Genomic DNA, 54,834 nt, shown 5'->3' on the forward strand with positions numbered 1-54,834 from the left:
CACGGTGACGTCGATGTTCAGCGCGTCGCCGTTCTTGATCACCTTCTCGCCGGGAATGCCGTGGCAGATCACGTCGTTGACCGAAATGCAGGTGGCCTTCGGGTACGGCGGATAGCCGGGCGGCTGGTAGTTCAGCGGCGCGGGAATCGTGCCCTGCTCGTTGAGCATGAACTCGTGGCAGAGGCGATCGAGTTCGGCGGTCGTGACGCCCGCGACGACGTGCGGCGTGATGAAGTCGAGCACTTCGCTCGCGAGACGGCAGGCGACGCGCATCTCGGCGATATCGTGTTCGTTTTTGAGCGTAATAGCCATCGAGGTATGCCTGGAATGCGGTGAATTGAAGGATTATCGCACCTTATGGCGGGCCTCGCAGCCCCTGCCGGCCGCGCGGATGCGGGTTTTCGCGGATTGTCCGGCCGGCTGCCGCACGGCAAGCGAAAGTAGCGGGCGACTTGAGAGCCGACAAATCGGCGTGCTATACTCTTTGGCTAAGTCGACATCCAAATGCCGAGTTTGCCCCGTCTTGGGGCGGCATCGCGGTGAAAGGCTTACGGCACGGGCGTTTTGCACGTGCCGAATCGCAAGCCGGCGCAACCAGGGTGCCGGCCGCGTGGAATCCGGTGCCTTCCGGAGTAATTCGGGGCAGGTTCGCGCGGCGGTACGGCAGCCGGCTTAAGACCCAACCCTCGTGGAGAATTCACATGGCAGTTACGATGCGCCAAATGCTGGAAGCGGGTGTCCACTTCGGTCACCAGACGCGCTTCTGGAACCCGAAGATGGCACCGTTCATTTTCGGTCACCGCAACAAGATTCACATCATCAACCTCGAAAAGACGCTGCCGATGTTCACGGACGCACAGAAGTACGTGCGTCAGCTGGCAGCGAACCGCGGCACGATCCTGTTCGTCGGCACGAAGCGCCAGTCGCGCGACACGATCGCCCAGGAAGCGCAGCGCGCAGGCATGCCGTACGTCAATGCACGCTGGCTCGGCGGCATGATGACCAACTTCAAGACGCTGAAGGTGTCGATCAAGCGCCTGAAGGACATGGAAGCGGCTGTCGAATCGGGCGAAACCGAGAAGATGAGCAAGAAGGAAGCGCTGCTGTTCGAGCGTGAAATCGCCAAGCTGCAGAAGTCGATCGGCGGCGTGAAGGACATGGGCGGCATTCCGGACGCGATCTTCGTCGTTGACGTCGGCTACCACAAGATCGCCGTCACGGAAGCGAACAAGCTGGGCGTGCCGGTCATCGCCGTGGTCGATACGAACCACTCGCCGGAAGGTGTGGACTACGTGATCCCGGGCAACGACGACTCGAGCAAGGCAGTCGCGCTGTACGCGGAAGGCGTGGCCGACGCGATCCTGGAAGGCCGTGCGAACGCGGTCAACGAAGTGGTCCAGGCAGCGCGTGGCGACGACGAGTACGTCGAGGAAAACGCGTAACTGGCCCCGAGCCGGCGCAAAAAGGGGGCTCTCAACAGGCCCCCTTTTTTTAAGCTTGTGCGCCGGACCTGATCGCGCCGAATCGGCGCGGGTCCGGAAACGAATCTCGGCCGTTCGCGTCCAAGCGGGCGGCGTTGTGAATACAGACTCAAGGAGCGAATGATGGCGGCAATTACCGCAAGCATGGTGGCAGAACTGCGCGCAAAGACCGACGCACCGATGATGGAGTGCAAGAAGGCGCTGACGGAAGCCGACGGCGATCTGGCCAAGGCTGAAGAGCTGCTGCGCGTCAAGCTCGGCAACAAGGCGAGCAAGGCGGCATCGCGCGTGACGGCCGAAGGCGTCGTCGCATCGTTCGTCGGCGGCAACGCAGGCGCGCTGGTCGAACTGAACTGCGAAACCGACTTCGTCGCGAAGAACGACGACTTCCTCGCATTCTCGAAGACGGTCGCCGAACTCGTCGCGACGCAGAACCCGGCCGACGTGGCTGCGCTGTCGGCGCTGCCGCTCGACGGCAAGACGGTCGACGCGGTGCGTCTGGAACTGATCGGCAAGATCGGCGAGAACGTGTCGATCCGTCGTTTCGTCCGCTTCGAAACCGCGAACAAGATCGCAACGTACCTGCACGGCGCGCGCATCGGCGTGATCGTCGAGTACACGGGTGCGCAAGAGCAGGTCGGCAAGGACGTCGCGATGCACATCGCGGCAATGAAGCCGGTCGCGCTGTCGTCGGCCGACGTGCCGGCAGAGCTGATCGACACGGAGCGCCGCGTGGCCGAGCAGAAGGCTGCGGAATCGGGCAAGCCGGCCGAGATCGTCGCGAAGATGGTCGACGGTAGCGTCCAGAAGTACCTGAAGGAAGTGTCGCTGCTGAACCAGACGTTCGTGAAGAACGACAAGCAGACGATCGAGCAGATGCTGAAGGCAGCGGATGCCGCAGTGCAGAAGTTCGCGCTGTTCGTCGTCGGCGAAGGCATCGAAAAGCGCCAGGACGATTTCGCCGCCGAAGTGGCCGCGCAAGTCGCAGCAGCAAAGCAGCAGTAAGCAGTCAGGCAGTATCCGCGGCGGGCGTCCGCTCCGCCGCGGCCGGCGGTGCCGCCGGCCGGCCGGGAACCCCGGTCCGGCCGTCGGCGCTTGCCCGAATCAGTATTTCGCCCCTACAGTTCGTGGTTGTCATCCTCTCGTCGCTCGGAAGCCCCTATGTCCAATGCCTATAAACGCGTCCTCCTCAAACTCTCCGGCGAAGCGCTGATGGGCGACGATGCCTTCGGCATCAATCGCGCGACGATCGAACGGATGGTGGCCGATATCGCGGAAGTCGTGCGTCTCGGTACGCAGCTTGCGGTCGTGATCGGTGGCGGTAATATTTTCCGCGGTGTCGCGGGCGGCGCGGCCGGCATGGACCGCGCGACGGCCGACTACATGGGGATGCTCGCGACGATGATGAACGCGCTGGCGCTGCAGGACGCGATGCGCCACGCCGGTATCGAGGCGCGCGTACAGTCCGCGCTGCGGATGGACCAGGTCGTCGAGCCGTACATCCGGCCGCGCGCGATCCGCCAGCTCGAGGAAGGCCGCGTCGTGATCTTCGCGGCCGGCACCGGCAACCCGTTCTTCACGACGGACACCGCCGCCGCGCTGCGCGGTTCGGAAGTGGGCGCCGAGGTCGTACTGAAGGCGACCAAGGTCGATGGCGTATATTCTGCCGATCCGAAGAAGGATCCGTCGGCCACGCGCTACACGACGATCAGCTTCGACGAGGCGATCAGCCGCAACCTGCAGGTGATGGACGCGACGGCCTTCGCGCTGTGCCGCGACCAGAAGCTGCCGATTCGCGTGTTTTCGATCAACAAGCCGGGCGCGCTCAAGCGCATCGTGCTGGGCGAGGACGAAGGTACGCTCGTCCACGTGTAAACTCCCGCGGATGCGGGTCGTTGGCCGCGGTGCGCAAGATGCGCCGGGCAAGGGCCCGCGTTCTTTGAAGGTTTGAAGGTTCGGAGGTTGAAATGAGTGTCGCTGATACCAAGAAGGGCGTCGAGCAAAAGATGCAGCGCTCGATCGAAGCGTTCAAGAACGATCTGGCAAAGATCCGTACGGGCCGTGCACATACCGGTCTGCTCGATCACGTGCAGGTCGACTACTACGGGTCGATGGTGCCGATCTCGCAGGTCGCGAACCTGACGCTCGTCGACGCACGCACGATCGGCGTGCAGCCGTGGGAAAAGAACATGGTGGCGAAGGTCGAGAAGGCCATTCGCGAAGCCGATCTCGGCCTGAACCCGGCAACGTCCGGCGACCAGATCCGCGTGCCGATGCCCGCGCTGACCGAAGAGCGCCGCCGCGAGCTGACCAAGGTCGTCAAGAGCGAAGGCGAAACGGCCAAGGTCGCGATCCGCAACCTGCGCCGCGACGCGAACGAAGCGCTCAAGAAGCTCGTGAAGGACAAGGAAATCTCGGAAGACGACGAGCGCCGTGCGAGCGACGACGTGCAGAAGCTGACCGACAAGCACGTCGCCGAAATCGACAAGCTCGTGCAGAGCAAGGAAGCCGAGATCATGACGGTCTGACGACCGTCCTCGCGCGCCGCCTTCTTCCCGCAACTGTCTCAACGGCCATGACCTATACCAGCTCTACCGTTCGCGTGCCTGACGTCGGCGTCGTGCCGCGTCACATCGCGATCATCATGGACGGCAACGGCCGTTGGGCAACCGAACGCCGCTTGCCGCGCGTCGCGGGGCATACCCGCGGCGTCGATGCCGTGCGGGCGGTGGTCGAAGGCTGCGCGCGCGCCGGCGTCGAATACCTGACGCTGTTCGCGTTCAGTTCGGAAAACTGGCGCCGGCCGAACGACGAAGTGTCGTTCCTGATGCGGCTCTTCATCACCGCGCTCGAGCGCGAGGTGGGCAAGCTGCATGCAAACGGGATCCGCCTGCGTGTCGTCGGCGATCTCGAGCGCTTCGAGCCGCGTATCCGCGAACTGATTCGCCGCGCCGAAACCAAGACGGCGCGCAACACCCGTCTTACGCTCACCATCGCTGCCAACTACGGCGGCCGGTGGGACATCCTGCAGGCGACGAAGAAACTCGTCGAGCAGGCCGTGCGCGAGGGTCGCGAGGTCGAAGTGACCGAGGACGCATTCGCGCCGCACCTGGCGATGGCCTATGCGCCGGAGCCCGATCTCTTCATCCGTACAGGCGGCGAGCAGCGCGTCAGCAACTTCCTGCTGTGGCAGCTCGCGTACGCCGAATTCTATTTCACCGACAAATACTGGCCGGATTTCGACGGCGCGGCGCTGGCCGACGCGATGGCGTCGTATACCGAGCGCGAGCGCCGTTTCGGGCGCACGAGCGCGCAGCTCGAACCGCAATCGCAGGACGCCGATTCCCTTTCATGCTGAAAACCCGTGTGATCACGGCGCTCGTGATGCTGGCAGTGCTGCTGCCGGTGACGCTGTTCGCGCCGCTCGCCGCGTTCGGCGCGCTGATCGGCGTCGTGCTCGTGTTCGCTGCGTGGGAATGGGCGCGCCTGCTGAAGCTCGGCGGCGCCGGCCCGGTCGTCTATGCGATCGTCGCGGCGCTCGCGCTGGCGGCCACCACGCCGCTCGGCATCGATGCCGCCGCATCCCGTCCCCTTTTCATGGCGGCCGGCATGTTCTGGCTGCTGGTCGGCCCGTTCGCGCTGCGGCGCAAGCCCGATCTCGCCGGCGGCGTCTGGCGGCCATTCCTGCTGGCGGCCGGGCTGATCGTGTTCGCGGCCTGCTGGCATGCGCTCGTCGCGGCGCGCGCGCAGGGCGTGCCGTTCGTGCTGTCGCTGCTGCTGGTCGTCTGGCTGGCCGATATCGGCGCATACTTCGCGGGCAAGGCGTTCGGAAAGCGTAAACTGGCCATTACGATCAGCCCCGGCAAGAGCTGGGAAGGCGCGATCGGCGGCTGGCTGGCGGTGATGGTCGTCGCCGGTGTCGCGATCGCCGCGCACGTGTTCGAGCCGACCCTGTTTTCCGCATTCGCCGTGCGCTACGGAATGCCCGGTGCGTGGGCCGCGCTGACGCTGCTGGTCGCGTACAGCGTGATCGGCGACCTGTTCGAGTCGCTGCTGAAGCGGCAGGCCGGTGTGAAGGATTCGAGCGGACTGCTGCCCGGCCATGGCGGCGTGCTCGACCGTGTCGACGCGCTGCTGCCGGTGCTGCCGCTTGCGATGCTGCTGCTTGGTTAAACCATTAATTCTGTTATGCAAAAACGTCTGACATTGCTCGGTTCCACGGGCTCGATCGGAGACAGCACGCTCGACGTGGTCGCGCGCCATCCCGAACGATTCTCGGTCTACGCGCTGACCGCGCACCGCAACGGCGACAAGCTCGTCGAGCAGTGTCTGCGCTTCGCGCCTGAAGTGGCGGTGGTCGGCGATGCCGCGACGGCCGCGCACGTCGACGCGAAACTGCGCGCGGCGGGCAGCAGGACGACCGTGCTGCACGGGCCGCAGGCACTTGTCGACGTGTCGAAGAGCGACGGCTGCGACACGGTGGTCGCCGCGATCGTCGGCGCGGCCGGCCTGGCGCCGAGCCTCGCGGCCGCGCGTGCCGGCAAGCGGATCCTGCTCGCGAACAAGGAAGCGCTCGTGATGTCGGGCGCGATCTTCATGGACGCCGTGCGCGACCATGGCGCGATCCTGCTGCCGGTCGACAGCGAACACAACGCGATCTTCCAGTGCATGCCGCGCGACGCGGCCGAGCACGGCGGGATCTCGAAGATCATCCTGACCGCATCGGGCGGCCCGTTCCGTACGCGCGAGCCGGCCACGCTCGTCGACGTGACGCCGGACGAGGCGTGCAAGCACCCGAACTGGGTGATGGGCCGCAAGATCTCGGTCGATTCCGCGACGATGATGAACAAGGGTCTTGAGGTGATCGAGGCGCACTGGATCTTCGGGCTGCCGGGCGACCGGATCGACGTGCTGATCCATCCGCAGAGCGTGATCCACTCGCTCGTGTCGTACCGCGACGGCTCGGTGCTCGCGCAGCTCGGCAACCCCGACATGCGCACGCCGATCGCGCACGCGCTCGCGTTTCCCGATCGCGTCGATGCGGGCGTCGACCAGCTCGACCTTGCGCAGATCGCGCAGTTGTCGTTCGAGAAGCCCGATTACGCGCGCTTCCCGTGCCTCGCGCTCGCGCTGAAGGCGCTTGAGGAAGGCGGCATCGCGAGCGCCGCATTGAACGCGGCGAACGAGGTTGCGGTCGAAGCGTTTCTCGAGCGCCGGATCGGCTTCATGGCGATCGCGTCGACGGTCGACGCAGTACTCAACGCGCTGCCGAACCGTGCGCCCGACGGGCTCGAAGACGTCCTGGCGGCGGATGCCGAGGCACGTCGCCTCGCCGCCGCGATTATTGCGAAAGCGCCTGCGCCACGCGTGGAGCGCACTGTTTGAATGGAGTGCTCATGAACGTGCTGGTCGAACTGATCGCGTTTGCGGTGGCGATCGGGGTGCTGGTCGTCGTGCATGAGTACGGACATTATCGTGTCGCGCGCTGGTGCGGCGTGAAGGTGTTGCGTTTCTCGATCGGCTTCGGCCAGCCCGTTGCGCGCTGGGTCAGCCGCAGGACGGGCACCGAGTGGACGCTGTCCGCGCTGCCGCTCGGCGGCTACGTGAAGATGCTCGACGAGCGCGATCCGGGCCCCGGCGTCAAGCCGGAGGAGCTCGGCCAGGCGTTCAACCGGCAGTCGGTCTACAAGCGCATCGCGATCGTCGCGGCCGGGCCGATCGCGAACTTCCTGTTGGCAATCGTGCTGTTTGCCGTCGTATTTGCCACTGGCGTGACCGAGCCGGTCGCGATCGTCGCGCCGCCGGCCGCCGGCACCGTGGCGGCCCGTGCTGGCTTCGACGGCAGCGAGACGATCGTGTCGATCCGCAACGCGCCGGCCGGCGAGTCGGAGCCGGTGCGGTCATGGTCGGACCTGCGCTGGAAGTTGCTGTCGGCCGCGTTCGATCATCGCGAGATCGTGCTCGGCGCGCGCGACGGCGGCGCGACGTTCGATTTCCGCGTCGACCTCCGCAATGTTCCCGAAAGTCAGCTCGACGACGATTTCATGGCGCACCTGGGCTTCGAGACCGGCGGCGGCCCGCTGTCGGTCGCGTCGGTGCAGCCCGGCAGCGCGGCGGAGCAGGCGGGCCTGAAGGCCGGCGACAAGCTGGTCGCGCTCGACGGCAAGCCGATCGGCGGTGCGACGCGCTTCATCGATTTCATCAAGCACCATGCGGGCAAGGCGCTCGACCTGCGGATCGAGCGCAACGGCGCCGCGCAGACGGTATCGATCGTGCCGCAGGTGCAGCGCGACGACGAATCGGGGCAGCAGGTCGGCCGCATCGGCGCGGCGCTGGCGATGCAGACGCCGTCCGTCGACGTGCGCTACGGGCCGATCGAGAGCCTGCGGCTCGGCGTGCGCCGCACGTGGGACATCTCCGTGTATTCGCTGCGGATGTTCGGGCGGATGATCACGGGCAATGCGTCGCTGAAGAATCTATCCGGCCCCGTGACGATCGCCGACTACGCGGGCAAGAGCGCGCGGCTCGGTCCGTCGGCGTTCCTGTCGTTCCTCGCCCTTGTCAGCATTAGCCTTGGCGTCCTGAACTTGTTGCCGATTCCCGTTTTGGACGGGGGGCATCTGTTATATTATGCGGTTGAAGCCGCGACCGGGAAAGCCGTCTCGGAGCGCTGGCAACTGATTCTGCAAAGAGCCGGGTTGATCTGCATCGTTGCGTTGTCGGCGATCGCGCTGTTCAACGACCTGGCTCGGTTAATCCATTTCTGAAGCGTCAGGCGGCCGCCGCTGGGCAGCCGCCCGATTTGATGCAGCTAAATATTGGGGATGCATGTTGTTCAAACCTCATCGCTTTGTACCTAAGACAGTTGCAGCGGCCGCGCTCGCCGCTCACGGCCTCGCGGCGCATGCAGCGGCACCGTTCGTGGTGCAAGACATCAAGATCGAGGGGCTGCAGCGCGTCGAAGCGGGTTCGGTGTTCGCCTATCTGCCGATCAAGCAGGGCGACACCTTCACGGACGACAAGGCATCCGAAGCAATCCGCGCGTTGTACGCGACGGGCTTTTTCAACGACGTGCGCATCGCCACGCAGGGCAACGTCGTGGTCGTGCAGGTGCAGGAGCGTCCGGCCATCGCGTCGATCGACTTCACCGGCACGAAGGAATTCGACAAGGACAACCTGACGAAGGCGCTGCGCGCAGTCGGTCTCGCCGATGGCCGCTACTACGACAAGGCGCTCGTCGACAAGGCGGAGCAGGAGCTCAAGCGCCAGTACCTGACGCGCGGCTTCTATGCGGCCGAGGTCAAGACGACGGTCACGCCGGTCGACGCGAACCGCGTGTCGATCCTGTTCGCGGTGGCCGAAGGCCCGAGCGCGAAGATCCGCCAGATCAACTTCATCGGCAACAAGGCGTTCAGCACCAGCACGCTGCGCGACGAGATGCAGCTGTCGACGCCGAACTGGTTCTCGTGGTACACGAAGAACGATCTGTACTCGAAGGAAAAGCTGACGGGCGACCTCGAGGCCGTGCGCTCGTACTACCTGAACCGCGGTTACCTCGAGTTCAACATCGAGTCGACCCAGGTGTCGATCTCGCCCGACAAGAAGGACATGTACCTGACGGTCACGCTGCACGAAGGCGAGCCGTACACGGTGTCGGGCATCAAGCTGTCGGGCAACCTGCTCGACCGCGAGGCCGAACTCAACAAGCTGATCAAGATCAAGCCGGGCGACCGCTTCTCGGCCGAAAAGCTGCAGCAAACCACCAAGTCGATCGTCGACAAGCTCGGTGAATACGGCTACGCATTCGCGGCCGTCAACGCGCAGCCGGACATCGACCAGGCGAACCACAAGGTGAACCTGAACCTCGTCGTCGATCCGAGCCGCCGCGTGTACGTGCGCCGCATCAACGTCGTCGGCAACACGCGTACGCGCGACGAAGTGGTGCGTCGCGAAATGCGCCAGCTCGAAAGCTCGTGGTTCGATTCGAACCGTCTCGCGCTGTCGAAGGACCGCGTGAACCGTCTCGGCTACTTCACCAACGTCGATGTGACGACGGTGCCGGTCGAAGGCACGAACGACCAGGTCGACGTGAACGTGAAGGTCGACGAAAAGCCGACCGGTGCGATCACGCTGGGCGCCGGCTTTTCGTCGACGGACAAGGTCGTGCTGTCGGCCGGCGTGTCGCAGGACAACGTGTTCGGTTCGGGCACGAGCCTGTCGGTGAACGTCAACACCGCGAAGAGCTACCGCACGCTGACCGTCACGCAGGTCGACCCGTACTTCACGGTCGACGGCATCAAGCGGATCACGGACGTCTACTACCGCACGTACCAGCCGCTTTACTATTCGACGAGTTCGAGCTTCCGGATCATCAGCGCCGGCGGCAACCTGAAGTTCGGCATTCCGTTCTCGGAAGTCGACACCGTCTACTTCGGCGCGGGCTTCGAGCAGAACCGCCTCGACGTCGATTCGAACACGCCGCAGAGCTACCAGGATTACGTGAACCAGTTCGGCCGTGTGTCGAACACGGTGCCGCTGACCGTCGCATGGTCGCGCGACGCGCGTGACAGCGCGCTGATCCCGAGCCGCGGCTACTTCACGCAGGCGAACATGGAGTACGGCGTGCCGGTCGGCAAGATCCAGTACTACAAGGCCGACCTGCAGGCGCAATACTACTATTCGTTCTCGCGCGGCTTCATCCTGGGCCTGAACCTGCAGGGCGGCTACGGTAACGGTATCGGCAACCCGTACCCGATCTTCAAGAACTACTACGCGGGCGGTATCGGCTCCGTGCGTGGCTACGAGCCGAGCTCGCTGGGCCCGCGCGACACGAAGACGAACGACCCGATCGGCGGGTCGAAGATGCTGGTCGGCAACATCGAGCTGACGTTCCCGCTGCCGGGCACCGGCTACGACCGCACGCTGCGCGTGTTCACGTTCCTCGACGGCGGTAACGTGTGGGGCAATGCGCCGGGCGGCACGAGTACGGGCGCCAACGGCCTGCGTTACGGCTACGGTGTGGGTCTCGCGTGGATCTCGCCGATCGGCCCGCTGAAGCTGAGCCTCGGCTTCCCGCTGCAGAAGCACGAAGGCGACCAGTACCAGAAATTCCAGTTCCAGATCGGGACGGCGTTCTGACCGAACGCATGACAACAGCAACGAGAGGGTAATTTTGCTAACCGGTAAGTTTTCGAAACGAGTGATGTGCGCGCTGACCGTTGCGCTGGCCTTGGGCGCGGCGACGGTGCACGCACAGGACGTCGCCCGCATCGCGGCGGTCAATTCGGATCGGATCCTGCGCGAGTCCGCGCCCGCGAAAGCGGCGCAGACGAAGCTCGAAGCCGAGTTCGCGAAGCGCGACAAGGATCTGCAGGATCTGGCGGCGCGTCTGAAGTCGATGTCCGATTCGCTCGACAAGAACGGCACGTCGCTGTCGGCGGCCGATCGCGCGCAGAAGCAGCGCGATCTCGCCCAGCTCGACACCGATTTCCAGCGCAAGCAGCGCGAGTTCCGCGAAGACCTGAACCAGCGTCGCAATGAGGAGCTGGCGGCCGTGCTGGAGCGGGCGAACAAGGTCATCAAGCAGATCGCCGAGCAGCAGAACTACGACCTGATCGTGCAGGAAGCCGTGTACGTCAGCCCGCGCATCGACATCACCGACAAGGTGCTCAAGGCGCTCGCGTCCGGCTCGACGAACTGAACGGAGCAGACGACGAATGGCATTGACGCTTGAGGAACTCGTAAAGCGGTTCGGCGGCGAGATCGCCGGCGACGCACAGTGCAAGGTGAGCGGGCTCGCACCGCTCGACCAGGCCGGCCCTCAGCAACTCGCGTTCCTCGCGAATCCGAAGTACCTGTCGCAGGTCGAGTCGACCCGCGCGGGCGCGGTGCTGATCGCACCGAAGGATCTCGAAAAGCTGGGCGCGGCCGCAACTGGCCGGACGGCCGGCCCCCGGATGGCCGGCCCCCGCAATTTCATCGTGACGCCGAATCCGTACGCGTACTTTGCGCGCGTCGCGCAGTTGTTCATCGACCTGGCCGCGCCGCCGCGCGCCGTCGGCGTACATCCGAGCGCGACGATCGATCCGGCCGCGACAGTCGCCGCGAGCGCGGTGATCGGCCCGCACGTGACGGTCGAGGCCGGCGCGGTGATCGAGGACGGCGTGCAGCTCGACGCGAACGTCTTCGTCGGCCGCGGCACGAAGATCGGCGCGGGCTCGCATCTTTATCCGAACGCATCGGTGTACCACGGCTGCAAGGTCGGCCCGCGCGCGATCATCCACTCGGGCGCGGTGATCGGCTCCGACGGCTTCGGCTTTGCGCCGGATTTCGTCGGCGACGGCGACGCGCGCACCGGCAGCTGGGTCAAGATCCCGCAGGTCGGCGGCGTATCGATCGGCCCGGACGTCGAGATCGGCGCAAACACGACGATCGATCGCGGCGCGATGGCGGATACCGTCATCGAGGAAGGCGTGAAGATCGACAACCAGGTGCAGATCGGCCACAACTGCCGGATCGGCGCCTATACGGTGATCGCCGGCAGCGCGGGCATCGCGGGCAGCACGACGATCGGCCGCCACTGCATGATCGGCGGGGCGGCCGGGATCGCCGGCCACGTGACGCTCGGCGACTATGTCATCATCACCGCGAAGTCGGGCGTATCGAAGTCGCTGCCGAAAGCCGGCATCTATACCAGCGCGTTTCCGGCCGTCGACCACGGCGAATGGAACAAGAGCGCCGCGCTCGTGCGCAACCTCGACAAGCTGCGCGACCGTATCAAGGCGCTCGAAGCCACGCTCGCCGCCCAGGGCGGCACGGACGCCTGAGCGCACCATGCGAGACCACCAACCGGGCACGGCCAGCGCAACCGGCCCGGTTTGCCAGACTGGGCCGCGCGGCGGCCCGCTTCAGCCTTTGCATCACCACCGCGCAGCCTCTGCGTGAGACGAACCATCATGAGCACTGAAAAAATCAATCTCGACATCCACAAGATCCTCACGCTGCTGCCGCATCGCTACCCGATTCTGCTCGTCGATCGCGTGCTCGAACTCGAACCGCACAAAGGGATCAAAGCGCTGAAGAACGTGTCGATCAACGAGCCGTTTTTTCAGGGGCACTTCCCGAAGCGGCCGGTGATGCCGGGCGTGCTGATCCTCGAGGCGCTCGCGCAGGCCGCGGCGCTGCTGACCTTCGCGGAAGAGCAGCCGAAGGATCCGGAAAACACGCTGTACTACTTCGTCGGGATCGACGGCGCGCGCTTCAAGCGCGTGGTCGAACCGGGCGACCAACTGATTCTGAACGTGACGTTCGAACGCTACATCCGCGGCATCTGGAAATTCAAGGCGGTGGCTGAAGTGGACGGCAAGGTGGCGGCGGAAGCCGAGCTGATGTGCACGGTCAAGACGACCGACGCGGCGCCCTGAGCGACGCGGCACGCATGGGCAACGCAACGCGACACATCACATCGAGAGGCAACGGCGCATGACCAGGATTCATCCCACCGCGATTGTCGAACCGGGCGCGCAGATCGACGAATCGGTCGAGATCGGCCCGTACGCGATCGTCGGCCCGCATGTCACGATCGGCGCGCGCACGACGATCGGCTCGCACAGCGTGATCGAAGGCCATACGACGCTCGGCGAGGACAACCGCATCGGCCATTACGCATCGGTCGGCGGCCGCCCTCAGGACATGAAGTACAAGGACGAGCCGACGAAGCTCGTGATCGGCAGCCGCAACACGATCCGCGAATTCACGACGATCCACACGGGCACCGTGCAGGACGTCGGCGTAACGACGCTCGGCGACGACAACTGGATCATGGCCTACGTGCACATCGGCCATGACTGCAGCGTCGGCAACCACGTGATCCTGTCGAGCAACGCGCAGATGGCCGGTCACGTCGAGATCGGCGACTGGGCGATCGTCGGCGGGATGTCTGGGGTTCACCAGTTCGTGCGCATCGGCGCGCACGCGATGCTGGGCGGCGCGTCGGCGCTCGTGCAGGACATTCCGCCGTTCGTGATCGCGGCAGGCAACAAGGCCGAGCCGCACGGGATCAACGTCGAAGGGCTGCGCCGGCGCGGCTTCTCGGCCGACGCGATCTCGGCGTTGCGCAGCGCGTACCGGCTGCTGTACAAGAACGGTCTGTCGTTCGAGGAAGCGAAGGTGCAGTTGCGCGAACTGGCGGAGGCGGGCGGCGACGGCGATGCGCCGGTGAAGGCGCTCGTCGAGTTCATCGACGCGTCGCAACGCGGCATCATCCGCTAAGCGATGCCGCTTCCGACCAATCAGCTCCGGCTCGCGATGGTGGCCGGCGAGCCGTCGGGCGACCTGCTCGCGGCGTCGCTGCTCGGCGGGCTGCGCGAGCGGCTGCCCGAATCGGCCCAGTACTACGGGATCGGCGGGCCGCGGATGATCGCGCAGGGGTTCGACTCGCACTGGCAGATGGACAAGCTGACCGTGCGCGGCTATGTCGAGGCGCTGGGCCAGATTCCCGAGATCCTGCGGATTCGCGGCGAGTTGAAGCGCCAGTTGCTCGCGGAGCGACCGGACGCGTTCATCGGCATCGATGCGCCCGACTTCAACTTCAACGTCGAACAGGCCGCGCGCGACGCGGGCATCCCGTCGATCCACTTCGTGTGCCCGTCGATCTGGGCATGGCGCGGCGGCCGGATCAAGAAGATCGCCAAGTCCGTCGACCACATGCTGTGCCTGTTCCCGTTCGAGCCCGCGATTCTCGACAAGGCAGGCGTCGCATCGACCTACGTCGGCCATCCGCTGGCCGACGAGATCCCGCTCGAGCCCGACACGCACGGCGCGCGCATCGCGCTGGGCCTGCCCGCAGACGGCCCCGTGATTGCGGTGCTGCCGGGCAGCCGGCGCTCGGAGATCGCGCTGATCGGCCCGACGTTCTTCGCGGCGATGGCGCTGATGCAGCAACGCGAGCCCGGTGTGCGGTTCGTGATGCCGGCGGCGACACCCGCGCTGCGCGAACTGCTGCAGCCGCTCGTCGACGCGCATCCGCAGCTCGCGCTGACGATCACCGACGGCCGCTCGCAGGTCGCGATGACGGCCGCCGACGCGATCCTCGTGAAGAGCGGCACCGTCACGCTGGAAGCCGCGCTGCTGAAGAAGCCGATGGTGATCTCGTACAAGGTGCCCTGGCTGACCGGGCAGATCATGCGCCGGCAGGGTTACCTGCCGTATGTCGGCTTGCCGAACATCCTGGCGGGGCGCTTCGTCGTGCCCGAGCTGCTGCAGCATTTCGCGACGCCCGAGGCGCTCGCCGATGCGACGCTCACGCAGTTGCGCGACGACGCGAATCGCCGCACGCTCACCGAAGTATTTACCGAAATGCATCTTTCGCTGCGGCAGAACACGGCCGCGAAGGCGGCCGAAGCGGTCGTGCGCGTGCTCGAACAACGCAAGGGGCGCGCATGACGGCAGTACGCGCATCGCGCCGCCGCGCGTCGAGCGACGTGCAGGGCGGCTTCGACTTCAGCCGGCCCGACGAGATCGTCTGCGGCGTCGACGAAGCCGGCCGCGGCCCGCTCGCGGGGCCGGTGGTGGCCGCCGCGGTGATCCTCGATCCGGCGCAGCCGATCGACGGGCTCGACGATTCGAAGGCGCTGTCCGCGAAGAAGCGCGACGCGCTGTACGACCTGATCGTCGCGCGTTCGCGCGCGTATTGCGTTGCGTCGGCAAGCGTCGACGAAATCGATACGCTGAACATCCTGCACGCGACGATGCTTGCGATGAAGCGGGCCGTCGAGGGCCTGTCGGTGCTGCCGACGCTCGCGCAGATCGACGGCAACCGCTGCCCGACGCTGACGGTGCGTGCCGAGGCGATCGTCAGCGGCGATGCGCTCGTGCCGAGCATCTCGGCCGCGTCGATCCTCGCGAAGGTTACGCGCGACCGCATGCTCGTCGACCTGCACGAACGCTTCCCGGTGTACGGATTCAACGTGCATGCGGGCTACGGCACCGCGAAACACCTTGCCGCGCTGCGCGAGCACGGCCCGTGCGAAGCGCACCGGCGCACGTTCGCACCGGTTCGCGCCGCACTTGACCTGATTCGATGAAAAGCATTACTTCCCGCGACAACCCGCTGTACAAGCGCCTGAAAGCGCTCGCGGGGTCGACGTCCCATCAGCGCCGCGGCGGCCAGGCGCTGCTCGAAGGATTCCATCTCGCGAGCGCGTACCTCGATACGGGCGCGACGCCCGAACTGTGCGTGGCGACCGAAGGCGCGCTCGGCCACGCAGAGGCGCAGGCGATCGTCGCGCGCGTCGATGCGCAGCGCGTCGTCACGCTGCCGGACGCACTGTTCGGCCAGTTGTCGAACGTCGTCAACGGCGTCGGTTTCCTGTTGCTCGTCGACCGGCCGGCGCAACCGCTGCCTGAGCGCGTGACGCACACGTCGGTCGTGCTCGACGGCGTGCAGGACGCCGGCAACGTCGGCTCGATCCTGCGCAGCGCCGCGGCCGCCGGCGTGCACCACGTGTTCTGTGCGCCGGGTACGGCCTACGCGTGGTCGTCGAAGGTGCTGCGTTCGGGCATGGGCGCGCATTTCCTGCTGTCGATCCACGAGGACGTCGACGCCGCGACGCTCGCCGAACGCCTCGACGTGCCAGTCGCGCTGACCGATTCGCACGGTGCGCAGGCGCTCTACGACTGCGACCTGTCGGGGCCCGTCGCATGGGTGTTCGGCAACGAGGGCGCCGGCGTATCGGCGTTCTGGCGCGACGCCGCCACGCATCGCGTGACGATTCCACAGCCGGGCGGGATGGAGTCGCTGAACGTCGCGGCCGCCGCCGCGGTATGCCTGTTCGAACAGGTGCGACAGCAGCGGCCCGCATGACGCCGCACGCGGGCATTCCCCGCACTACGAAAAAAGGCCGCGTTCGACGCGGCCTTTTTGTTTCCGGCGGCGGCCAGGTGGCCGCAAGCGCGCAGGCGCTCAGTACGACTGCCGGTCGAGACGGATTTCCTGCAGGATCGTCGTCGCGATTTCCTCGATCGACTTGTGCGTCGACGACAGCCACTTGATCCCTTCGCGGCGCATCATCGCTTCGGCCTCGTTGATCTCGTAGCGGCAGTTCTCGGGCGCCGCGTACTTGCTGCCCGGCCGCCGCTCGTTGCGGATCTCGGACAGGCGCTGCGGGTCGATCGACAGCCCGAACAGCTTTTCACGGTGCGCGGAGAGCGCCGACGGCAGCTTGCCGCGTTCGAAGTCTTCCGGAATCAGCGGATAGTTCGCGGCCTTCACGCCGTACTGCATCGCGAGATACAGGCTCGTCGGCGTCTTGCCGCTGCGCGACACGCCGACGAGGATCACGTCGGCTTCCGACAGGTTGCGGTTCGACTGGCCGTCGTCGTGCGCGAGCGAGAAGTTGATCGCCTCGATCCGCGTCTTGTATTCCTCGGTGTCCGCGTTCTGGTGGCCGCGGCCCATTGCGTGGCTCGACTTGAGCTCCAGCTCCTGCTCGAGCGGCTCGACGAAGCGCTGGAACATGTCGAGCACGAGCGCGTTCGAGCGCTTGACGATGTCGTTCGATTCGCTGTCGACGAGCGTCGTGAACACGATCGCGCGGCGGCCGTCGTGCACGGCGGCCTCGTTGATCTTCTCGACGGTCGCATAGGCCTTGTCGAGCGAGTCGACGAACGGCAAGCGCACGAGACGGAATTTCTGGTCGAACTGGGAGAGGATCGAATGCGCGAAGGTTTCGGCAGTGATCCCGGTGCCGTCGGAGACGATGAATACGGTAGGCAGCATGAATCTGGGTGTCGAACGTGAAGGGCAGTTGCGCGGGGCGGCTGGAGGTTCGCCTCCAGACGCAGTGACAAGGTCGCGCCACATCCGGCAGCCGGCACGGTAGAATAGCGGCAACCTGTTGGATAAGCAATTGTGGGGGCAGGGTGCGAACGGCGCCCGTGGCTTGGCCGCTCGATTCAAAAATTCCCGGCAAGTTTGGCGATTTGTCTGCAAATATCGCCCTTCTGCCGGGATTTTTGCAAATCGGGTCGGAAGATTTGCCGCCGCTGCGATTGTTTATCTAACAGGTTGCGCAAGACGCGCCGCGCCTTTTTGCAAGCGCCCGCGTCCGAGCCCACTTGCGCAATCGAGCATTTTTTTCACACTTAGGGGCTTGTATGACTAACGCAGCAAACGTCGCAAAGGACCAGGCGTATGTAATTCCGTTCGAGCAGTTGAGGATGACCGATGTGGAGATCGTCGGCGGCAAGAATGCGTCGCTCGGCGAAATGATCAGCCAGCTTTCCGAAGCAGGCGTTCGCGTACCCACCGGTTTCGCCACGACCGCGCTTGCGTTCCGCGATTTCCTCACGCACAACGACCTTACCGATCGCATCGCCAAGCGTCTCGAGTCGCTCGACATCGACGACGTGAAGGCGCTCGCCGAAGCCGGTGCCGAAATCCGCAAGTGGATCGTCGACGCGCCGATGCAGGCGCGCCTCGAGCAGGAAATCCGCGCGCAGTTCGAAGTCCTGAAGAACGGCTCGCCGGGCGAGCTGTCGTTCGCCGTGCGTTCGTCCGCGACCGCGGAAGACCTGCCCGACGCATCGTTCGCCGGCCAGCAGGAGTCGTACCTGAACGTCGTCGGCATCGAGGACGTGCTCGACCGCATGAAGCACGTGTTCGCGTCGTTGTATAACGACCGCGCGATCTCGTACCGCGTGCACAAGGGCTTCACGCACGCCGAGGTCGCCCTGTCGGCCGGCGTGCAGCGCATGGTTCGCTCGGACGTCGGCGCCGCCGGCGTGATGTTCACGATCGACACCGAATCGGGCTTCAAGGACGCCGTGTTCATCACGTCGAGCTATGGCCTGGGCGAAACCGTCGTGCAGGGCGCGGTGAACCCGGACGAGTTCTATGTGTTCAAGACGACGCTCGCGCAGGACAAGTACCCGATCATCCGCCGCTCGATCGGCTCGAAGCTGATCAAGATGGAATTCACGCAGCCGGGCGAGCCGGGCCGCGTGAAGACGGTCGACGTGTCGCACGAGCAGCGCAACCGCTACTCGATCACCGACGAGGACGTGATCGAGCTGGCGAAGTACGCGGTCATCATCGAGAAGCACTACCAGCGTCCGATGGACATCGAGTGGGGCAAGGACGGCCGCGACGGCAAGATCTTCATCCTGCAGGCTCGCCCGGAAACGGTGAAGAGCCAGGCGACCGGCAAGGCCGAGCAGCGCTTCAAGCTGAAGGGCCAGTCGCAGGTTCTCGCGACGGGCCGCGCGATCGGCCAGAAGATCGGCGCGGGCCCCGTGCGCGTGATCCAGGATCCGTCGGAAATGGAACGCGTGCAGCCGGGCGACGTGCTGGTTGCCGACATGACCGACCCGAACTGGGAGCCGGTGATGAAGCGTGCAGCCGCGATCGTCACGAACCGTGGCGGCCGGACCTGCCACGCGGCGATCATCGCGCGTGAGCTCGGCGTGCCGGCGGTCGTCGGCTGCGGCGACGCAACCGACGTGCTGAAGGACGGCGCGCTCGTCACCGTGTCGTGCGCGGAAGGCGACGAAGGCAAGATCTACGACGGCCTGCTCGAGACGGAAGTCACGGAAGTGCAGCGCGGCGAACTGCCGGAAATCCCGGTCAAGATCATGATGAACGTCGGCAACCCGCAACTCGCGTTCGACTTCTCGCAACTGCCGAACGCCGGTGTGGGGCTCGCGCGTCTCGAGTTCATCATCAACAACAACATCGGCGTACATCCGAAGGCGATTCTCGAGTACCCGAACATCGACCAGGACCTGAAGAAGGCCGTCGAGAGCGTCGCGCGCGGTCACGCGTCGCCGCGTCAGTTCTACGTCGACAAGCTGACGGAAGGTGTCGCGACGATCGCCGCTGCGTTCTATCCGAAGCCCGTGATCGTGCGTCTGTCCGACTTCAAGTCGAACGAGTACAAGAAGCTGATCGGCGGTTCGCGCTACGAGCCGGACGAGGAAAACCCGATGCTGGGCTTCCGCGGCGCGTCGCGCTACATCGCCGAAGACTTCGCGCCGGCGTTCGAGATGGAGTGCCGAGCACTGAAGCGCGTGCGCGACGAGATGGGCCTGACCAACGTCGAGATCATGGTGCCGTTCGTGCGTACCGTGAAGCAGGCGGAGCGTGTTGTCGGCCTGCTCGAGAAGTTCGGCCTGAAGCGCGGCGAAAACGGCCTGCGCCTCGTGATGATGTGCGAAGTCCCGACCAATGCGATCCTCGCCGAAGAGTTCCTGGAGCACTTCGACGGTTTCTCGATCGGCTCGAACGACCTCACGCAGCTCACGCTCGGCCTCGACCGCGACTCGGGCATGGAACTGCTGGCAGTCGACTTCGACGAACGCGACCCGGCCGTCAAGTTCCTGCTGAAGCGCGCGATCGATACCTGCCTCAGGATGGGCAAGTACGTCGGCATCTGCGGCCAGGGCCCGTCCGATCATCCGGACTTCGCGCAATGGCTGACCGACGAAGGCATCGTGTCGATCTCGCTGAACCCGGACACGATCATCGAAACGTGGCAGGCGCTGGCCAACCGGAAGTAACGGCCGGTAACGTCCCTTCGGCGAAAGGGCGGCACCGCCGTGCTTTCGTTGAAGGCAAAATGCAAGGTTCATGCTATAAACACCCCGGTAGGCGCCGGGGTGTTTTTGTTTGTCGGGACGCGCCGGGCCGCCCCAAGCGTGCCGACCGCCCCCTCGGGGGGCAGTGAACGAAGTGAGCGTGGGGGCGTTTTCTGGAGACCACAATGATGTCGGGGCATCTGTTCTGGTGGGGCGCAGTGGGCGTGCTGGTCGTGGCCGAGTTGCTGACGGGCACGTTCTATCTGCTGATGATCGCGCTCGGCTTTATCGCGGGCGGGTTGCTGCAGCTGGCCGGGTTCGCGCCGCACGTGCAGTTCGGCGCGGCGGCCGTGGTCGCGATCGTCGCGATGATCGCGCTGCGCCGTTCGGGGCTCGGCCGCAAGCAGAAGCGCGACACGTCGACGAATCCCGACGTCAATCTCGATATCGGCGCGACCGTCACGGTCGATGCGTGGCGTGACGGCCGCGCGCGCGTGCAGTATCGCGGCGCCGACTGGGACGTCGAACTCGCGAACGGCGAACGCGACGATGCGCACGTGTATCAGGTGAGCGCCGTGCGCGGCAACTGTCTCGTGGTCGTCGCGAAACCCGCGGGCTGATCGTCCACTGATATAACAAGGAGGGAACGCTTCATGGATTCGCTGATCATCTGGGTTGTCCTGCTCGTCATCGCGATCGTGATCGTGTCGAAGACGGTGAAGATCGTGCCGCAGCAGCATGCGTGGGTGCTCGAGCGCTTCGGTCGCTATCACGCGACGCTGTCGCCCGGTCTCAATATCGTGCTGCCGTTCGTCGATCGCATTGCGTATCGCCACGTGCTGAAGGAAATTCCGCTCGACGTGCCGAGCCAGATCTGCATCACGCGCGACAACACGCAGCTTCAGGTCGACGGCGTGCTGTATTTCCAGGTGATGGACCCGATGAAGGCGTCGTACGGGTCGAGCAACTTCGTGCTCGCGATCACGCAGCTGTCGCAGACGATGCTGCGCTCGGTGATCGGCAAGCTGGAGCTCGACAAGACTTTCGAGGAGCGCGACTTCATCAACCACAGCATCGTGTCGGCGCTTGACGAGGCCGCTGCGAACTGGGGCGTGAAGGTGCTGCGCTACGAGATCAAGGACCTGACGCCGCCGAAGGAAATCCTGCACGCGATGCAGGCGCAGATCACCGCGGAGCGCGAAAAGCGCGCGCTGATCGCCGCATCCGAGGGCCGCAAGCAGGAACAGATCAACCTCGCGTCGGGTGCGCGCGAAGCGGCGATCCAGAAGTCCGAAGGCGAGCGGCAGGCCGCGATCAACCAGGCGCAGGGCGAGGCCGCCGCGATCCTTGCCGTGGCCGAGGCGAACGCGCAGGCGATCCAGAAGATCGCGAACGCGATGCAGTCGCAGGGCGGGATGGACGCGGTGAACCTGAAGGTCGCCGAGCAGTATGTCGGCGCGTTCGCGAATCTCGCGAAGCAGGGCAACACGCTGATCGTGCCGTCGAACCTGTCGGATCTCGGCTCCGCGATCGCGTCGGCGCTGACGATCGTCAAAAGCGCGTCGCCGGCCGCGGGCGGGAAGGGCTGAGCCGGAATTGCCCGATGCGCAGGCGGTTGCCGCGCGGTCGGCATGCGGCGAATCGTCGCGCAGCCGGGCCGGTTCGGGTGAAGCTTGAGGGGTACCGCCGGCGCGTATCTTCAGCCGAAACAAGCAGCGTTGTGTGTGGAATCCTGCCGGCAGGCTCCGCCCGTCGATTGGTATCGACGATTCATGCAGTTCAAAACGACACGGCCCGCTTCGAGCGGGCCGTGTCGTTTGCGATGCGCGTCGCGCGCGTCAGGTGCCGGCGCGCATGATGCGTGCCTTCTCGCGTTCCCAGTCGCGCTTCTTCTCGGTTTCGCGCTTGTCGTGCAGCTTCTTCCCCTTTGCAAGCGCAATGTCGCACTTCACGCGGCCGCCCTTGTAGTGGAAGTTCAGCGGCACGAGCGTGTAGCCGCGCTGCTCGACCTTGCCGATCAGTTTCTTGATTTCCTCACGGTGTAGCAGCAGCTTGCGCGTGCGAACCGGGTCGGGGTTGATGTGCGTCGAGGCTTCGGGCAGCGGGCTGATATGGGTACCGATCAGGAAGATCTCGGCGTTCTTCACCACGACGTAGCCTTCCTTGATCTGGCCGCGCCCGGCGCGCAGCGCCTTGACTTCCCAGCCCTCCAGCACGAGCCCCGCCTCGTAGCGCTCCTCGATGTGATAATCGAAGTGCGCTTTCCTGTTGTCGATGATGCTCATGAAAGGATCGGGCCAACTCGTTTAAAATCACGATTTTAGCAAAGCGGGGCGAGAATCGCCCGGCTTGCGTTCCTACCTTCAGCGATGCCGCGCGATTTATGGCAGATGTCCAGAAAACCGTATTGATCCGTCATTCGGCGGAACAGATGTTCGACCTCGTCACCGACGTGGCCGACTACCCCAATTTCCTGCCCTGGTGCGGCGGCGTCGAGATTCGCCGTCAGGACGACAGCGGGATGGAAGCGCGCATCGATATCAACTTCAAGGGCATCAAGCAGCATTTCGCGACGCGCAACACGCAGCAGCGCCCGACGCGGATCGACATGGAGTTCACGGACGGCCCGTTCAAGAAGTTCACTGGCTCGTGGCGCTTCACCGCGCTGCGCGCCGATGCGTGCAAGATCGAATTCGCGCTGCACTACGAGTTCTCGAGCATCCTGCTCGAGAAGATCATCGGGCCGGTGTTCAGCCACATTGCGAACACGTTTGTCGATTCGTTCGTGAAGCGCGCGGACCAGCGCTACGGGAAGGGGTGACGCGATGCTGTCGATCGAAGTCTGCTATGCGCTGCCGGACCGCCAGACGCTGATTCCGGTGTCGCTGCCCGAAGGGGCGACCGTTCGCTCGGCGATCGACGCGAGCGGCGTGCTCGCGCTGCACCCGGAGATCGACCTCGCGCAAGCGAAGACGGGCGTGCACGGCAAGCTCGCACCGCTCAATGCGCCGCTCGTCGACCACGACCGCGTCGAGATCTACCGCCCGCTGATCGTCGATCCGAAGCTGGCGCGCCAGCGGCGCGTCGACAAGTCCCGCCGCGCCGGCTCCATCGAGGGCCGCAAGTGGATGCACAAGGACGCGCGCTGACGCGCGCGGTTCCGCTCCTTCCATCCCCATTCGTCTGATCAAACGCCGCGGCGCTCAGTGGGCCGCGACGTTCGCGTTGGCCGACGCGCTGCCCGGCGTATTGCCGCCGGCGGGCGTGTCGCCGTGCTGTCGCACGGAGCCGTACACGCCTGCGAGCAGCAACACCAGCGCGGCGATCTCGAGCGCGTGCGGCATGCGCTGATCGTAGACGAACGCATAAAGCATCGCGAACACGGTTTCGAACACGATCAACTGGCCCGACAGCGTGAGCGGCAACCGCTTCGACGCGGCATTCCACAGTCCGTTGCCGAGCCACGACGCGCCGATTGCGAGCACGAGATTCAGCAGCCAGAACAACTCCCAGCGCGACGCGGGGACGGCCGCCTGCACCGTGCCGGCCGGCACCGCGAGGATTGCGATCCAGCAGAGTCCGCCGATCAGGCCGGTCACGACGCCCCACAGCACCGACCATTCGTTGCCGCCGAAATGATGATGGCGCTGCAGATAGCGTGCGTTCGCGACTGCGTACCAGGTCCAGCTCGCGAGCGCACCGGCCGCGCAAGCAATGCCCGCGAGCTTCTGGCCGAGCGTCGTCGCGTGCGCGGCCTCGGACGTGAACAGGTCGACGTTGATGCAGACGATACCCGCGATCACCAGCGCGAGCGGGACGGCAAGCCGCCGCAGCGGCACGGCGCCGTGGTCGCCGAGGCCCGCGAGCGTGACGGTGACGGGCAATACGCCGACGATCAGCGAACTGGGCGCGATGCCGATCAGGTGCACGGCGCCGGACAGCAGCATGTAGTACGCGACGTTGCCGACGACGGCGAGCTTCACGAGCGCGACGAGATCTTCGCGGGTCAGCCGCGCGAGCAGCGAGCGGGCGGCCGGCAGTGCGGCCGCGAGCGACACGAGGCCGTACATCGCGTAGCGGCCGGCGCTCAGCAGCAGCGGCGAGAAGTCGGTCAGCAGCCGCGGAACGAGAAACACCATGCCCCACAGGGCACCTGCCAGGACACCATAGACCACACCGCGCTGCATCGACCGCTCCGAACACATGACTGACGAGCGCGCATCTTAGCGACGCCGGCTCGGCGGCGTCTTGTTTATTCCTGCACTCGGGGCATGGCGGGGCGCCGACGTGCCGCGCGACGAAGCGGCCGCGATCCGTTCCTGATTATCGAGGGTTCGCGGCCGCGGCATGGTGCGGATCGGCCGCCGGTCGAATCAGCCGTCGGCAGGATCGGGCGTCGCACCGGCGCCGTCGCCCGACGCCCGCGTTCGCGCCGGGCGCCGCACGGCGCGCAGCTTGCCGCTGTTGCCGCCGCCGCAGTAGAAGCGGTCGTGGCCGTCGGATTCGAGCCCCGACACGCCGACGCCGGTCGGCATGTCGACCTGCTCGAGCACTTGTCCCGTAAGCGGATCGATGTGCCGCAACTCGCTCTGGTCGGCTTCCCAGGTGCCGTGCCACAGCTCGCCGTCGACCCACGTCACGCCGGTGACGAAGCGGTTCGATTCGATCGTGCGCAGCACGGCGCCCGATTCCGGGTCGATCTGATGAATCTTGCGTTCGCGGTACTGGCCGACCCACAGCGTGCCTTCGGCCCACGCGAGCCCCGAGTCGGCGCCGCCGCCGGGTGCGGGGATCGTCGCGAGCACGCGGCCCGATTCCGGATCGATCTTCTCGATGCGGTCCTCGACGATCTGGAACAGGTGGCGGCCGTCGAACGCCGTGCCCGCATGCGCGGCGATGTCGAGCGAGCGGACGGTCGTGCCGCGTTCCGGATCGAGCGCATTCAGCTTGTCGCCGGACGCGTACCACACGTGCTGCCCGTCGAACGTGACGCCGTGCACGCCGTCGACGCCCGGAAACGGGCCGTACTCGCGAATGATCTCTGCATTTGAGCGTTTCATGTTCGTCACCTCGTCGTTCGGTGAGGCCATCCTAATCTCCCGGCAGCGCGGCAGGGAGTAACAAGGTCGTCGCGAATCCGGGCAGCGGCGGCGTCGTCCAGCGCCGCGCGCGGCCGCGGCCGAACGCCTGCACCTTGTCCGCTTCGGCGAGCGCGTCGAGCGCGCGCTGCACGGTGCGCTGGCTTGCACCGAGTGCGAGCGCCAGTGCGGAGCTCGACCACGCTTCGCCGTCGGCGAGGAGCGCGAGCACGGCCGCGTGGCGATCGTCGACCGGGCGCGCGAGTACGACGGTCTCGCGCACGCCGAGCGGTTCGAGCGCGAAGCCGCGCTGTGTCGCGGTGACGTTCGCGAGCGGCCGCAACACCGCACGCAGCCGGCCGATCTCGACGCGCAGGCGTGCGCGATGCGATTCGTCCGCATGTTTCGCGCGGAACGCGGCAGCCACGAGCGCGTTTCTCGACACGTCGGCCGGCCATGCCTCGCCAAGCGCACGGGCGAGCACGAACAACACTGGGCGGCGCGCGAGCGACACGGACGTGCGCGCATCGCGCACCGTGTGGCGGCACGCATCGACGACGAGCGCATTCGACGCGAACAGCGTCTCGACTTCGTCGAGCTGCACGAGCCGTGACGTGCCGCGCGCGATGAGTCGCGCGGCCGGCGCATCGAGCACGCGCGCTGCGGTGTCGACCTCGGCCGTCAGCGCGGCGATGCCGGCGTCGCGGGCGGCCGCCCGCGCACGGGCGAGCGCCGCACGGGCCGCGTGCGTGCGGATGCGGCGCATCGCGATGCCGGCCGCGATCAGCTCATGGGCGGCGCGTGACGCGGCCGGCAGCGGCGCGGGATCGAGATGCGCGAGCAGCCGTTCGGCGTCGTCGATGCGACCGATCAGCAGCAGCCGGCGCACGCCGAGATAGCGCGCATGCGCGGCGTTCGTGCGGTCGCCGTGTGCGTCGAGCGTCGCGCACGCGGCATCGAGCGCGCGCGTCGGCCAGCGGAGGTCGCGCGACGCGAGCGCGATCTCGGCTTCCGCGACGACGCAGCGTGCCCGCGCCACGGCCTCCTTCGCGCCGAAAGCGCGTGCGGCACCGCGCACGAGTGCCCGTGCGCGTTCGAAATCGCCGAGCTGTGCCATCGCGATGCCGCGCAGCGCGAGCGCTGGGGCGTCGTCGCGCAGTGCGACGCGGTTCAGCGCGCCGAGCGCGTCACCGGCCGCGAGCGCACGCGCGGCCGCGGTAATCAGCGAATCCATCCGAATCCCGACACACTTGTCACTCCCTCCGGCCCGATGCCGAGCACTAATCTAGCACCACGCACACGGCACCGTACGCCGTGCCCGGATACCCATCGGAAGGAGGAGCCCGCAATGACGACCCATCTCACCGGAACGCGCGACGAATGGCTGGCCGAGCGCAGGGCGCTGCTCGAGGCGGAAAAGGCGCTGACGCGGCAAAGCGACGAACTCGCGCGGCGGCGCCAGGCACTGCCGTGGGTGCGCGTCGACAAGACCTACCGGTTCGACACGGAAGACGGGCAGGCGACGCTCGACGACCTGTTTCGCGGCCGTTCGCAACTGCTCGTCTATCACTTCATGTTCGGTCCCGACTACAAGGCCGGCTGCCCGTCGTGCTCGGCGCTCGCGGACGGCTTCGACGGTTTTGCCGTGCACCTGGCGAACCACGACGTGACGCTCGCGGCCGTGTCGCGCGCGCCGCTTGCAAAGCTGCTCGCGTACCGGCAGCGGATGGGGTGGACCTTCCCGTGGGCGTCGTCGGTCGGCAGCGATTTCAACTTCGACTTCAACGTGTCGTTCACCGAAACGCAGCAGCGCGCGGGCGACGTCGAATACAACTACGCGCGGGCGGGACACGCGATGGACATGGATCCGCCGCCGGCGCCCGTCGTGCAGTTCGCGGCGACGTGCGGCACCGACGCGGTCACGTATTCGCTCGACCGGCCGGGGATGAGCGCGTTCGTGCGCGAGGACGGCGCCGTCTATCACACGTACTCGACCTATGCGCGCGGGCTCGACGGGTTGTGGGGGATGTACCAGTGGCTCGATCGTGCGCCGCGCGGGCGCAACGAGGCGGGCCCGTGGTGGCGCCGCCACGACGAGTACGCGCGCGGTTGAGCGCGGGCCGGCGACGGGCGGGAGCGTGCGATGACACGGCCGGCAACCGGCGATACGGGCCGCGATCGGCGGGCATTCGGCGCGGCGCTCGTTGCCGTGTTCGCCGCCGCCGCGATGGCGACACTGGCGCAGCACGCGTCGATGGACGCGATGGGCGGCGAACCGATGCCCGGCGGCTGGACGCTCTCGTCGGCGTGGCTGCGGCCATGCGGATGGGGCGCCGGTCGCGCGTTCGCGGCGTTCGCCGGCATGTGGGGCGCGATGACGGTGACGATGATGCTGCCCGTACTGGCACCGCCCCTCTGGCGATACCGGCAGCGCGTCGGCCCGCTGACCGCGGCGCGCTCGACCTGGCTGCTCGTCGTCGCGGGCGCCGGGTACTTCGCGGTATGGATGGCATTTGGCGCGATGGCGTTTCCGCTCGGCGGCGCGCTGACGGCCGCCGCGGCACGGCTGCCGGCGCTCGCCCGCGCGATGCCGTTCGCGGCCGGCGCGGTCGTGTCGGCCGCGGGCGTGCTGCAGTTCTCGGCGTGGAAGCTGCGCCGGCTGGCGTGCTGCAGGCACGCGGCGGCGGACGCGCACCGGTCGCGTGCGGATGCCGGCGCGGCATGGCGCCACGGCGTGCAAGCCGCGATGCGCTGCGGCGCCTGTTGCGGGAACCTGATGGCGGTCGCGCTGGCGGCCGGCATGATGGATCTGCGCGTGATGGCTGCCGTCACGGTCGCGATCGCCGCCGAGCGCCTCGCGCCGGCCGGCGAGCGTGTTGTGCGGATCGTCGGCGGCGTCGCGATCGGGGGCGGCATCGCGATGATCGCGCGCACGGCCGGGCTGGTGTAAGACCGGGGAGGCGAGCCGATTCGGCATGTTGCCGGGCCGCGGGCGACCGCGGCCGCCGCTGTCGTGCAGCCCGGCCGCGGCCGGCGCAGTTGCCGCAGCGCAGCCCGTTGCGCGAATGGCCCGATGCAGCGGTGAAACGAAAGGCGATCGAAAACGAACCGAACGGCGATCCGAACGATTCGGCCCCCGAACGCATGAAAACGGCTAAGCCGTTGTTCGTGTTGTGAAAATTCGCAGCGCTTCGCGTATAATTCGCTTTTGCGCCCATAGGATTTGCCATGCGTCTGATCCAAAAAGCACTCACTTTCGATGACGTGCTCCTCGTTCCCGCCTTCTCTGACGTTCTCCCGCGCGACACCAGCCTCAAGACCAAGCTGACCCGCAACATCTCCCTGAACATGCCGCTCGTGTCCGCCGCCATGGACACGGTCACCGAAGGCCGTCTCGCGATCGCGATGGCGCAGCAGGGTGGCGTCGGTATCGTCCACAAGAACCTCACGCCGGCCGAACAGGCCCGCGAGGTCGCGAAGGTCAAGCGTTTCGAGTCGGGCGTCGTCCGCGATCCGATCACGGTGCCGCCGCAAATGAAGGTGCGCGACGTGATCGCGCTGTCGCGCCAGCATGGCATCTCGGGTTTCCCGGTCGTCGAAGGCCCGCAGCTCGTCGGCATCGTCACGAACCGCGACCTGCGTTTCGAAACGCGCCTCGACGAGCCGGTCAAGTCGATCATGACGCCGCGCGAGCGCCTCGTCACGGTCAAGGAAGGCACGCCGCTCGCCGAAGCGAAGGCGCTGATGCACAGCCACCGCCTCGAGCGCGTGCTGGTCGTCAACGATGCATTCGAACTGCGCGGCCTGATGACCGTCAAGGACATCACGAAGCAGACCGAGCACCCGGACGCGTGCAAGGACGAACACGGCAAGCTGCGCGCAGGCGCGGCGGTCGGCGTCGGTCCCGACAACGAAGAGCGCGTCGAGCTGCTGGTGCAGGCCGGCGTCGACGTGATCGTCGTCGATACCGCGCACGGCCACAGCAAGGGCGTGCTCGAGCGCGTCCGCTGGGTCAAGCAGAACTTCCCGCACGTCGAAGTGATCGGCGGCAACATCGCGACGGCCGCCGCCGCGAAGGCGCTCGTCGAATACGGCGCGGACGCGGTCAAGGTCGGTATCGGCCCCGGCTCGATCTGCACGACGCGGATCGTCGCGGGTGTCGGCGTGCCGCAGATCAGCGCGATCGCGAACGTCTCGGAAGCGCTGAAGGGCACCGGCGTGCCGTGCATCGCCGACGGCGGCGTGCGCTTCTCGGGCGACGTGTCGAAGGCCCTCGCAGCCGGCGCGAATGCGGTGATGATGGGCAGCATGTTCGCGGGCACCGAAGAATCGCCGGGCGACGTGTTCCTGTACCAGGGCCGCCAGTACAAGTCGTACCGCGGCATGGGTTCGGTCGGCGCGATGAAGGACGGCGCGGCAGACCGCTACTTCCAGGACAACTCGGCGAACATCGACAAGCTCGTGCCGGAAGGCATCGAAGGCCGTGTCGCGTACAAGGGCTCGGTCAACGCGATCCTGTTCCAGCTGGTCGGCGGCGTGCGCGCCAGCATGGGCTATTGCGGCTGCCGGACGATCGACGAGCTGCACGACAAGGCCGAATTCGTCCAGATCACCGCAGCGGGCATGCGCGAGTCGCACGTGCACGACGTGCAGATCACGAAGGAAGCGCCGAACTACCACGTGGACTGAGCGCCGATGAAACCGCTGCTGCGAGCCGTGCTGATCATCGATGCCGTGCTGCTGCTGGCGTTCGGCGTGCTGTTCGTGCTGACGCCCTGGCAGTCGCTCTTCAATGCGCTGCAGCTTGCGAACGTCCAGCCGGCGATGCTCGGCCAGGCGTTCGGCATCGCGTTGCTCGGGCTCGCGTGGCTCGCGTTTCATGCGGCGTTCAACGGCGATCTCACCGCGCCCGTCGCGCGGTCGGTCGGCCACGTGTACTGGCTGACCGGCGTACTGACGATCGTCTGGTCGATCGGCACCGGCAGCGGTCCCGCGCTCGCGGCCGCCGGCAGGGTGCTGTCGGCCGTGGCCGGGGTCGCGCTGATCGTGCTCGGCCTCGGCGGCGTGCGGCTCGCATCGGCCGTGCGCCGGCGCGAGAAAGCGCAGGCGCTCGACGCGCGCGCACCGGCACAGCCGGCGATGGCGCCGGCGTCTTCGCCCGCACCGCAGCGTGTCGAACCCGTCGTCAGCCGCCCCGCGGCGCCCACGGCGCCGTCGTCGGCCGCATCCAGCCAATCGTCAGGCGGCGTCGCACTCGACGAGCGCCCGCCGATGCAGGATTGACCGGCCATGCGTCGCGCGTGCCGCCTGCCGCCCGACGCCGCTGTCCATGCTATTGACGCAGCGCATGACGCGCTGCTTTTCTTATTCTCTTCATCCCGTCCGCAGCCATGCACGACAAAATCCTGATTCTCGACTTCGGTTCGCAAGTCACCCAACTGATCGCACGGCGTGTGCGTGAAGCGCACGTCTACTGCGAAATCCATCCGAACGATGTGTCCGACGAGTTCGTCCGCGAGTTCGCACCGAAGGCGGTGATCCTGTCGGGCAGCCATGCGAGCACGTACGAAGACCATCAACTGCGCGCGCCGCAGGCCGTATGGGATCTCGGCGTGCCGGTGCTCGGCATCTGCTACGGCATGCAGACGATGGCCGTGCAGCTCGGCGGCAAGGTCGAGTGGAGCGACCATCGCGAATTCGGCTATGCGGAAATGCGCGCGCACGGCCATACGCGCCTGCTCGACGGCATCGAGGATTTCACGACGGCCGAAGGCCACGGGATGCTGAAGGTCTGGATGAGCCACGGCGACAAGGTTGCCGAGCTGCCGCCGGGCTTCGCGCTGATGGCGTCGACGCCGAGCTGCCCGATCGCCGGCATGGCCGACGAGGCGCGCGGCTACTACGCGGTGCAGTTCCACCCGGAAGTCACGCACACGGTGAAGGGCCGCCAGATCATCGAGCGTTTCGTGCTGCAGATCGCCGGCGCGAAGCCCGACTGGATCATGCGTAACCACATCGAGGAAGCCGTCGCGAAGATTCGCGAGCAGGTGGGCGACGAGGAAGTGATTCTTGGCCTGTCGGGCGGCGTCGATTCGAGCGTCGCGGCCGCGCTGATCCATCGCGCAATCGGCGATCAGCTCACCTGCGTGTTCGTCGACCACGGCCTGCTGCGCCTGAACGAAGGCAAGATGGTGCTCGACATGTTCGAGGGCCGTCTGCACGCGAAGGTCGTGCACGTCGACGCAGCCGACCAGTTCCTCGGCCACCTGACCGGCGTGACCGATCCGGAAGCGAAGCGCAAGATCATCGGTCGCGAATTCGTCGAGGTGTTCCAGGCCGAGGCGAAGAAGCTGTCGAAGGCGAAGTGGCTCGCGCAGGGCACGATCTATCCGGATGTGGTCGAATCGGGCGGCACGAAGACGAAGAAGGCGACGACGATCAAGAGCCATCACAACGTCGGCGGCCTGCCGGAAACGCTCGGCCTGAAGCTGCTCGAGCCGCTGCGCGACCTGTTCAAGGACGAAGTGCGCGAGCTGGGCGTCGCGCTCGGCCTGCCGGCGGAGATGGTGTACCGTCATCCGTTCCCGGGCCCGGGCCTCGGCGTGCGGATTCTCGGCGAAGTGAAGCGCGAATACGCGGACCTGCTGCGCCGCGCGGACGCGATCTTCATCGAGGAGCTGCGCAACACGACCGCGACCGCGCAGGATGCGGCGGCCGGCCTGTGCGGCGAAGCCGATGTCGGCAAGAGCTGGTACGACCTGACGAGCCAGGCGTTCGCGGTGTTCCTGCCGGTGAAGTCGGTCGGCGTGATGGGCGATGGCCGTACGTACGACTACGTGACGTCGCTGCGCGCGGTGCAGACCACCGACTTCATGACCGCACACTGGGCGCACCTGCCGTACGCGCTGCTCGGCCGCGCGTCGAACCGGATCATCAACGAGGTGCGCGGGATCAACCGTGTGGTGTACGACATCTCGGGGAAGCCGCCGGCGACGATCGAGTGGGAGTAATTGGACGTCCGGCACGGACCGGTACGACCTGGCAGCAGAAGACATCCAAGCCCGCGTCACAGCGGGCTTTTTTCGTTTTTGGCCTGGCTGGCGCCATCGCCCGGTTGGAGCATCGAGCGGATTTCGTGTTTCATCGACAAGAACACACCGAGAACATTCGTGCGCCATGAGGCGTCGCGGGTGCCTTTATTTCTGCTCTCGTTCAACCAGCGGCTCCGCTCATCGACTGCACCATGCCGTACCCAATCGTTACCTGCAACCAGTTGAAGCGCAAAAGGCGCGGGTTGAAACAGCGTCCGCGTGTTGCGTAGCGAGGCCGCTTGACGGAGAAGTCGTTAAACGACGTGCTGCTACCCCCAATTTCGCCGCGATTGTAATCGAGCGTAATTGATTGCTCTGCGCGCTCAGCCTAATTTCTTCCCGGCAGGGGCTCTTCGCGGATGGCTGGCCCAAGCCGCCACGGAGATTGTGATGAACGTTATCGATGCGTGACTCGCGCAAGCCAGATTCGGGCTATACAACCCCGGCTTTCGGTTTTTCAACTCACAGCAGGAGAAATTGTCATGTCGAACGAAAAATTCAGCGAAATTCAAAGGTTCGCGGAGAAGGCGGACGATTTGAAACGCGTAGAGGTTGAGTCAATCCAGCTGGGCTATTGGGACAAGCAGGATACTCTTCCTTTCATGCTCAATAACGAGGGGGGGAATTCGTTTGAAGTGAATGCCTCGAACACGGCGTTGCTGATCCAGATTGGAAACGCGCTCACGGCGCTTGGGCAGAAGCGGAAGGTCGTGGCCTATCTGGGAGACCTCAGCCACGGAGGTACCCTCAAAGTGCTCCTTATCGGCCTTGCATAGTACGAAAAATAAGTCGCGACTCAGTGAGTCAGCGTCGTGGGCGGCCACAAAATGGCCGTCCTGCCGTTTCCTTGTATTAGTTGACTGCCCCCGGTTTTAAAACCGGGGGCAGGTCAGACAAGAAAACGGCTTGGCAGGTTGCCAAGCCGGTTTTCGTTAATGGATTGCGCAAGTCAGAGCCATCGCGCCTCGGTTTCTCATGCGGGCGAGCCCACGAGCGAACGCAGGTATGTTGGCACGTTCGCCTTCGCCGTTGCCTGGACACGTGTCATGAGCGCGTGATCGATACGATCCAGTCCATAAGTCCGCGCAATGTCCTGCTGCAGCCGGCACCACAGATGGCTGGCCATCTCGGCATCGACCATCGCCCGGTGCGCACGTCCCGATTTCGGCAACCGCAGCATGTCTGCCAGGCTCGACAGGCGATGACTCAGCGCGTCCGGGTAAATGCGTCGCGCGACGAGCATCGTGCAGGCAAAGGCATGCTCGGCCGACATGCCGAGAAGCCCGAGTTCTGCCTGCCAGAACCGCTTGTCGAAACCGGCGTTGTGGGCGACGACCGCATGCTTGCCGACGAACGCCGCCGCTTCCTTCATGACTTTCGCCGCCGGGGGAGCCGATGCAATCATTTCGTTCGTGATGCCGGTCAGCGCGACGACGTCCGACGGTATGCGTCTGCCTGCATTCATCAGGCTCTGGAAACGGTCGACGACTTGTCCGTCCCGGAGCAGGATGACGGCGATTTCGGTCGCACGGTCGCCCAGATTCGGCGAAAGTCCGGTTGTTTCGAAGTCCAGTACCGCAACGGTTTGCATGGTCGAATCCTGTTGCTTCACGCGGTGTCGTTCAGAGTGGCCGAGAGGTTAGCATCTTCAGGCCTGCGACAGGCTCGTTCAGCCCGAGAAACGACCGTCCATGCGGCGCACGCCGACCCGATCGACGATCCGGACAGCCCGCTAGTTCGACCCGATCCGCCGTTGGCTCGGCAGGACGCACGACGATGCAACAGGGTGCAGGCCTCCGACTAACGGCAGCCCATTGATCCGTGCGTCATGCCGCAAGCCCGCTGCCACTTTCAACCATCCGGATCGGGCCCGTGGCTTGTCCTGCACCCTGCCTGATGCTGAACTCGATCAGATCTTCGTAAATCTCTTGCTGCCCGGCAGGCAGCAAGGGCAGCAGCGTCTCGCGCCGCTTGTCCGCGTCGAACATCGATTCCACCAGCCATCCCGTCAGATAGAGCGATGCAAGGCATCCGCCCGCGCTCGCGACGTTGCCGTGGCACACCAGCGGCTGGTCCATCACTTGCAGCTCGAGTGCCTGCAAACCCTTCCGCGCTTCGGGATGCGTCGTGGCGCGGCGCTGGGGCAGCAGCCCGAGCCGTTCAAGAATGAAGGCGCCGGCGCAGATCGACCCGACAAGCTGCCGTTCGGGATCGAGATCGAACGACGGCAGGAAATCCGGATGGGCGAGCGCGGCCGGTACGCCTTCCTTGCCGCTCGAAAAGAGGACCGCGTCGGCGCGATGGGTGTCGGCGAGCGGGCCGTGTGTCGGGATGGCCAGGCCATGTGCGGAATGCAGCACCGGCTGTGCGCCCAGAATCCGGACGCGCCAGTCCCTGTTGTTGCGGCCAAGAATGTCCCACATCAGGAACAGGTCGATGTCGGTGAACCGGTCGAATGCGACGAGCGCGATGTATTTCAAGGCGGACTCCATGCGTAGTGGCGCGATGCCGGAAGCGGCGGCGGCCGTGATAGAGTTCGCAGCCTATCTGTCCATGCGGCACCATACACAGCCTGTATGGCGATGACGATGAGCACACTGACGCGAAACGACTGGATTGCAGCGGGCTTCGACGCCCTCGACGGGGAAGGGTATGCGGGCATTTCAGCCGAGAGCCTCGCACGACGGCTGAACGTGACCCGCGGATCGTTCTATCACCACTTCCGCAATCGCGAGGACTTCGTCAGGACGCTGCTGACTGCGTGGGAGGACGACTACACCGCGCGTATGCTTGCGTATGCGGCGGGTGGCCGCGGTGCCGGCGACACGCTGGCGCGCTATCTGCGCATTGCGGCCGAGAAGCGGCCCGGGCGTGAAATCGCGATCCGCGCGTGGGCGCTGCACGATCCGCTGGTCGCGGAATTCCAGCAGCGCGTCGATGCGGCGCGGCTCGCGTTTGCGATCGACACGTCGCGCCGGCTGGTGCGCACGTCGGGCGAGGCCGAGATCGTCGGGCAGGCCGTGCATTTGTGCCTGATCGGTGGGCAACAGGCCGGGCTGCGGCGCGATGCCGACCGGTTCAACGGTTTCATGCAGCGCGCCTTCGCGATCGCCGAACGTGTGCTGCCGATGCGTCGCGCATGACGCGTCACGCGCGACGCGGGTGCTCTTCGGTGCGCGTGACGCGTGCGTAGAGCGGATTCGGTATCAACCGGCCGCGTTCGCGTGTCGATATGCGTACGGCGTGAGCTGCAGCCCGATATCGCGCGCCTCGAGGTTACGCGGGTTCCTGTGAGGACGGCTGGACAGCACGATAGCGCAGATGAATCAGCGGATAAGCCCGCCCCTGTCCATCGAGCGCCGATCGCCCGCAGCGCTCGAATCCGAGCCGTTCATAGAATCCCGCCGCCGCTTCGTTTTGCTCGTTGACGTCGGTCGACAGGTCGGGATGACGCCTGAGCGCTGCTTCGACAAGCAGCCGCCCGACACCCGCGCCATGGTGAGCGGGATCGACGAACAGCGCTTCCATGTGACTGCCGTCGAGCAGCATGAAGCCGATCGCGCGATCGTCATCATCGACAGCGAGATCGAGCGGCGCGCCGGGCAGAAATGTCACGACTTCGGATTCGATTTCACGACGGTCGTCGTCGCTCAGGAAGTGGTGCGTTGCATCGACTGCGCCGCGCCAGATGTCGAGTACGCGTGTGCCGTCGGCCTCGGTAGACTTGCGAATTCTGATCATGGTTTGACGTGTTGTGGTTCGGAGATCGGCGGGTAGCCGACACCGTCATGGCCCTGATCGGGCTGCCCGCACCGGACGCGGGAAAGACGGCGGAAATTCAAGTAGCGATTGGACGCTGCGCGTCGCCAAGGGCTGCGGCCCGTTCGATCGCCCGTCGCGCGACGTCGCGCACACCCGCACTCATCGGCAAGTCGTTGCGATCAAGTTCGTCGACGCCGAACCAGCGCGCATCGAGCGCGTCATCGCCGGCGGCAGGCGTACCGTGCAACCATCGGCACAGCACCGCGACCATGATGAAATGCTGACGTACGTCGCCGTCAGCATCGTAATCGAACGCATCGAGCGCCGTAAAGGCGTCCAGCGCTTCGACGTCGACGGTCGTCTCTTCGGCGATCTCGCGAACGACCGCGTCCGCGATCGGCTCGCCCGGTTCGATCTTGCCGCCGGGGAACCCCCAGCAGCCCGCATCGGGCGGATTCGCGCGGCGCACGAGCAGCACGTCGCGTTCGCGCAGCACGATGCCGATCACGGCGGGAACGGGGCGTACGGACGTGGTAGCGCCGATCGCGGAGCGTGACGATCCGGACATGGCTGCGCCTATGCGCCGGTGCGCGAGAACGCGTGTGCGTGTGCGTGCGGGTGACTCATCGTGCGTCTCCGGTGCGCTGCTCGATCGCGTGGATCACCGCGACCATGTCAGACGATCCGTATCCGGCCTGTTCGGTTTCGCCGTAAAGCGCATGGCAGATGTCGAGCAGCGGCGACGCGATGCCGGCGCTGCGCGCGGATTCGGCGACGAGGCGCGCATTCTTCAGCACGTCGGTGATCGCGGCCTGCACCGCGAAATCCGCCGCGACGAGCTTGCCGAGTTTCACGCGCGACACGTCGCTCGCCATCGGGCCGGCGTTCAGCACGTCGGCGAAGCGCGCGAGATCGATGCCTTGGCGCTGCGCGAAATGCGTGGCCTCGGTCAGGCCGGTGACCATCGTGATCAGGAACAGGTTGACGGCGAGCTTCATCGTCAGCGCCGACGGGACATCGCCGCACACGAAGCTGTCGCGGCATAGCGGCTTCACGAGCGCGCGGACGGTATCGACGTCGTCCGGCGCGCCGGCGAGCATCACGACGAGTTGACCGGTTTCGGCCGGCTTGCGCGACCCCGACACGGGCGCTTCGACGTAACGGCCCGACGCGGCAGCGATTTCATCGGCCAGTACACGCGAATACTCGGGTGCGTTCGTGCCCATGTTCACGATGGTGTGCCCGCCGACACGGGCGGCGAAGCCGGGCGTGCCGCGTGCGAGGACGGCGTCGATCGCCGCGTCGTTCGCGAGCATCAGGATCACGGTGCGGCAGGAAGCGAACACGTCGTCGACGTGTTCGGCGACGCGCGCGCCGGCGTCGCGCAGCGCATCGTCATTGCCGTTCGACCGGCTCCACACGACGAGCGGCGTGCCGGCCCGCGCGAGGTTGAGTGCCATCGGCGTGCCCATCACGCCGAGGCCGATGAATCCGACTGCCGTTTGCATGTCCTTGCTCCTGTGGAAGGGGAAGTGCAGCGTGCGGTCGTCAGTATCGCAGCGTTTTCGGGCGCATGCCGGCGGCGCGCATCGAGGCACGCTGTGCCCGATGCAACGGCGGCCGCCGATGGTCAGCCTGCGAGATCGCCGGATGTGCGCATGCAATGCGCCGCGATGTTTGCATCCGTCTCGCGCTTGCCGAGTTCCACCAGATACGGCCACGGGTAGATGCCGCGCGCATGACCGTCGCCGAACAGCAGGCGGATGCCGTAACCGGCCGGCTCCACGCCATCCAGTGTGAGGTTCGGCATCGCGTCGACAACGTTCCCGTCGAGCCGGATCTTTCGACATGCGGCACATGGGCAGTCACTGCGCAATTGTGCGTAACCGATGCGATGCATGACGCCGCCCGGCCAGCGCAATGTCAACGCATGGGCCGTATGATCGAGCGCGATTTCGATCGGCGGCGTCATTGCCTCTCCCCGAATTGCTCGATCTGTCCGATCGCGATCCGCACCGCCTTGCGCACCTCGGGGTCGCGATCCTCCAGTGCGTCGTGCAGCGCCGGCAGCGTCGCGCGGTCGCGCAATTCGCCGAGTGCAAGCGCGGCTTCCTTGCGCAGATTGCTGATCGCATGCGAGAGCAGCGCGACAACGGCCGGCGCCGCGGCAGCATCGCATAGCTGCCCGAGCGCGCGCGTGGCACGCAGGCGCACTTGCCAGTAGTCGTCGTCGAGCGCGGCAACGAGCGGTTCGCGCGCGGCCGCGACGCGCAGCTTGCCGAGCGTCGCGGCCGCTTCCTCGCGGACCTGCCATGCAGTGTCGCGCAGTGCCGCGCGCAATGCGGTGACGACGGCCGTGTCGCCGGGTGCCGCGAACCCGATAGCGCCGACCGCAACGCGCCGCACGTCCGCATCGACGTCGGCCGTCGCGATGCGTGCGAGCGGTGGCAGGGCGCGCACGTCCTTGAGCCAGCCGAGCAGGGCGACCGCCTCGGCGCGCACGGCCGCTGTGTCGGCGTCGAGTGCGCGCAGCGCGGGCGCGAATGCGTCGGGGTCGCGCAACTCGCGCAGCCCGCGCAGCGCGGCGCTGCGCACGAATGGCTCGGGCCGGTCGGCCCAGCCGCACAGCACGGCGGCCGATGCCGCGTCCTTCAGTTCGGACAGGCTCTGCGCGGCGGTCGCGCGCACGCCATCGTCCGGATCGAGCAAGGCGCGGCACAGCGCGTCGACGACGTCGGGCTGCTCCCATGCGCCGAGCACGCGCGCAGCCTCGCTGCGTACGTCGGCCGACGGGTCGTCGCGTAGCGCCGCAACGAATGACGGCACCAGATCGGATTCATCGAGATCGGCAAGCTCGAGCAGCGCGATGCGACGCACGGATGCATCGGGCGCCGCGAGACGGGCGACGAGCGCGGCAAGATCCGGATCGTGCGTGCCGGGCAGCGAGGAGGTTGAAGAGAAAGCGGTCATGGGCAAAAGGTCGGTTCGATGAAAGGGCGGCTGCTCACGGAACGCGGTGCATGGGCGGCGCGGTATGGCGACGCGAACCTGGCGAACGCCGGCCCGGCCGCCACGTCGTCGATGCACGGCCCGCGCGGGCGGCACGACGACGATCGGCCGCGCGCCCGGTCAGCGCAGCAGGTAAGGGATCTCGACCTTGACCGCACCGGTCGGGCAGTCGCGCTCGCACGGCATGCAGTACCAGCATTCGTCGAACTGCATGGTGGCCTTGCCCTTGGTCACGTCGATCGCGAGCAGGTCGAGCGGGCACACGTCGACGCAGACGGTGCAGCCCTTGTCGGCGATGCATAGGGCCTCGTCGATCGTGACGGGTGCGCTGCTGCGCTGGAAGATGTCGTGCGGGGTATGGGGCATGGCAGGTTCCTCAAAGGGCGGCCGCGAGCGCGGCAGGTTCGCGGATACGCAGATTCGCGTAGGCGCCGCGTTCGTCGTCGGCAAGCGGCACGATGTACGGTTCGACGGGCCGCTTCTCGCTGCGCATCGCGCCGTCTGTATCCTTGCGCAGCCACGTGTGGCAAAACCATTCGGCGTCGTTGCGGTGCGGAAAGTCGACACGATGGTGGTACAGTCCCCAGCGGCTCTCGGTGCGGAACAGCGACGCGCGCGCGGCCATTTCCGCGCAGTCGCGGATCGCCCGCACTTCGGCCGCGCGCATCAGTTCATGAGGATGAGTCGCCTTTATATATTCGATATCCTCAGTAATTTCGTCAAAGCGTTGCAGCCCGATTTCCATCTTGCGCGTCACCTTCGGCGGTTGCAGATAGTCGTTCACCATGCGGCGCAGCTTGTATTCGACCTGCGCGGGCGCCAGGCCGCGCTCGCGCAACAGCGGGGCGAGCACGCGGGCGCGCTCGGCGTCGACCTGTTCGTCATCCACCGGTGCATGATCGCGGCCGGCCACGTAGTCGGCCGCGTTCTGCCCGGCGAACCAGCCGTACGTGAAAGCGCCGAGCATGTAGTTGTGCGGGACGGCGGCCATGTCGCCGGCCGCGTAGAGCCCCGGTACGGTCGTTTCCGCGCGTGCGTTCACGTACACGCCCGATGCGCTGTGCCCGCTGCAGAAGCCGATCTCCGAGATGTGCATCTCGACCATCTGGTGTCGGTAGTCGGTCCCGCGCCCTGCATGGAAGCGGCCGCGGCTCGGCCGTTCGTTCGTATGCAGGATCTGCTCGATGGTCCGGATCGTTTCTTCCGCGAGATGGTCGAGCTTCAGGAACACGGGACCGTTGCCGCTTTGCAGTTCCTGGTAGAACTCCCACATCATCTGGCCGCTCCAGTAGTCGCATTCGATGAAGCGTTCGCCCCGGCCGTTCGCGGTGAAACCGCCGAGCGGCCCCGTCACGTATGCGCACGCGGGGCCGTTGTAGTCCTTGATCAGCGGATTGATCTGGAAGCATTCGAGATTCGCGAGCGCGGCGCCGGCGTGATAGGCCATCGCGTAGCCGTCGCCCGCGTTGGTCGGGTTCTCGTACGTGCCCATCAGGTAGCCCGACGCCGGCAGCCCGAGGCGGCCGGCTGCGCCGCAGCAGAGAATCACGGCCTTCGCGCGGATCACGTGGAACTCGGCAGTGCGGCAGTCGAAGCCGAGCACGCCGCTCGCGCGGCCCTGTGCGTCGGTCAGCACGCGCGTCGCGACGATCCGGTTCGTGATCGCGATGCGTGCGCGCTTCAGTTGCCGGTACAGCACCTTCTTGATGTCGTGTCCTTCCGGCATCGGCAGCACATACGAGCCCATGTGATGCACCTTCTTCACCGCATAGTCGCCGGTGCCGTCCTTCTCGAACTTCACGCCCCAGCGGTCGAGCTGTTCGATCGTCGCGAAGCTGTGCGTCGCGTACGCATGCACGGCTTCCTGGTCGACGATGCCGTCGTTGGCGATCGTGATCTCTCGCGTGTACTGCTCGGGCGTCGCATGCCCGGGGATCACCGCGTTGTTCAGGCCGTCCATCCCCATCGAGATCGCGCCGCTGCGCTTCACGTTGGCTTTTTCGAGCAGCAGCACGCGCAGGGACGGGTCGCGCTCCTTCGCCTTGATCGCCGCCATCGGGCCGGCCGTGCCGCCGCCGACCACGACGACGTCGTATTCGTGCTCGTGCACCTGGGTATTCATCGCGGGTTCCTTGCAGGTTTGCGCGCCTTCTGCCGGTCGATGCGCAACCGGTACTGGAAGGCGTCGCCGCGGAAGTAGAGGTATTCGTAGTCGATCGGCGCGCCCGACGCGTCGTGCGTGAGGCGCTCGATGCGCAGCACGGGGCTGCTTTCCTCGACGTGCAGCGCGTCGACGATCTCGTCGTCGGCGAGGATCGCGTCGATCGACACGTCGGCATGACCGAGCGGGATGCCGCAGTCGTTTTCCAGGATCAGGAAGATGTCGCGGGCCGCGAGATCGGCGCCCGCGAGGCGCTTGCCGAGCGCTTCGGGCACCCAGGTCTGTTCGAGCGACACGGGCTCGCGGTTCAGCAGCCGCACGCGATGGATCTCGACGAGCGGCGTGCCTTCCGGTACGTTCAGCTTCGTCGCGAGATGGCAGTCGGCCTTCGCGGTGCGCAAGCTGCGCAACTGGTTGACGATCTCGTAGCCCATCGACGACATCGCCTCGGCGAAGCCCTGCAGCGACGTCACGTTCTGGAACGCCTTCGGCTTCGACACGAACGTGCCCTTGCCGTGCAGCTTGAACAGCAGGCCTTCCTTCTGCAGGTCGCCGAGCGCCTGGCGCACCGTGATGCGGCTGACGTCGAACGTCGCGCAGAGTTCGTGTTCGGAAGGCATCCGGCTGTGCGGCGCATAGGTGCCGTCGAGAATGCGCGCGCGCAGCGTGTCCTTGATCTGCACGTAAAGCGGGGCCGCCGACAGCGGCACGACGTTGGGTGGGGTCATCGGTCAACTTGTTATGACAAGACGGACCGAGTGTAGTCAGCGCGATCGCACGTCCCAACCAACCATTTCTGATTTCGACTTTCCGAATCCGGAAAAGCGGGGCAGCGGGCAGAACGGGCGATCCGGCGTCCGGTGTCTGTCCGATCCGCCCCTTGCCGGTCGGGCAGATTGGACGACAATAAAAAATTCGCCGGCGCGTGCGCCGTGCATGTCGATTTCCCGATGCATCGCCCGTCGTACCCATGTCGACCGGGCTTTTTGCCACGCCGCGCAGCCGGCACCCGGTTTCCGCAGATTGCGATACGAACCAGGAGACGCCAAATGCCGGATTCCCGATATCGCTGGGTGATCGTCGCCGCAGGTGGCCTGATGGGCTGCATTGCGATCGGCGCGATGTTTTCGCTACCGGTGTTCCTGCGCGCGATCGCGCGCGACACCGGCTGGTCGATGACCGGCATTTCCGGTGCGATGACGATCGGCTTCATCGCGATGGCCTTCGCGAGCATGGGGTGGGGCAGCCTGTCGGACCGCATCGGTACGCGCGCGGTCGTCATGACGGGCGCCGTGCTGCTGTCGGCGAGCCTCGCACTGGCGAGCCGCGCGCCGTCGCTGCTCGCGTTCCAGTTGACCTTCGGCCTTGCCGTCGGCAGCGCGACGGCCGCGGTGTTCGCGCCGATGATGGCATGCGTGACGGGCTGGTTCGATACGCACCGCAGCCTGGCGGTGTCGCTCGTGTCGGCCGGGATGGGAATGGCGCCGATGACGATGTCGCCACTGGCCGCATGGCTCGTATCGACGCACGACTGGCGCACGTCGATGCTGCTCGTCGCCGCGCTGGCGGCCGTCGTGATGATTCCGGTGTCGCTGCTGGTGCGCCGGGCGCCCGCGCTCGACCGCGCACACGCGGCGCCTGCGCCTGCCGGCGCGCCCGCGGCGATGTCGGTCGCGGACGCGCTGCGCTCGCCGCAGTTCATGGTGCTGGTGCTGACCAACTTCTTCTGTTGTGCGACGCACTCGGGCCCGATATTCCATACGGTCAGCTACGCGGTGACGTGCGGGATCCCGCTGATCGTCGCGGTATCGATCTACAGCGTCGAAGGGCTCGCGGGCATGGGCGGCCGGATCGTATTCGGGCTCCTCGGCGACCGCGTCGGTGTGAAGCGCATGCTGGTGGCCGGGCTGCTTGCGCAGGCGCTGGGCGCGCTCGGCTACTACTTCGTGCGCACGCTCGACGGGTTCTACGCGGTCGCGACGCTGTTCGGCTTCATCTATGCGGGCGTGATGCCGCTGTATTCGGTGCTCGCGCGCGAGAACTTCCCGCTGCGGATGATGGGTACCGTGATCGGCGGCTGCGCGATGGCCGGCAGCCTCGGCATGGCCGCGGGCCCGGTCGCCGGCGGCCTGATCGTCGATACGTTCGGCAGCTACGGCTGGCTGTACATCGGTTCGTTCGCGATCGGTCTCGGCGCGTTCCTGATCGCGATGATGTTCCGCCCGTTTGCGAAAGCGCGGCCGGAAACCGCGTCCGCGTGACCCGGTAACGGAGCACGGGCGCCTGCCGTTTCGCCGGATTGGCGACGCCCGGCCGGCGTCGTCACGGATAAAAAAGAGGGCCCGACACCGCGCGTATTTGCCGGTGTCCGGATGGTGCTCCGCCTGCTGCGGCGCAGCAGAGCGGCAAGTGGCGCCGATCGGCACGCATGCATCGCGATTCGGCCCCTAAAAACACAATATCGAGCATATATTCGAAGGGCCTGTCATACCCGCGTCACCCTGCTAGAATTCGGCCTGCCGCATTGTTCCGATTGACTGATGAGACTGCTTGACGCCCTGGTCGAACAACGTATTGCCGCTGCCGCCGCGCGGGGTGAGTTCGACGATTTGCCGGGTACCGGCGCGCCGCAGGCGCTGGATGACGACCTGCTCGTGCCCGAGGAGGTGCGGGTGGCCAACCGTATCCTGAAGAACGCGGGCTTCGTGCCGCCGGCCGTCGAGCAATTGCGCGCGCTGCGCAACCTGCACGACGAAGTGCAGGCGGTCAGCGACCGTGCTGCGCGCTGTCGGCTGCAGGCGAAGATCCTGGCGCTCGACATGGCGCTCGAATCGCTGCGCGGCGGCCCGCTGGTGATGCCGCGCGACTACTGTCGTCGCATCGCGGTACGCCTGTGCGAGCGCGGGCTCGACGAGACGCCCGCCGAAGCGGGGCCGATGTGACGTCCGACGCGCTGCATGACGCAGCCCGATCGGCGGCCGACGCGGCCGCTGAACCCGCCGCCCGATCTCCTGCACCCGAAGCCGCGCCCGTATCGGCGCGCGACCTGCGTTTCATGCGGCTCGCGCAGGCCGCCGCGGAAGAGGCGCGCGCGGCCGGCGAAGTGCCGGTCGGCGCGGTGCTCGTGTGCGGCGACGAAGTGATTGCACGCGGCTTCAACCATCCGATCGGCGGGCACGACCCGTCGGCCCATGCGGAGATGGCCGCGCTGCGCATGGCCGCGCAAAATCTGCAGAATTACCGGATGCCCGGCTGCGAGCTGTACGTGACGCTCGAGCCGTGCCTGATGTGCGCGGGCGCGATCATGCATGCGCGCATCGCGCGGGTCGTCTACGGCGCCGCGGATCCGAAGACGGGTGCATGCGGCAGCGTGATCGACGCGTTCGCGAATCCGCAACTCAACCACCATACCGAAGTGACCGGTGGCGTGCTCGCCGACGAGTGCGGCGCCGCGCTGAAGTCGTTCTTCGCCGAGCGCCGTCGCGCGCTGCGCGAAGCACGGCTGGCCCGCGACGCCGAATCCGGCGCGTCATAGCCGCACCCGCGCCCGTCGCCCGAGTGGGCCGGACGCGCACGGTTCCGTGAACCGGAGACGGTTCAGACCCTCTAAGCAGGTTTGACGACCCGACACCTTTCGCCATGTCCTTCCAGCCCGCCGCGTCCTACACCATTCGCCTGCTGGCGCCGTCCGGTTATCCGCACGACCCCGACGCGATCAATCGCGCGCTCGAACGCCTCAGCACCGCGCAGCATCGCATCGAGAACATCGAAGCGACGCAGCGGCGTTTCCAGCGTTTCGGCGGCACCGACGGCGAGCGGGCAGGCGACCTGAACCGTCTCGCCGATCCCGAGCGGCCGCTGCCGGAAATCGCACTCGCGGTGCGTGGCGGCTACGGTGCCGCGCGAATCCTGCACGGGCTCGACTATCGCGGGCTCGAGCGCAGGCTGCGCGACCAGCCGGTCGCGCTCGTCGGCCACAGCGACTTTACGGCGATCCAGCTCGCGCTGTACGCGAAGGCGCGCATCAAGACGTTCGGCGGCCCGATGCTGTCCGCCGATTTCGGCGCGCAAACGCCGAGCGACTTCACGATGCAGCACTTCTGGCAGACGCTGACGCAGCCGAGCACGACGATCATCGCCGAGGCACCGCAGGTGCAGACCGTGAACGTGACGGGCACGCTGTGGGGCGGCAACCTCGCGATCCTCACGTCGCTCATCGGCACGCCTTACATGCCGGACATCGAAGGCGGCATCCTGTTCATCGAGGACGTCAACGAACAGCCGTTCCGGATCGAGCGGATGATCTATCAACTGCACCTGTCGGGGCTGCTCGCGCGCCAGCAGGCGCTCGTGCTCGGCCAGTTCACCGGCGCGCGGCCGTTCGAATACGACAACGGCTACGACATGCAGGCGATGATCGACCAGGTGCGCGAAGTGGTCGGCATTCCGGTTGTCACGGGGCTGCAGTTCGGCCACGTGCCCGACCTGCTGACGCTGCCGTTCGGTGCGCAGGCGCAACTGGTCGCGAATGCGCACGGTTTCCGGCTGACGCTGTCGGACTATCCGCATCTCGGCTGATGCGGGCGCGATCGATCGAAAGGCGGGTTTCCCGCCTTTTTCTTTATGTAAGTGTGCAACTAACGGTCAAAAATTTCGGCTGACACCGACAGAATCGTCATCGGGTTTTGCACCAGTTTTGTCAACAAAATAGCCCGGAGGGTATACGACGAGAACGGCCTCTGACAGGGCGTTCAGGCTTGGCGTGCATGGATTTCGCGCATCCTGCACCGATTGGAGTCGCGCCCGTGCACGCCGATTGTGCGAAATCCGGGAAAAGAATTGTTGACAATCTTTATGTCCGTTCTAGGATGAGGACCATCACACGATGCAGATCATGAACGAGCCCGATTCCCACCCGTCCGGCGCAGCCGGTCCCGAAGCGATCGCCGAGCGGATCCGCACGGCGATCCTCGAGCATCGGCTCGCGCCCGGCGCGAAGCTGACGGAGGCGCAGCTCTGCGACGTGTTCGGCGTGAAGCGCGGGACGATCCGCCAGGCGCTCGCGCAGCTCGCGACCGACAAGCTGGTCGAACTCGAGCCGAACCGCGGCGCGTTCGTCGCGAGCCCGACGCTGCAGGACGTGCACGAGGTGTTCGAGATGCGCCGGATCATCGAGCTCGCCGTGGTCGAACGGCTCGCGACCGGGCCCGGCGCGAAGCGGCTGAAGGGCGTCGCCGCGCTGATCGACAAGGAACGCAAGGCGTTCGAGCGGCACGACTTCGCGGCATGGATCCGCCTGTCGGGCGAATTCCATACGGCGCTCGCCACGCTGATGGGCAATGCGACGCTCAGCGAGTGCCTCGAAGGGCTCGTCGCACGCTCGACGCTGATGTCGGCGCTGTACGAATCGCACGGGCGCAGCCCGTGTTCGTGCGACGACCACGACGAGATTCTCGCCGCGCTGGAGGCGGGCGATCCGAAGCGGGCGGTGACGCTGATGGCGCACCACCTGCAGCATGTCGAACTGAAGATGCTGGACCGGCCCGCGCAAGGGCAGGTCGATTTGCGCGAAGTGTTCGGCGGCGCCTGAGCGGCGACGCGAACCCGGCCGCGCGCCACAGAACGAGAGCAATGCAGGCCTGCGGTGTTCGCCGCGGGCCGCTGGTCCGACTCCGGGCGATGATCCGGAGCGATATCGATGACGGTGGAGCGGCCACCCGGCCGCGTCAAGGAGAAGTCATGGCTCAGTTCAGTGTGGCGCACGACAGCGCCTATCCGGCGGAAGAAGGCGGCGAGGGCGGCGACCCGACGCTGCCGGGCGGTTACAGCGAACGTCTGTACAACGAAGATTTGGCACCCCTGAAGAATCAGACGTGGGGCTCGTACAACATCTTCGCATTCTGGATGTCGGACGTGCACAGCGTCGGCGGCTACGTGTTCGCGGGCAGCCTGTTCGCGCTCGGGCTCACGAGCTGGCAGGTGCTGATCGCGCTGATCGTCGGGATCGGCATCGTAAACCTGCTGTGCAACCTGATCGCGCGGCCGAGCCAGCAGATCGGCGTGCCGTATCCGGTCGCGTGCCGCGCGACGTTCGGCGTGCTCGGCGCGAACGTGCCGGCCGTGATCCGCGGGCTGATCGCGATCGCGTGGTACGGCATCCAGACCTATCTCGCGTCGAGCGCGCTCGTGATCGTCGTGCTGAAGTTCTTCCCGCAATGGCTGCCGTACGCGGACGTGCATCGCTACGGCTTCCTCGGGCTGTCCGCGGTCGGCTGGGCCGGCTTCATGCTGCTGTGGGTGCTGCAGGCGTTCGTGTTCTGGCACGGGATGGAGACGATCAAGAAGTTCATCGACTTCGCGGGCCCGGCCGTTTATGTCGTGATGTTCATCCTCGCCGGCTACATGGTGTGGCGCGCGGGCTGGCGCAATATCGGCATCAACCTCGGCGGCGTCAAGTACCACGGTGCGCAAGTGATCCCGGTGATGATCACGGCCGTGTCGCTGGTCGTGTCGTACTTCTCCGGGCCGATGCTGAACTTCGGCGATTTTTCGCGCTACTGCCGCTCGTTCGGCGAAGTGAAGCGCGGCAATTTCTGGGGGCTGCCCGTCAACTTCCTCGCGTTCTCGCTGGTCACGGTGATCACGACGGCAGCGACGCTGCCCGTGTTCGGCGAACTCATCACCGATCCCGTCGAGACGGTCGGCCGCATCGACCATCCGACCGCGGTGATCCTCGGCGCGCTGACGTTCACGATCGCGACGATCGGCATCAACATCGTCGCGAACTTCGTGTCGCCCGCGTTCGACTTCTCGAATGTTGCGCCGCGGCTGATCAGCTGGCGCGCGGGCGGGATGCTCGCGGCCGTCGCGTCGATCTTCATCACGCCGTGGAACCTGTTCAACAACCCGGCCGTGATCCACTACACGCTCGACGTGCTCGGCGCGTTCATCGGCCCGCTGTACGGCGTGCTGATCGCCGACTTCTATCTCGTCAAGCGCGGCCGGCTCGTGCGCGACGACCTGTACACGATGTCGGAAAGCGGCACCTACTGGTATACGGGCGGCGTGAACCGCCGCGCGCTCGCCGCGCTGCTGCCGGCCGCGGTGATCGCGGTCGTTTGCGTGATGGTGCCGGGCTGGCAGGGCGTCGCGAACTTCTCGTGGTTCATCGGCGCGGGGCTCGGCTTCGTGTTCTACCGGCTGCTTGTGAGCACGAAGGCCTGAGGAGCATGCGATGAAGATCCGACTGATCAATCCGAATACGACGCAGCGGATGACCGAAACGATGGGCCGCTGCGTACGCGACGTCGCGGCCGCCGGCACGGAGATCGTCGCGGTGAGCCCGCCGATGGGGCCGCCGTCGATCGAAGGGTATTACGACGAGGCGCTCGCGACGCCCGGGCTGCTCGCCGAGATCGTGCAGGGCGAGCGTGACGGCTTCGACGCGTACGTGATCGCGTGCTTCGGCGATCCGGGCCTCTACGCGGCGCGCGAGCTCGCGCACGGGCCGGTGATCGGGATCGCCGAGGCCGCGATGCATGCGGCGAGCGTGCTCGCGCCGGGCTTTTCGGTCGTCACGACGCTCGCGCGCACCTGCGGGATGGCATGGCACCTGGCTGAACGCTACGGGATGAAGCGGTTCTGCCGCAACGTGCGCGCGACCGACGTCGCGGTGCTCGAACTCGACCGGCCGGGCTCGGCCGCGCGCCGGATCATCGTCGACGAATGCCGGCGCGCGCTCGACGAGGACGGCGCCGACGCGATCGTGCTCGGCTGCGCGGGAATGGCCGAGTTCGCGCACGAGATCGAGCAGCAGATCGGCGCGCCGGTGGTCGAGGGCGTCACGGCGGCCGTCAAGTGGGCCGAGGCGCTCGTTTCGTTGCGCCTCGCGACCGCGAAGCGCGGCGATTACGCGCGGCCGCTGGCGAAGCGCTACGACGGCGCATTCGCCCGCTTCAGCCCGCCGGACGGGGATGCGGCGGAAGCGGCCCCGAATTTGCCGCAACCGCACATACACACCGTCTGACACGCACTATCTGCGTCGCTGTATGGGCGCGTATGGACGTTTTCGCTACACTGGGCCGTCATCGCATCGGCTCGCGCGGCCGCCCTGCGGCACCCGCGCGGTCGATGCGAACCCATTATTTCAGCGAACTTTCGCCGCACTTCGAACCATGTCACTCGATCCCAACTATCCTCGCGACCTGATCGGCTACGGCCGCCATCCCGTTCAGGCGAACTGGCCGGGGCGCGCCCGCGTCGCCGTGCAATTCGTGCTGAACTACGAGGAGGGCGGCGAGAACTGCGTGCTGCACGGCGATCCGGGCTCCGAGCAGTTCCTGTCCGAAATCGTCGGCGCGGCCGCGTATCCGGACCGCCACATGAGCATGGAGTCGATCTACGAATACGGGTCGCGGGCCGGCGTGTGGCGCATCCTGCGCGAATTCGAGAAGCGCGGGTTGCCGCTGACGGTGTTCGGCGTCGGCATGGCGATCGAGCGTCATCCGGAGCTCGCGCGCGCGTTCGTCGAGCTCGGCCATGAGATCGCGTGCCACGGCTGGCGCTGGATCCACTACCAGAGCATGACGCCGGAACTCGAGGCCGAGCACATGCGCCTCGGGATGGAAGCGATCGAGCGCGTGACCGGCGAGCGCCCGCTCGGCTGGTATACCGGCCGCGACAGCCCCAATACGCACCGCCTGGTCGCGGAATACGGCGGCTTCCTGTACGACTCGGACAACTACGGCGACGACCTGCCGTTCTGGATGGACGTCGGCGTGTCGGGCGGCGGCACGTCGCCGCAACTGATCGTGCCGTACACGCTCGACACGAACGACATGCGTTTCGCGACGCCGCAGGGCTTCAACACCGGCGATCACTTCTTCGACTACCTGCGCGACGCGTTCGACGTGTTGTACGCGGAGGGCGACGAGGCGCCGAAGATGCTGTCGATCGGCATGCACTGCCGACTGCTCGGCCGGCCGGGCCGGTTCCGCGGGCTGCAGCGTTTCCTCGATCACATCGAGAAGCACGATCGCGTATGGGTGACGCGCCGTGTCGATATCGCGCGTCACTGGCGTGAACATCATCCGTATCAGCCCAATCATCGAAACGAAGGGAAAGCATGAAGGCGATGCGCTACACGTTGGATCAACTGAACACGATGGCGCCGAGCGCATTTGTCGCGGCGCTGTCGGGGATCTTCGAACATTCGCCGTGGGTGGCCGAGGTCGCCGCGGGCGAGCGGCCGTTCGCGAGCATCGATGCGCTGCACGAGACGATGTCGGGTGCGGTGGAAACGGGCGGCGAAGCGCGCCAGCTCGCACTGATCAACGCTCACCCGGAGCTGGCCGGCAAGGCCGCCGTGCGCGGCGAGCTGACGGCCGAGTCGACGCGCGAGCAGAGCGGCGCGGGCCTCGGCGAGTGCACGCAGGAAGAGTTCGACAAGCTGCTGACGCTGAACCGCACGTATCGCGAGAAGTTCGGCTTCCCGTTCATCCTCGCCGTGCGCGGCTATGACCGGCACGGCATCATCGCGAACTTCGAGTCGCGCGTGAATCATTCGCGTACCGAGGAACTGCGCACGAGCCTCGACCAGATCTACCGGATCGCGCGCTTTCGCCTCGACGACCTGATCGACGCCTGACATCGCAATACGGCCTGCTGCGTCGCAGCGGCCGGATCGCATCACTGAAACAAGGAAACATCATGGCTGTTCCGCTTCTCGATCCCAACGCCCCCGATTTCACGCGGCGCTACGTGAATCTCGCCGACCCGCGTCTCGGTGCGCAGGCGCTCGAAGCCAGCGACGATTTCTTCGCGCCGAAGGACCGGATGCTGAACCCCGAGCCGGCCGTTTTCATTCCCGGCAAATACGACGACCACGGCAAGTGGATGGACGGCTGGGAGACGCGCCGCAAGCGCACGACGGGCTATGACTGGTGCATCGTCAAGCTCGCGCGCCCGGGCGTGATCAAGGGCTTCGACATCGACACGAGCCACTTCACCGGCAACTTCCCGCCGGCCGCGTCGGTCGAGGCCGCCTTCGTGGCCGACGGCGCGCCGACGCATGCGGCCGAGTGGGTCGAGATCGTGCCGTCGACGACGCTGCAGGGCAACAGCCATCACTACGTCGAAGCGAGCGACGCACGCGCATTCACGCACCTGCGCGTGAACATCTACCCGGATGGCGGCATTGCACGCCTGCGCGTGTACGGCCAGCCGCAACTCGACTGGGCCGGCGCGAGCGCGACCGAGCAGTTCGATCTCGCGGCGATGGAAAACGGCGGTTATGTCGTGGCCGCGAACAACCAGCACTTCGGCGTCGCGTCGAACCTGCTGCTGCCGGGCCGCGGCGTGAACATGGGCGACGGCTGGGAAACCCGTCGCCGCCGCGAACCGGGCAACGACTGGGCGATCGTCGCGCTCGCGCAGCCGGGCGTGATCCGCAAGATCGAAGTCGATACCGCGTTCTTCAAGGGCAACTACCCGGACCGCTGCTCGATCCAGGCCGCCTACGTGTCGGGCGGCACCGACAGCTCGCTGATCACGCAGTCGATGTTCTGGCCGGTGCTGCTCGGCGAACAGAAGCTGCAGATGGACAAGCAGCATTACTTCGAACACGACATCGCGTCGCTCGGCCCCGTCACGCACGTGCGACTGAACATCATCCCGGACGGCGGCGTGTCGCGCCTGCGTCTGTGGGGGACGCTCGACAAATGAAGACGCTTGTTATCGAACCGCTGACCAAGGAAGCGTTCGCGCCGTTCGGCGACGTGATCGAAACGGAAGGGGCGAAGCAGATTCCGATCAACCTCGGCACGACGATCCGCTTTCATGATCTCGCGAAAGTCGACGTGACCGATGAAGACGGCCGCACGCTCGTCAACCTGTTCCGCGGCCAGCCGCGCACGCTGCCGTTCGAAGTGAAGATGCTCGAGCGGCACCCGCTCGGCAGCCAGGCATTCGTGCCGCTGAACGACCAGCCGTATCTCGTCGTCGTGGCGCCTGCCGGCGATCTCGACCCGGCGCAGATCCGCGCATTCGTGACGAGCGGCTGGCAGGGCGTCAACTATGCGAAGGGCGTGTGGCATCACCCGCTGATCGCGCTCGGCGGCGTCAGCGACTTCGTCGTCGTCGATCGCGGCGGTGACGGCCTGAACCTCAACGAGCAGGATCTGCAGGAATCGCTGTGGCTCACCGACGAGGCGCTGCACGCGCTGACGGCCTGAGTCGTCGCCGGCGTTTCTGCCGTCGCTTGTCGAAACCCGCGCAACTTGCGCGGGTTTTTTTATGTGTCGCGCGTTTTCGCGCGATTCAGGTCGCCACGGCCTTGCGCGTGTCGCGCGAACCGTTGCCGCCGCGCCTCCGGTTCGCGACCGGCGCATGCTGCGCCATCAGGTCGGCGATCCAGTCGACGAAGACGCGCACCTTCGCGCTGACGTGCCGGTTCGGCGGGAACGCGACGTACATCGGCATCGGTTCGAGCTGCCACGCCTCGAACAGCGGCATCAGTTCGCCGCGCGCACGATACGCGGCAGCCATGTAGTCGGGCAGCCACAGAATGCCCAGCCCGGCGAGGCCGGCCTCGAGGTACGCATTGCCGTCGTCGACCGCGAGCACGTAGCGCCCGCGCACGTCGACGCGCTCGCCGTCGCATTCCATCGCAAACGGCAACGCCTTGCCGGTACGCGCCCACAGGAAACCGACGGTCCGGTGATGCGTGTCTTCCAGTTCGTCCGGATGCGACGGCGTGCCGGCGCGCGCGAGATAGGCCGGTGACGCGTACACGCCGAGCCGCAGGTCGCCGACGCGGCGAGCGGCCAGCGAGCGGTCGGCCGGTTCGCCGCCGCGCACCACGCAGTCGACGTTCTCGCCGATCACGTCCACCACGCGGTCGCTGACGCCCATGTCGAGCTGGAGGTCCGGATAGCGTGCGTGAAACGCCGGCAGCGCGGGGATCAGGATCAGGCGCGCGAACGGGCTCGGCACGTCCACGCGCAGTCGCCCCCTCGGCGACGCGGACGCCGCGGACAGGCTCGTTTCGGCATCGTCCATGTCGGCCAGCAGCCGCACCACGCGCTCGTAGTACGCGGCGCCGTCGGCCGTGACGACGACCTTGCGTGTCGTGCGGTTGAACAGCTTCACGCGCAGCCGCGCTTCGAGCTGCTGCACCAGTTGCGTGACGGTGGTGCGGCTCATGTGCAGCGTTTCGGCTGCCTTCGTGAAGCTGCCGGCTTCCACTACGCGGGCGAACGCCTGCATTGCGTCGAATCGATCCATCGGGTCAGGGCTCCGCGTCGGTCGGACATTGTTTGTTTGGGGCGCGCAAACAGTGTTGGACAGGGTTGCCGGTTTATCCGCCGGGCATCGGTCCTTAAAGTGCCTTCATCGTTGATGCAGGGGCGGCTTCGCCCCACTGACTGATGGAGGTGTTGGATGGCAAAGCGTAACGTAGTTTTCCCGCCCGGTCGCCAGGCGCTGTATGAGCGCAACCGCTATTCGCCGGCGTTGCGCTCGAACGGTTTCCTGTTCGTATCCGGGCAGGTCGGCAGCCGCGACGACGGTTCGCCCGAGCCGGAGCTGGGCGCGCAGGTCCGCCGCGCGTTCGACAACCTGAACGCGGTGCTGCGCGCGGCCGGCTGCACATTCGACGACGTCGTCGACGTGACGGTGTTCCTCGTCGACCCCGAAGCGACGTTCGAGCGGATCTGGGAGATCGTCCCCGAGTATTGGGGCGATGCGCCGCACCCGACGCTGACCGCCGTCGGCGTGACCTGGCTGTACGGCTTCCGGTTCGAGATCAAGGCGATCGCGCGGCTGCCGGAGCCCGTCGACGGGTGAGGTGACCGACAGCGCACCGGCGTTTCGTGTCGGTGCGCTTTACGGCGCGACGAACGGTTCCTGTTCATACGCGCGATGCAGCAACGCAGCGAACGACGGCGAGTCGGGCAGTGTCGCCGTGCCGAACCGGCGCACGGCGATACCGGGCGTCCACGAATTCATCACGACGGCGCCGGCCATCGAAGGAAGATCGGCAGGCGTCAGTTCGCGATCGTGCTGCGCGACGCCGAGGCGCGCCAGTTGGCGGCGCACGATGCGCATCGTGACGCCGCCGAGCATGCCGGCCACCGGCCATACGACCGCGTCGTCGGCCCAGAACGCCAGATTCCAGATCGAGCCTTCGCTGATGCGCCCGTGGCGATCGGTGAACGCCGCATCGTCGAAACCCTGCGCGACCGCGCGGCGCAGGAAGTGCGTCTTCGCGACTTCGCCGACGTGCTTGATTTCGGGCAGCACGCGCTCGTATTCGAAGAGCGCGAGATCGAGCGGGCCGGCCGGCCCCGACGACGGCGCGCCGGTACGGACCAGCACGTCGAGTGCTTCGTCGTCGCGCGCCGCGATGAATTCTCCTGTCGTCGCATGCACGGTCGCGCTCAGCGACAGCGCCGCCGGTGCGCGCTCGAGCGCGGCGCGCAGGAACGCGCGAATCCGCTCGTCGGGCAACGCCTGGCCGAACAGCGCGTTCGAGGCATCGCGCAACCGTGCGAGGTGCAGGTCGAGGCCGCGCACGCGGCCGTCGCGCACCTGCATCGCAGTGAAATGCGCATGGCCCGCGAACGCCAGCGCGGCGAGCGCGTCTTGCGTGGCGGCCACGCCGTTGAGCTGGGTGACGGACG

59 protein-coding genes (2 of these 59 running past the window's edge) are annotated in these 54,834 nt (G+C 66.4%); 40 read left to right on the forward strand and 19 right to left on the reverse strand.

Annotation, left to right across the window (positions count from 1 at the left end; genetic code table 11):
- On the reverse strand, positions 1-312 hold the start of the coding sequence (gene map / locus JYG32_RS02620; protein WP_213264552.1) for a type I methionyl aminopeptidase. Its footprint begins 504 nt before the window's first position; 312 of the gene's 816 nt are visible here — the first part of the coding sequence; it begins with the start codon at positions 310-312; the stop codon falls past the left edge of the window.
- 389 nt (positions 313-701) lie between these two features.
- Between map and rpsB the strand changes: the two genes are divergently transcribed.
- The 16 genes from rpsB to JYG32_RS02700 all read left to right on the forward strand — a co-directional run bounded on the left by rpsB (position 702) and on the right by JYG32_RS02700 (position 16,344).
- Positions 702-1,442 (forward strand): 30S ribosomal protein S2, encoded by a 741-nt coding sequence (rpsB, locus tag JYG32_RS02625; protein WP_011352461.1) that lies wholly within the window; start codon positions 702-704, stop codon positions 1,440-1,442.
- A 162-nt stretch (positions 1,443-1,604) separates the two neighbouring features.
- The gene (gene tsf, locus JYG32_RS02630; protein ID WP_174382396.1) at positions 1,605-2,486 is read left to right on the forward strand and encodes a translation elongation factor Ts; all 882 of its coding nucleotides are present in this window, start codon (positions 1,605-1,607) and stop codon (positions 2,484-2,486) included.
- A 156-nt stretch (positions 2,487-2,642) separates the two neighbouring features.
- On the forward strand, positions 2,643-3,356 hold the full coding sequence (pyrH, locus tag JYG32_RS02635) for a UMP kinase (RefSeq protein ID WP_006402648.1): 714 nt from the start codon (positions 2,643-2,645) through the stop codon (positions 3,354-3,356).
- 92 nt (positions 3,357-3,448) lie between these two features.
- On the forward strand, positions 3,449-4,009 hold the full coding sequence (gene frr / locus JYG32_RS02640; RefSeq protein WP_174382395.1) for a ribosome recycling factor: 561 nt from the start codon (positions 3,449-3,451) through the stop codon (positions 4,007-4,009).
- A 47-nt stretch (positions 4,010-4,056) separates the two neighbouring features.
- Complete coding sequence (gene uppS, locus JYG32_RS02645; RefSeq protein ID WP_174382394.1) at positions 4,057-4,839, forward strand: polyprenyl diphosphate synthase; 783 nt, start codon at positions 4,057-4,059, stop codon at positions 4,837-4,839.
- A complete protein-coding gene (locus JYG32_RS02650) occupies positions 4,833-5,654 on the forward strand; it encodes a phosphatidate cytidylyltransferase (RefSeq protein ID WP_213264553.1) in 822 nt (273 codons plus the stop codon). The genes uppS and JYG32_RS02650 overlap by 7 nt, the downstream gene beginning before the upstream one ends.
- Positions 5,655-5,669: 15 nt before the next feature.
- Positions 5,670-6,866, forward strand: a complete 1,197-nt coding sequence (locus JYG32_RS02655) for a 1-deoxy-D-xylulose-5-phosphate reductoisomerase (RefSeq protein ID WP_213264554.1) — start codon at positions 5,670-5,672, stop codon at positions 6,864-6,866.
- Between the two features lie 11 nt (positions 6,867-6,877).
- Complete coding sequence (gene rseP / locus JYG32_RS02660) at positions 6,878-8,248, forward strand: RIP metalloprotease RseP (RefSeq protein ID WP_174382391.1); 1,371 nt, start codon at positions 6,878-6,880, stop codon at positions 8,246-8,248.
- A 61-nt stretch (positions 8,249-8,309) separates the two neighbouring features.
- Positions 8,310-10,619, forward strand: a complete 2,310-nt coding sequence (gene bamA, locus JYG32_RS02665; RefSeq protein WP_174382390.1) for an outer membrane protein assembly factor BamA — start codon at positions 8,310-8,312, stop codon at positions 10,617-10,619.
- Between the two features lie 64 nt (positions 10,620-10,683).
- Positions 10,684-11,181 carry an OmpH family outer membrane protein gene (locus JYG32_RS02670; RefSeq protein WP_048248617.1) on the forward strand — a complete coding sequence of 166 codons (498 nt, stop codon included), beginning with the start codon at positions 10,684-10,686 and terminating at the stop codon, positions 11,179-11,181.
- A 16-nt stretch (positions 11,182-11,197) separates the two neighbouring features.
- The gene (gene lpxD / locus JYG32_RS02675; protein WP_213264555.1) at positions 11,198-12,307 is read left to right on the forward strand and encodes a UDP-3-O-(3-hydroxymyristoyl)glucosamine N-acyltransferase; all 1,110 of its coding nucleotides are present in this window, start codon (positions 11,198-11,200) and stop codon (positions 12,305-12,307) included.
- 129 nt (positions 12,308-12,436) lie between these two features.
- Complete coding sequence (fabZ, locus tag JYG32_RS02680) at positions 12,437-12,904, forward strand: 3-hydroxyacyl-ACP dehydratase FabZ (RefSeq protein WP_017331951.1); 468 nt, start codon at positions 12,437-12,439, stop codon at positions 12,902-12,904.
- 58 nt (positions 12,905-12,962) lie between these two features.
- Positions 12,963-13,751: an acyl-ACP--UDP-N-acetylglucosamine O-acyltransferase gene (gene lpxA, locus JYG32_RS02685; protein WP_174382388.1), complete on the forward strand. Its 789-nt coding sequence runs from the start codon at positions 12,963-12,965 to the stop codon at positions 13,749-13,751.
- Between the two features lie 3 nt (positions 13,752-13,754).
- Positions 13,755-14,924, forward strand: a complete 1,170-nt coding sequence (lpxB, locus tag JYG32_RS02690) for a lipid-A-disaccharide synthase (protein ID WP_047900999.1) — start codon at positions 13,755-13,757, stop codon at positions 14,922-14,924.
- The gene (gene rnhB, locus JYG32_RS02695) at positions 14,921-15,565 is read left to right on the forward strand and encodes a ribonuclease HII (protein WP_174382386.1); all 645 of its coding nucleotides are present in this window, start codon (positions 14,921-14,923) and stop codon (positions 15,563-15,565) included. Before lpxB ends, rnhB begins: the two co-directional genes overlap by 4 nt.
- The gene (locus JYG32_RS02700; RefSeq protein ID WP_174382385.1) at positions 15,562-16,344 is read left to right on the forward strand and encodes a TrmH family RNA methyltransferase; all 783 of its coding nucleotides are present in this window, start codon (positions 15,562-15,564) and stop codon (positions 16,342-16,344) included. The genes rnhB and JYG32_RS02700 overlap by 4 nt, the downstream gene beginning before the upstream one ends.
- A 99-nt stretch (positions 16,345-16,443) precedes the next feature.
- Here JYG32_RS02700 and ppsR read toward each other — a convergent pair whose 3' ends face one another.
- Entirely contained in the window at positions 16,444-17,259 is an 816-nt protein-coding gene (ppsR, locus tag JYG32_RS02705) for a posphoenolpyruvate synthetase regulatory kinase/phosphorylase PpsR (protein ID WP_174382384.1), read from the reverse strand.
- Positions 17,260-17,636: 377 nt separating this feature from the next.
- Here ppsR and ppsA point away from each other — a divergent pair, with 377 nt between their 5' ends.
- From ppsA to JYG32_RS02720, 3 genes are all read left to right on the forward strand, one after another.
- Complete coding sequence (gene ppsA, locus JYG32_RS02710; protein WP_174382383.1) at positions 17,637-20,036, forward strand: phosphoenolpyruvate synthase; 2,400 nt, start codon at positions 17,637-17,639, stop codon at positions 20,034-20,036.
- 203 nt (positions 20,037-20,239) lie between these two features.
- Positions 20,240-20,674 carry an NfeD family protein gene (locus JYG32_RS02715; protein ID WP_213264556.1) on the forward strand — a complete coding sequence of 145 codons (435 nt, stop codon included), beginning with the start codon at positions 20,240-20,242 and terminating at the stop codon, positions 20,672-20,674.
- Positions 20,675-20,707: 33 nt separating this feature from the next.
- Positions 20,708-21,643 (forward strand): SPFH domain-containing protein, encoded by a 936-nt coding sequence (locus tag JYG32_RS02720; RefSeq protein WP_174382381.1) that lies wholly within the window; start codon positions 20,708-20,710, stop codon positions 21,641-21,643.
- Positions 21,644-21,892: 249 nt separating this feature from the next.
- Here the strand turns inward: JYG32_RS02720 and smpB are convergent, their stop codons facing one another.
- A complete protein-coding gene (gene smpB / locus JYG32_RS02725) occupies positions 21,893-22,339 on the reverse strand; it encodes an SsrA-binding protein SmpB (RefSeq protein ID WP_047900992.1) in 447 nt (148 codons plus the stop codon).
- Positions 22,340-22,437: 98 nt separating this feature from the next.
- Here smpB and JYG32_RS02730 point away from each other — a divergent pair, with 98 nt between their 5' ends.
- Positions 22,438-22,875 carry a type II toxin-antitoxin system RatA family toxin gene (locus JYG32_RS02730; protein WP_034181130.1) on the forward strand — a complete coding sequence of 146 codons (438 nt, stop codon included), beginning with the start codon at positions 22,438-22,440 and terminating at the stop codon, positions 22,873-22,875.
- Positions 22,876-22,879: 4 nt separating this feature from the next.
- Positions 22,880-23,203 (forward strand): RnfH family protein, encoded by a 324-nt coding sequence (locus JYG32_RS02735; protein ID WP_213264557.1) that lies wholly within the window; start codon positions 22,880-22,882, stop codon positions 23,201-23,203.
- A gap of 54 nt (positions 23,204-23,257) precedes the next feature.
- On the opposite strand, the gene JYG32_RS02740 is transcribed toward JYG32_RS02735, so the two are convergent.
- The 3 genes from JYG32_RS02740 to JYG32_RS02750 all read right to left on the reverse strand — a co-directional run bounded on the left by JYG32_RS02740 (position 23,258) and on the right by JYG32_RS02750 (position 26,366).
- Positions 23,258-24,241 carry a DMT family transporter gene (locus tag JYG32_RS02740; protein ID WP_213264558.1) on the reverse strand — a complete coding sequence of 328 codons (984 nt, stop codon included), beginning with the start codon at positions 24,239-24,241 and terminating at the stop codon, positions 23,258-23,260.
- A 186-nt stretch (positions 24,242-24,427) separates the two neighbouring features.
- Positions 24,428-25,114, reverse strand: a complete 687-nt coding sequence (locus tag JYG32_RS02745) for a Vgb family protein (RefSeq protein ID WP_213264559.1) — start codon at positions 25,112-25,114, stop codon at positions 24,428-24,430.
- 31 nt (positions 25,115-25,145) lie between these two features.
- Positions 25,146-26,366, reverse strand: a complete 1,221-nt coding sequence (locus tag JYG32_RS02750) for a helix-turn-helix domain-containing protein (protein ID WP_213264560.1) — start codon at positions 26,364-26,366, stop codon at positions 25,146-25,148.
- 114 nt (positions 26,367-26,480) lie between these two features.
- Between JYG32_RS02750 and JYG32_RS02755 the strand changes: the two genes are divergently transcribed.
- The 5 genes from JYG32_RS02755 to guaA all read left to right on the forward strand — a co-directional run bounded on the left by JYG32_RS02755 (position 26,481) and on the right by guaA (position 32,142).
- Positions 26,481-27,245: a DUF899 domain-containing protein gene (locus JYG32_RS02755; protein ID WP_213264561.1), complete on the forward strand. Its 765-nt coding sequence runs from the start codon at positions 26,481-26,483 to the stop codon at positions 27,243-27,245.
- Between the two features lie 30 nt (positions 27,246-27,275).
- The gene (locus JYG32_RS02760) at positions 27,276-28,082 is read left to right on the forward strand and encodes a DUF2182 domain-containing protein (protein WP_213264562.1); all 807 of its coding nucleotides are present in this window, start codon (positions 27,276-27,278) and stop codon (positions 28,080-28,082) included.
- A 278-nt stretch (positions 28,083-28,360) separates the two neighbouring features.
- Positions 28,361-29,821 (forward strand): IMP dehydrogenase, encoded by a 1,461-nt coding sequence (guaB, locus tag JYG32_RS02765; protein WP_213264563.1) that lies wholly within the window; start codon positions 28,361-28,363, stop codon positions 29,819-29,821.
- Positions 29,822-29,827: 6 nt separating this feature from the next.
- Complete coding sequence (locus tag JYG32_RS02770; protein ID WP_213264564.1) at positions 29,828-30,415, forward strand: hypothetical protein; 588 nt, start codon at positions 29,828-29,830, stop codon at positions 30,413-30,415.
- A 107-nt stretch (positions 30,416-30,522) separates the two neighbouring features.
- Positions 30,523-32,142, forward strand: coding sequence for a glutamine-hydrolyzing GMP synthase (gene guaA, locus JYG32_RS02775; protein ID WP_174383908.1), 1,620 nt, complete (start codon positions 30,523-30,525; stop codon positions 32,140-32,142).
- Between the two features lie 56 nt (positions 32,143-32,198).
- Here the strand turns inward: guaA and JYG32_RS02780 are convergent, their stop codons facing one another.
- Entirely contained in the window at positions 32,199-32,348 is a 150-nt protein-coding gene (locus JYG32_RS02780) for a hypothetical protein (RefSeq protein ID WP_213264565.1), read from the reverse strand.
- A gap of 357 nt (positions 32,349-32,705) precedes the next feature.
- Between JYG32_RS02780 and JYG32_RS02785 the strand changes: the two genes are divergently transcribed.
- Positions 32,706-32,999 carry a hypothetical protein gene (locus JYG32_RS02785; protein ID WP_213264566.1) on the forward strand — a complete coding sequence of 98 codons (294 nt, stop codon included), beginning with the start codon at positions 32,706-32,708 and terminating at the stop codon, positions 32,997-32,999.
- Positions 33,000-33,196: 197 nt separating this feature from the next.
- On the opposite strand, the gene JYG32_RS02790 is transcribed toward JYG32_RS02785, so the two are convergent.
- Together JYG32_RS02790 and JYG32_RS02795 are read right to left on the reverse strand one after the other, a co-directional pair.
- Entirely contained in the window at positions 33,197-33,814 is a 618-nt protein-coding gene (locus JYG32_RS02790; RefSeq protein ID WP_213265365.1) for a 3'-5' exonuclease, read from the reverse strand.
- Positions 33,815-34,049: 235 nt separating this feature from the next.
- A complete protein-coding gene (locus JYG32_RS02795; protein WP_213264567.1) occupies positions 34,050-34,715 on the reverse strand; it encodes a DJ-1/PfpI family protein in 666 nt (221 codons plus the stop codon).
- A 96-nt stretch (positions 34,716-34,811) separates the two neighbouring features.
- Here JYG32_RS02795 and JYG32_RS02800 point away from each other — a divergent pair, with 96 nt between their 5' ends.
- Positions 34,812-35,366 (forward strand): TetR/AcrR family transcriptional regulator, encoded by a 555-nt coding sequence (locus tag JYG32_RS02800; RefSeq protein WP_249744572.1) that lies wholly within the window; start codon positions 34,812-34,814, stop codon positions 35,364-35,366.
- A gap of 133 nt (positions 35,367-35,499) precedes the next feature.
- Here the strand turns inward: JYG32_RS02800 and JYG32_RS02805 are convergent, their stop codons facing one another.
- The 8 genes from JYG32_RS02805 to JYG32_RS02840 all read right to left on the reverse strand — a co-directional run bounded on the left by JYG32_RS02805 (position 35,500) and on the right by JYG32_RS02840 (position 41,883).
- Positions 35,500-35,964 (reverse strand): acetyltransferase, encoded by a 465-nt coding sequence (locus JYG32_RS02805; protein ID WP_213264569.1) that lies wholly within the window; start codon positions 35,962-35,964, stop codon positions 35,500-35,502.
- Positions 35,965-36,061: 97 nt separating this feature from the next.
- Entirely contained in the window at positions 36,062-36,553 is a 492-nt protein-coding gene (locus JYG32_RS02810; RefSeq protein WP_213264570.1) for an NUDIX hydrolase, read from the reverse strand.
- Positions 36,554-36,608: 55 nt separating this feature from the next.
- Positions 36,609-37,493, reverse strand: coding sequence for an NAD(P)-dependent oxidoreductase (locus JYG32_RS02815; protein WP_213264571.1), 885 nt, complete (start codon positions 37,491-37,493; stop codon positions 36,609-36,611).
- Between the two features lie 122 nt (positions 37,494-37,615).
- Positions 37,616-37,957, reverse strand: coding sequence for a gamma-butyrobetaine hydroxylase-like domain-containing protein (locus tag JYG32_RS02820; protein ID WP_213264572.1), 342 nt, complete (start codon positions 37,955-37,957; stop codon positions 37,616-37,618).
- Positions 37,954-38,955: a HEAT repeat domain-containing protein gene (locus JYG32_RS02825; protein ID WP_213264573.1), complete on the reverse strand. Its 1,002-nt coding sequence runs from the start codon at positions 38,953-38,955 to the stop codon at positions 37,954-37,956. Before JYG32_RS02825 ends, JYG32_RS02820 begins: the two co-directional genes overlap by 4 nt.
- 159 nt (positions 38,956-39,114) lie before the next feature.
- Entirely contained in the window at positions 39,115-39,360 is a 246-nt protein-coding gene (locus JYG32_RS02830; protein WP_174383483.1) for a 4Fe-4S dicluster domain-containing protein, read from the reverse strand.
- 10 nt (positions 39,361-39,370) lie between these two features.
- On the reverse strand, positions 39,371-41,116 hold the full coding sequence (locus tag JYG32_RS02835; protein WP_213264574.1) for a fumarate reductase/succinate dehydrogenase flavoprotein subunit: 1,746 nt from the start codon (positions 41,114-41,116) through the stop codon (positions 39,371-39,373).
- Entirely contained in the window at positions 41,113-41,883 is a 771-nt protein-coding gene (locus JYG32_RS02840) for a GntR family transcriptional regulator (protein WP_213264575.1), read from the reverse strand. Before JYG32_RS02840 ends, JYG32_RS02835 begins: the two co-directional genes overlap by 4 nt.
- A gap of 321 nt (positions 41,884-42,204) precedes the next feature.
- On the opposite strand from JYG32_RS02840, the gene JYG32_RS02845 reads away from it, so the two are divergent.
- The 11 genes from JYG32_RS02845 to JYG32_RS02895 all read left to right on the forward strand — a co-directional run bounded on the left by JYG32_RS02845 (position 42,205) and on the right by JYG32_RS02895 (position 52,386).
- Entirely contained in the window at positions 42,205-43,416 is a 1,212-nt protein-coding gene (locus tag JYG32_RS02845; protein ID WP_213264576.1) for an MFS transporter, read from the forward strand.
- Between the two features lie 279 nt (positions 43,417-43,695).
- Entirely contained in the window at positions 43,696-44,097 is a 402-nt protein-coding gene (locus JYG32_RS02850) for a DnaJ family domain-containing protein (protein ID WP_174383487.1), read from the forward strand.
- Positions 44,094-44,690: a tRNA adenosine(34) deaminase TadA gene (tadA, locus tag JYG32_RS02855; protein ID WP_174383488.1), complete on the forward strand. Its 597-nt coding sequence runs from the start codon at positions 44,094-44,096 to the stop codon at positions 44,688-44,690. Before JYG32_RS02850 ends, tadA begins: the two co-directional genes overlap by 4 nt.
- 104 nt (positions 44,691-44,794) lie before the next feature.
- Positions 44,795-45,733: a muramoyltetrapeptide carboxypeptidase gene (gene ldcA / locus JYG32_RS02860; protein WP_174383489.1), complete on the forward strand. Its 939-nt coding sequence runs from the start codon at positions 44,795-44,797 to the stop codon at positions 45,731-45,733.
- A 307-nt stretch (positions 45,734-46,040) separates the two neighbouring features.
- Positions 46,041-46,745 (forward strand): GntR family transcriptional regulator, encoded by a 705-nt coding sequence (locus tag JYG32_RS02865; RefSeq protein ID WP_174383490.1) that lies wholly within the window; start codon positions 46,041-46,043, stop codon positions 46,743-46,745.
- A gap of 149 nt (positions 46,746-46,894) precedes the next feature.
- Entirely contained in the window at positions 46,895-48,379 is a 1,485-nt protein-coding gene (locus tag JYG32_RS02870) for an NCS1 family nucleobase:cation symporter-1 (RefSeq protein WP_213264577.1), read from the forward strand.
- A gap of 10 nt (positions 48,380-48,389) precedes the next feature.
- The gene (locus JYG32_RS02875) at positions 48,390-49,181 is read left to right on the forward strand and encodes an aspartate/glutamate racemase family protein (RefSeq protein WP_213264578.1); all 792 of its coding nucleotides are present in this window, start codon (positions 48,390-48,392) and stop codon (positions 49,179-49,181) included.
- A 148-nt stretch (positions 49,182-49,329) separates the two neighbouring features.
- Positions 49,330-50,283: an allantoinase PuuE gene (gene puuE / locus JYG32_RS02880; RefSeq protein WP_174383493.1), complete on the forward strand. Its 954-nt coding sequence runs from the start codon at positions 49,330-49,332 to the stop codon at positions 50,281-50,283.
- Positions 50,280-50,801, forward strand: coding sequence for a 2-oxo-4-hydroxy-4-carboxy-5-ureidoimidazoline decarboxylase (gene uraD / locus JYG32_RS02885; protein ID WP_213264579.1), 522 nt, complete (start codon positions 50,280-50,282; stop codon positions 50,799-50,801). The genes puuE and uraD overlap by 4 nt, the downstream gene beginning before the upstream one ends.
- 62 nt (positions 50,802-50,863) lie before the next feature.
- Positions 50,864-51,877: an allantoicase gene (gene alc / locus JYG32_RS02890; protein WP_213264580.1), complete on the forward strand. Its 1,014-nt coding sequence runs from the start codon at positions 50,864-50,866 to the stop codon at positions 51,875-51,877.
- Positions 51,874-52,386 (forward strand): ureidoglycolate lyase, encoded by a 513-nt coding sequence (locus tag JYG32_RS02895; RefSeq protein ID WP_174383496.1) that lies wholly within the window; start codon positions 51,874-51,876, stop codon positions 52,384-52,386. The genes alc and JYG32_RS02895 overlap by 4 nt, the downstream gene beginning before the upstream one ends.
- A gap of 85 nt (positions 52,387-52,471) precedes the next feature.
- Here JYG32_RS02895 and JYG32_RS02900 read toward each other — a convergent pair whose 3' ends face one another.
- Positions 52,472-53,437, reverse strand: a complete 966-nt coding sequence (locus JYG32_RS02900) for a LysR family transcriptional regulator (RefSeq protein WP_213264581.1) — start codon at positions 53,435-53,437, stop codon at positions 52,472-52,474.
- Between the two features lie 156 nt (positions 53,438-53,593).
- Here JYG32_RS02900 and JYG32_RS02905 point away from each other — a divergent pair, with 156 nt between their 5' ends.
- Positions 53,594-53,998: a RidA family protein gene (locus JYG32_RS02905; protein ID WP_174383498.1), complete on the forward strand. Its 405-nt coding sequence runs from the start codon at positions 53,594-53,596 to the stop codon at positions 53,996-53,998.
- Between the two features lie 39 nt (positions 53,999-54,037).
- On the opposite strand, the gene JYG32_RS02910 is transcribed toward JYG32_RS02905, so the two are convergent.
- Positions 54,038-54,834, reverse strand: partial view of an aminotransferase class IV family protein gene (locus JYG32_RS02910; RefSeq protein ID WP_213264582.1) — the 3' portion only. Its footprint extends 19 nt past the window's final position; 797 of the gene's 816 nt are visible here — the last part of the coding sequence; the start codon falls outside the window, past its right edge; it ends in the stop codon at positions 54,038-54,040.

The organism is Burkholderia pyrrocinia (assembly GCF_018417535.1).
GTDB lineage: Bacteria > Pseudomonadota > Gammaproteobacteria > Burkholderiales > Burkholderiaceae > Burkholderia > Burkholderia pyrrocinia_E.

What these genes read in the sequence shown, in the direction of transcription:
- rpsB (WP_011352461.1), top strand. Translation starts at nt 702, where the DNA reads ATGGCAGTTACGATGCGCCAAATGCTGGAAGCGGGTGTCCACTTCGGT.
- tsf (WP_174382396.1), top strand. Translation starts at nt 1,605, where the DNA reads ATGGCGGCAATTACCGCAAGCATGGTGGCAGAACTGCGCGCAAAGACC.
- pyrH (WP_006402648.1), top strand. Translation starts at nt 2,643, where the DNA reads ATGTCCAATGCCTATAAACGCGTCCTCCTCAAACTCTCCGGCGAAGCG.
- frr (WP_174382395.1), top strand. Translation starts at nt 3,449, where the DNA reads ATGAGTGTCGCTGATACCAAGAAGGGCGTCGAGCAAAAGATGCAGCGC.
- uppS (WP_174382394.1), top strand. Translation starts at nt 4,057, where the DNA reads ATGACCTATACCAGCTCTACCGTTCGCGTGCCTGACGTCGGCGTCGTG.
- JYG32_RS02650 (WP_213264553.1), top strand. Translation starts at nt 4,833, where the DNA reads ATGCTGAAAACCCGTGTGATCACGGCGCTCGTGATGCTGGCAGTGCTG.
- JYG32_RS02655 (WP_213264554.1), top strand. Translation starts at nt 5,670, where the DNA reads ATGCAAAAACGTCTGACATTGCTCGGTTCCACGGGCTCGATCGGAGAC.
- rseP (WP_174382391.1), top strand. Translation starts at nt 6,878, where the DNA reads ATGAACGTGCTGGTCGAACTGATCGCGTTTGCGGTGGCGATCGGGGTG.
- bamA (WP_174382390.1), top strand. Translation starts at nt 8,310, where the DNA reads ATGTTGTTCAAACCTCATCGCTTTGTACCTAAGACAGTTGCAGCGGCC.
- JYG32_RS02670 (WP_048248617.1), top strand. Translation starts at nt 10,684, where the DNA reads ATGTGCGCGCTGACCGTTGCGCTGGCCTTGGGCGCGGCGACGGTGCAC.
- lpxD (WP_213264555.1), top strand. Translation starts at nt 11,198, where the DNA reads ATGGCATTGACGCTTGAGGAACTCGTAAAGCGGTTCGGCGGCGAGATC.
- fabZ (WP_017331951.1), top strand. Translation starts at nt 12,437, where the DNA reads ATGAGCACTGAAAAAATCAATCTCGACATCCACAAGATCCTCACGCTG.
- lpxA (WP_174382388.1), top strand. Translation starts at nt 12,963, where the DNA reads ATGACCAGGATTCATCCCACCGCGATTGTCGAACCGGGCGCGCAGATC.
- lpxB (WP_047900999.1), top strand. Translation starts at nt 13,755, where the DNA reads ATGCCGCTTCCGACCAATCAGCTCCGGCTCGCGATGGTGGCCGGCGAG.
- rnhB (WP_174382386.1), top strand. Translation starts at nt 14,921, where the DNA reads ATGACGGCAGTACGCGCATCGCGCCGCCGCGCGTCGAGCGACGTGCAG.
- JYG32_RS02700 (WP_174382385.1), top strand. Translation starts at nt 15,562, where the DNA reads ATGAAAAGCATTACTTCCCGCGACAACCCGCTGTACAAGCGCCTGAAA.
- ppsR (WP_174382384.1), bottom strand. Translation starts at nt 17,259, where the DNA reads ATGCTGCCTACCGTATTCATCGTCTCCGACGGCACCGGGATCACTGCC.
- ppsA (WP_174382383.1), top strand. Translation starts at nt 17,637, where the DNA reads ATGACTAACGCAGCAAACGTCGCAAAGGACCAGGCGTATGTAATTCCG.
- JYG32_RS02715 (WP_213264556.1), top strand. Translation starts at nt 20,240, where the DNA reads ATGATGTCGGGGCATCTGTTCTGGTGGGGCGCAGTGGGCGTGCTGGTC.
- JYG32_RS02720 (WP_174382381.1), top strand. Translation starts at nt 20,708, where the DNA reads ATGGATTCGCTGATCATCTGGGTTGTCCTGCTCGTCATCGCGATCGTG.
- smpB (WP_047900992.1), bottom strand. Translation starts at nt 22,339, where the DNA reads ATGAGCATCATCGACAACAGGAAAGCGCACTTCGATTATCACATCGAG.
- JYG32_RS02730 (WP_034181130.1), top strand. Translation starts at nt 22,438, where the DNA reads ATGGCAGATGTCCAGAAAACCGTATTGATCCGTCATTCGGCGGAACAG.
- JYG32_RS02735 (WP_213264557.1), top strand. Translation starts at nt 22,880, where the DNA reads ATGCTGTCGATCGAAGTCTGCTATGCGCTGCCGGACCGCCAGACGCTG.
- JYG32_RS02740 (WP_213264558.1), bottom strand. Translation starts at nt 24,241, where the DNA reads ATGCAGCGCGGTGTGGTCTATGGTGTCCTGGCAGGTGCCCTGTGGGGC.
- JYG32_RS02745 (WP_213264559.1), bottom strand. Translation starts at nt 25,114, where the DNA reads ATGAAACGCTCAAATGCAGAGATCATTCGCGAGTACGGCCCGTTTCCG.
- JYG32_RS02750 (WP_213264560.1), bottom strand. Translation starts at nt 26,366, where the DNA reads ATGGATTCGCTGATTACCGCGGCCGCGCGTGCGCTCGCGGCCGGTGAC.
- JYG32_RS02755 (WP_213264561.1), top strand. Translation starts at nt 26,481, where the DNA reads ATGACGACCCATCTCACCGGAACGCGCGACGAATGGCTGGCCGAGCGC.
- JYG32_RS02760 (WP_213264562.1), top strand. Translation starts at nt 27,276, where the DNA reads ATGACACGGCCGGCAACCGGCGATACGGGCCGCGATCGGCGGGCATTC.
- guaB (WP_213264563.1), top strand. Translation starts at nt 28,361, where the DNA reads ATGCGTCTGATCCAAAAAGCACTCACTTTCGATGACGTGCTCCTCGTT.
- JYG32_RS02770 (WP_213264564.1), top strand. Translation starts at nt 29,828, where the DNA reads ATGAAACCGCTGCTGCGAGCCGTGCTGATCATCGATGCCGTGCTGCTG.
- guaA (WP_174383908.1), top strand. Translation starts at nt 30,523, where the DNA reads ATGCACGACAAAATCCTGATTCTCGACTTCGGTTCGCAAGTCACCCAA.
- JYG32_RS02785 (WP_213264566.1), top strand. Translation starts at nt 32,706, where the DNA reads ATGTCGAACGAAAAATTCAGCGAAATTCAAAGGTTCGCGGAGAAGGCG.
- JYG32_RS02790 (WP_213265365.1), bottom strand. Translation starts at nt 33,814, where the DNA reads ATGCAAACCGTTGCGGTACTGGACTTCGAAACAACCGGACTTTCGCCG.
- JYG32_RS02795 (WP_213264567.1), bottom strand. Translation starts at nt 34,715, where the DNA reads ATGGAGTCCGCCTTGAAATACATCGCGCTCGTCGCATTCGACCGGTTC.
- JYG32_RS02800 (WP_249744572.1), top strand. Translation starts at nt 34,812, where the DNA reads ATGAGCACACTGACGCGAAACGACTGGATTGCAGCGGGCTTCGACGCC.
- JYG32_RS02805 (WP_213264569.1), bottom strand. Translation starts at nt 35,964, where the DNA reads ATGATCAGAATTCGCAAGTCTACCGAGGCCGACGGCACACGCGTACTC.
- JYG32_RS02810 (WP_213264570.1), bottom strand. Translation starts at nt 36,553, where the DNA reads ATGTCCGGATCGTCACGCTCCGCGATCGGCGCTACCACGTCCGTACGC.
- JYG32_RS02815 (WP_213264571.1), bottom strand. Translation starts at nt 37,493, where the DNA reads ATGCAAACGGCAGTCGGATTCATCGGCCTCGGCGTGATGGGCACGCCG.
- JYG32_RS02820 (WP_213264572.1), bottom strand. Translation starts at nt 37,957, where the DNA reads ATGACGCCGCCGATCGAAATCGCGCTCGATCATACGGCCCATGCGTTG.
- JYG32_RS02825 (WP_213264573.1), bottom strand. Translation starts at nt 38,955, where the DNA reads ATGACCGCTTTCTCTTCAACCTCCTCGCTGCCCGGCACGCACGATCCG.
- JYG32_RS02830 (WP_174383483.1), bottom strand. Translation starts at nt 39,360, where the DNA reads ATGCCCCATACCCCGCACGACATCTTCCAGCGCAGCAGCGCACCCGTC.
- JYG32_RS02835 (WP_213264574.1), bottom strand. Translation starts at nt 41,116, where the DNA reads ATGAATACCCAGGTGCACGAGCACGAATACGACGTCGTCGTGGTCGGC.
- JYG32_RS02840 (WP_213264575.1), bottom strand. Translation starts at nt 41,883, where the DNA reads ATGACCCCACCCAACGTCGTGCCGCTGTCGGCGGCCCCGCTTTACGTG.
- JYG32_RS02845 (WP_213264576.1), top strand. Translation starts at nt 42,205, where the DNA reads ATGCCGGATTCCCGATATCGCTGGGTGATCGTCGCCGCAGGTGGCCTG.
- JYG32_RS02850 (WP_174383487.1), top strand. Translation starts at nt 43,696, where the DNA reads ATGAGACTGCTTGACGCCCTGGTCGAACAACGTATTGCCGCTGCCGCC.
- ldcA (WP_174383489.1), top strand. Translation starts at nt 44,795, where the DNA reads ATGTCCTTCCAGCCCGCCGCGTCCTACACCATTCGCCTGCTGGCGCCG.
- JYG32_RS02865 (WP_174383490.1), top strand. Translation starts at nt 46,041, where the DNA reads ATGCAGATCATGAACGAGCCCGATTCCCACCCGTCCGGCGCAGCCGGT.
- JYG32_RS02870 (WP_213264577.1), top strand. Translation starts at nt 46,895, where the DNA reads ATGGCTCAGTTCAGTGTGGCGCACGACAGCGCCTATCCGGCGGAAGAA.
- JYG32_RS02875 (WP_213264578.1), top strand. Translation starts at nt 48,390, where the DNA reads ATGAAGATCCGACTGATCAATCCGAATACGACGCAGCGGATGACCGAA.
- puuE (WP_174383493.1), top strand. Translation starts at nt 49,330, where the DNA reads ATGTCACTCGATCCCAACTATCCTCGCGACCTGATCGGCTACGGCCGC.
- uraD (WP_213264579.1), top strand. Translation starts at nt 50,280, where the DNA reads ATGAAGGCGATGCGCTACACGTTGGATCAACTGAACACGATGGCGCCG.
- alc (WP_213264580.1), top strand. Translation starts at nt 50,864, where the DNA reads ATGGCTGTTCCGCTTCTCGATCCCAACGCCCCCGATTTCACGCGGCGC.
- JYG32_RS02895 (WP_174383496.1), top strand. Translation starts at nt 51,874, where the DNA reads ATGAAGACGCTTGTTATCGAACCGCTGACCAAGGAAGCGTTCGCGCCG.
- JYG32_RS02900 (WP_213264581.1), bottom strand. Translation starts at nt 53,437, where the DNA reads ATGGATCGATTCGACGCAATGCAGGCGTTCGCCCGCGTAGTGGAAGCC.
- JYG32_RS02905 (WP_174383498.1), top strand. Translation starts at nt 53,594, where the DNA reads ATGGCAAAGCGTAACGTAGTTTTCCCGCCCGGTCGCCAGGCGCTGTAT.